At 65.1% G+C, this 46,490-nt stretch carries 33 protein-coding genes (1 of these 33 cut by a window edge); 23 read left to right on the top strand and 10 right to left on the bottom strand.

All coding sequences use genetic code 11. The features are described from left to right. The 7 genes from mtrB to secA form a co-directional block, all read left to right on the top strand. A protein-coding gene (mtrB, locus tag AC5RWU_RS03245) for an MtrAB system histidine kinase MtrB (RefSeq protein WP_494027975.1) crosses the window boundary here: on the top strand, positions 1 to 1,439 show its 3' portion. Its footprint begins 418 nt before the window's first position; the window shows 1,439 of its 1,857 coding nt (coding positions 419-1,857); its start codon lies beyond the left edge, outside the window; the stop codon is at positions 1,437 to 1,439. Positions 1,440 to 1,443: 4 nt separating this feature from the next. Then, a complete protein-coding gene (locus tag AC5RWU_RS03250) occupies positions 1,444 to 3,129 on the top strand; it encodes an LpqB family beta-propeller domain-containing protein (RefSeq protein ID WP_494027974.1) in 1,686 nt (561 codons plus the stop codon). A 108-nt stretch (positions 3,130 to 3,237) separates the two neighbouring features. Next, a complete protein-coding gene (locus AC5RWU_RS03255; protein WP_494027973.1) occupies positions 3,238 to 4,116 on the top strand; it encodes a ComF family protein in 879 nt (292 codons plus the stop codon). A 143-nt stretch (positions 4,117 to 4,259) separates the two neighbouring features. Beyond that, positions 4,260 to 4,982, top strand: coding sequence for a ribosome hibernation-promoting factor, HPF/YfiA family (hpf, locus tag AC5RWU_RS03260; protein WP_494027972.1), 723 nt, complete (start codon positions 4,260 to 4,262; stop codon positions 4,980 to 4,982). 9 nt (positions 4,983 to 4,991) lie between these two features. After that, entirely contained in the window at positions 4,992 to 5,360 is a 369-nt protein-coding gene (locus AC5RWU_RS03265; RefSeq protein WP_494027971.1) for a DNA glycosylase AlkZ-like family protein, read from the top strand. A gap of 10 nt (positions 5,361 to 5,370) precedes the next feature. Then, complete coding sequence (locus AC5RWU_RS03270; protein ID WP_494027970.1) at positions 5,371 to 6,219, top strand: winged helix-turn-helix domain-containing protein; 849 nt, start codon at positions 5,371 to 5,373, stop codon at positions 6,217 to 6,219. Between the two features lie 110 nt (positions 6,220 to 6,329). Then, positions 6,330 to 9,083, top strand: coding sequence for a preprotein translocase subunit SecA (gene secA / locus AC5RWU_RS03275; RefSeq protein WP_494027969.1), 2,754 nt, complete (start codon positions 6,330 to 6,332; stop codon positions 9,081 to 9,083). Here the strand turns inward: secA and AC5RWU_RS03280 are convergent. Beyond that, complete coding sequence (locus AC5RWU_RS03280; RefSeq protein ID WP_494027968.1) at positions 9,080 to 9,679, bottom strand: Rv3235 family protein; 600 nt, start codon at positions 9,677 to 9,679, stop codon at positions 9,080 to 9,082. The two genes, secA and AC5RWU_RS03280, sit on opposite strands and share 4 nt — an antisense overlap. Before the next feature lie 53 nt (positions 9,680 to 9,732). Between AC5RWU_RS03280 and AC5RWU_RS03285 the strand changes: the two genes are divergently transcribed. From AC5RWU_RS03285 to AC5RWU_RS03295, 3 genes are read left to right on the top strand one after another with little or no spacing between them, the layout of a single operon-like run. Continuing rightward, positions 9,733 to 10,422, top strand: a complete 690-nt coding sequence (locus tag AC5RWU_RS03285; protein WP_494036896.1) for a CpaE/TadZ family protein — start codon at positions 9,733 to 9,735, stop codon at positions 10,420 to 10,422. Between the two features lie 23 nt (positions 10,423 to 10,445). Then, a complete protein-coding gene (locus tag AC5RWU_RS03290) occupies positions 10,446 to 15,290 on the top strand; it encodes an NAD-glutamate dehydrogenase (protein WP_494027966.1) in 4,845 nt (1,614 codons plus the stop codon). 1 nt (position 15,291) lies between these two features. Next, positions 15,292 to 16,767: a sensor histidine kinase gene (locus AC5RWU_RS03295; RefSeq protein WP_494027965.1), complete on the top strand. Its 1,476-nt coding sequence runs from the start codon at positions 15,292 to 15,294 to the stop codon at positions 16,765 to 16,767. Positions 16,768 to 16,875: 108 nt separating this feature from the next. Here the strand turns inward: AC5RWU_RS03295 and AC5RWU_RS03300 are convergent, their stop codons facing one another. Continuing rightward, positions 16,876 to 17,124, bottom strand: coding sequence for a WhiB family transcriptional regulator (locus AC5RWU_RS03300; protein ID WP_086994524.1), 249 nt, complete (start codon positions 17,122 to 17,124; stop codon positions 16,876 to 16,878). Positions 17,125 to 17,431: 307 nt separating this feature from the next. Between AC5RWU_RS03300 and AC5RWU_RS03305 the strand changes: the two genes are divergently transcribed. Continuing rightward, positions 17,432 to 17,806, top strand: coding sequence for a hypothetical protein (locus AC5RWU_RS03305; RefSeq protein ID WP_494036897.1), 375 nt, complete (start codon positions 17,432 to 17,434; stop codon positions 17,804 to 17,806). 9 nt (positions 17,807 to 17,815) lie between these two features. Here AC5RWU_RS03305 and AC5RWU_RS03310 read toward each other — a convergent pair whose 3' ends face one another. Together AC5RWU_RS03310 and AC5RWU_RS03315 are read right to left on the bottom strand one after the other, a co-directional pair. Beyond that, positions 17,816 to 20,689 (bottom strand): FtsK/SpoIIIE domain-containing protein, encoded by a 2,874-nt coding sequence (locus AC5RWU_RS03310; RefSeq protein ID WP_494036898.1) that lies wholly within the window; start codon positions 20,687 to 20,689, stop codon positions 17,816 to 17,818. After that, on the bottom strand, positions 20,653 to 22,017 hold the full coding sequence (locus tag AC5RWU_RS03315; RefSeq protein WP_494027962.1) for an FHA domain-containing protein: 1,365 nt from the start codon (positions 22,015 to 22,017) through the stop codon (positions 20,653 to 20,655). Before AC5RWU_RS03315 ends, AC5RWU_RS03310 begins: the two co-directional genes overlap by 37 nt. Positions 22,018 to 22,213: 196 nt before the next feature. Between AC5RWU_RS03315 and AC5RWU_RS03320 the strand changes: the two genes are divergently transcribed. From AC5RWU_RS03320 to wecB, 8 genes are all read left to right on the top strand, one after another. Beyond that, positions 22,214 to 24,277, top strand: coding sequence for an acyltransferase family protein (locus AC5RWU_RS03320; protein ID WP_494027961.1), 2,064 nt, complete (start codon positions 22,214 to 22,216; stop codon positions 24,275 to 24,277). Between the two features lie 118 nt (positions 24,278 to 24,395). After that, positions 24,396 to 25,583 carry a UDP-galactopyranose mutase gene (gene glf, locus AC5RWU_RS03325; protein ID WP_494027960.1) on the top strand — a complete coding sequence of 396 codons (1,188 nt, stop codon included), beginning with the start codon at positions 24,396 to 24,398 and terminating at the stop codon, positions 25,581 to 25,583. Then, positions 25,580 to 27,601, top strand: a complete 2,022-nt coding sequence (locus tag AC5RWU_RS03330) for a glycosyltransferase (protein ID WP_494027959.1) — start codon at positions 25,580 to 25,582, stop codon at positions 27,599 to 27,601. The genes glf and AC5RWU_RS03330 overlap by 4 nt, the downstream gene beginning before the upstream one ends. Further along, positions 27,598 to 28,458: an ABC transporter permease gene (locus tag AC5RWU_RS03335; protein ID WP_494027958.1), complete on the top strand. Its 861-nt coding sequence runs from the start codon at positions 27,598 to 27,600 to the stop codon at positions 28,456 to 28,458. Before AC5RWU_RS03330 ends, AC5RWU_RS03335 begins: the two co-directional genes overlap by 4 nt. Positions 28,459 to 28,460: 2 nt before the next feature. Beyond that, positions 28,461 to 29,189: an ABC transporter ATP-binding protein gene (locus AC5RWU_RS03340; protein ID WP_494027957.1), complete on the top strand. Its 729-nt coding sequence runs from the start codon at positions 28,461 to 28,463 to the stop codon at positions 29,187 to 29,189. Positions 29,190 to 29,324: 135 nt separating this feature from the next. Further along, positions 29,325 to 31,331, top strand: coding sequence for a DUF6541 family protein (locus tag AC5RWU_RS03345; RefSeq protein ID WP_494027956.1), 2,007 nt, complete (start codon positions 29,325 to 29,327; stop codon positions 31,329 to 31,331). Positions 31,332 to 31,368: 37 nt separating this feature from the next. Continuing rightward, positions 31,369 to 32,460 (top strand): polysaccharide biosynthesis C-terminal domain-containing protein, encoded by a 1,092-nt coding sequence (locus AC5RWU_RS03350; protein WP_494027955.1) that lies wholly within the window; start codon positions 31,369 to 31,371, stop codon positions 32,458 to 32,460. Further along, positions 32,457 to 33,605, top strand: a complete 1,149-nt coding sequence (gene wecB, locus AC5RWU_RS03355) for a non-hydrolyzing UDP-N-acetylglucosamine 2-epimerase (RefSeq protein WP_494027954.1) — start codon at positions 32,457 to 32,459, stop codon at positions 33,603 to 33,605. The genes AC5RWU_RS03350 and wecB overlap by 4 nt, the downstream gene beginning before the upstream one ends. A 64-nt stretch (positions 33,606 to 33,669) precedes the next feature. Here wecB and AC5RWU_RS03360 read toward each other — a convergent pair whose 3' ends face one another. The 3 genes from AC5RWU_RS03360 to AC5RWU_RS03370 are packed head-to-tail and all read right to left on the bottom strand — an operon-like array spanning position 33,670 to position 36,816. Then, complete coding sequence (locus tag AC5RWU_RS03360) at positions 33,670 to 34,902, bottom strand: glycosyltransferase family 4 protein (RefSeq protein ID WP_494027953.1); 1,233 nt, start codon at positions 34,900 to 34,902, stop codon at positions 33,670 to 33,672. 28 nt (positions 34,903 to 34,930) lie between these two features. Next, positions 34,931 to 35,791, bottom strand: coding sequence for an SDR family oxidoreductase (locus AC5RWU_RS03365; RefSeq protein ID WP_494027952.1), 861 nt, complete (start codon positions 35,789 to 35,791; stop codon positions 34,931 to 34,933). Then, positions 35,788 to 36,816 (bottom strand): polysaccharide biosynthesis protein, encoded by a 1,029-nt coding sequence (locus tag AC5RWU_RS03370; protein WP_494027951.1) that lies wholly within the window; start codon positions 36,814 to 36,816, stop codon positions 35,788 to 35,790. Before AC5RWU_RS03370 ends, AC5RWU_RS03365 begins: the two co-directional genes overlap by 4 nt. Before the next feature lie 151 nt (positions 36,817 to 36,967). Here AC5RWU_RS03370 and AC5RWU_RS03375 point away from each other — a divergent pair, with 151 nt between their 5' ends. Further along, the gene (locus AC5RWU_RS03375; protein WP_494027950.1) at positions 36,968 to 37,705 is read left to right on the top strand and encodes a glycosyltransferase family 2 protein; all 738 of its coding nucleotides are present in this window, start codon (positions 36,968 to 36,970) and stop codon (positions 37,703 to 37,705) included. Continuing rightward, entirely contained in the window at positions 37,702 to 38,079 is a 378-nt protein-coding gene (locus AC5RWU_RS03380; protein ID WP_494027949.1) for a DUF2304 domain-containing protein, read from the top strand. The genes AC5RWU_RS03375 and AC5RWU_RS03380 overlap by 4 nt, the downstream gene beginning before the upstream one ends. A 6-nt stretch (positions 38,080 to 38,085) precedes the next feature. Here AC5RWU_RS03380 and AC5RWU_RS03385 read toward each other — a convergent pair whose 3' ends face one another. Both AC5RWU_RS03385 and AC5RWU_RS03390 read right to left on the bottom strand, forming a co-directional pair. Beyond that, entirely contained in the window at positions 38,086 to 39,354 is a 1,269-nt protein-coding gene (locus AC5RWU_RS03385; protein WP_494027948.1) for a polysaccharide biosynthesis protein, read from the bottom strand. A gap of 168 nt (positions 39,355 to 39,522) precedes the next feature. Next, positions 39,523 to 41,916, bottom strand: a complete 2,394-nt coding sequence (locus AC5RWU_RS03390; RefSeq protein WP_494027947.1) for a GH25 family lysozyme — start codon at positions 41,914 to 41,916, stop codon at positions 39,523 to 39,525. Between the two features lie 200 nt (positions 41,917 to 42,116). On the opposite strand from AC5RWU_RS03390, the gene AC5RWU_RS03395 reads away from it, so the two are divergent. Both AC5RWU_RS03395 and AC5RWU_RS03400 read left to right on the top strand, forming a co-directional pair. Further along, positions 42,117 to 43,586 (top strand): polysaccharide pyruvyl transferase family protein, encoded by a 1,470-nt coding sequence (locus AC5RWU_RS03395; protein WP_494027946.1) that lies wholly within the window; start codon positions 42,117 to 42,119, stop codon positions 43,584 to 43,586. Then, positions 43,583 to 44,590: a glycosyltransferase family 2 protein gene (locus tag AC5RWU_RS03400; RefSeq protein ID WP_494027945.1), complete on the top strand. Its 1,008-nt coding sequence runs from the start codon at positions 43,583 to 43,585 to the stop codon at positions 44,588 to 44,590. Before AC5RWU_RS03395 ends, AC5RWU_RS03400 begins: the two co-directional genes overlap by 4 nt. Positions 44,591 to 44,688: 98 nt before the next feature. On the opposite strand, the gene AC5RWU_RS03405 is transcribed toward AC5RWU_RS03400, so the two are convergent. Continuing rightward, the gene (locus AC5RWU_RS03405; RefSeq protein ID WP_494036901.1) at positions 44,689 to 45,408 is read right to left on the bottom strand and encodes an S-layer homology domain-containing protein; all 720 of its coding nucleotides are present in this window, start codon (positions 45,406 to 45,408) and stop codon (positions 44,689 to 44,691) included. Positions 45,409 to 46,490: the final 1,082 nt, after the last annotated feature.

Raw genomic sequence — 46,490 nt, forward strand, 5'->3', positions numbered from 1 at the left:
CCGCGCCGGACGCGCAGAACCTTTGGATGTCCAAATTCGACAGCGGCGGGCTGTCCTCCACCTTGATCCCGGAGGAGCTGAGCCGGACGATCCTGGAGAACGACGGACAATACTGGCAGGCATTCTCCCTGCCAAGCGGCGACCGCAACGTGCCCGGACTGGCCTTCGGCACACGGGTCAATCTGCCGCCGGGCAATGACTACGCGCTGTACCTGATTTACGACCTGTCCTCCGTGCAGGAAACGCTCGACTACATCCACGGGGTGATGTGGATCGCCTTCGGCATCCTGCTGGTGCTCGTGGGAGGCATCGCCTGGGTCGTGGCAAGGGCCGTCGTCGGTCCGGTCAGCCATGCCGCCGTCGTATCCGAGAAGCTGGCGGCCGGGGAACTGCGTGAACGGATGGAAGTGACCGGTGAGGACGAGGTCGCCCGGTTGGGCGCTTCCTTCAATCACATGGCGGAAAACCTGCAGGAACAGATCACGCAGCTGGCCACACTGTCCCAGATGCAGCAGCGCTTTGTGTCCGACGTTTCCCATGAACTTCGGACCCCGCTGACAACCGTTCGGATGGCGGCCGAAGTGCTCTTCGACGCGCGGCAGGACTTCGACCCCGTGAACCAACGGTCCGCGGAGCTGCTGTATCACCAGGTGGAAAGGTTCCAGGCATTACTGGCGGACCTGCTGGAGATTTCACGCTTCGACGCGGGCGCGGCAGCGCTGGACGCCGAGCCGACGGATATTTTCGAGGTCATCCGCCACGTCATGGACGGGGCCCAGCCGCTGGCGGAAAATTCCGGTTCCACCATGGAGATCGTGTCCGATCTTGAAAGCTGCGTGGCGGATATGGACCCGCGGCGCATTGACCGCATCCTGCGCAACCTCCTGGTCAACGCTCTGGAACACGGCGAAGGCAAGCCGGTGGAGATCCTGGTAGCGTGTTCGGCGGATGCCGTGGCGGTGGGCATCCGCGACCACGGCATCGGCATGACCGCGCTGGAGGCGTCCCGGGTTTTCGACCGGTTCTGGCGCGCCGATCCCGCCCGCGCCCGTACGACCGGGGGCAGCGGGCTGGGATTGTCGATTGCCACCGAGGATGCCCATCTGCACGGCGGCTGGCTGCAGGCCTGGGGTGAGCCCGGCGCCGGATCCTACTTCCGGCTGACTCTCCCGCGCCGCCAGGGCACCCCCTTGCAGACATCGCCGCTGCCCATGCCGCCGGCGGATGCGGTCCCGGACGGGGCGGTTCCCGCATCCTCCGGTTCCGCGGACTGCGTGCCTGCCGCAGGCAGCCCAGCCACGGGGACGGATGCGGCTGCCGCGGAGCAGCACAGGCAGGACGGACAGCACAGCCCGGACGGACAGCACGGGGCGGACGGACAGCACGGGGCGGACGGACAGGGGCAGGAGGCCGAACATGCACACTGGTCGAAGGGCTAGTCTGGTGCGCTTCTGGCTTGCCGTCCTGGCCGCGCTGGTCCTGGCGTTGTCCGGCTGTGCGTCGATTCCGACGTCGAGCCCGGTCGGGACAAGCCAGGCCGACAGCGGCGACGATGCCTTCACGAACTACACGTTCAGCCCCCGCGGCCCCGTTCAGGACGCTGATCCCGACCGGATTGTCCAGGGATTCATCACGGCGGCTACCGGAGCCCAGGAAGACTACCGGGTTGCGCGTGAATTCCTCACCCCGGCCCGTGCCCAAACGTGGAACGCCGACGAGCGGACCATCATCTACCGCGGCGACCCGAAAATCGTGCCCACGGCATCCGAGGACCGTTTCCTCATCCAGCTTGAAACTTTCGGCATCATCGATGCCCAGGGCATCCTTCGCCAGTCCGAGGCCGGCGCGTCGGAGACGGTGGAAGTGTCGCTGGTGCGGGTTGACGGACAGTGGCGGATCGATGGCATTGCCAACGGGATCATGGTCTCGGAAACGAACTTCTCCCTGCTCTTCCGCTCGCACAATCTCTACTTCTACAGCTCCGACTACGCGTATGCGGTGCCGGACGTGCGCTGGTTCGTCAGCCGCCAGGCGGTTTCCGCAGCCATCGTGAAGGCCATGCTGAACGGACCTGCCCCGTACCTGAAGGGCGCCGTGGCCAGTGCGTTCCCGGAAGGGAGCACCCTGGTGCGCAACGCCGTGCCGATCGTCTCCGGCGAGGCAACGGTGGACCTGTCCGCCGAAATCCTCGACGACACCACCAACCTGCAGCGCCAGCAGATGCAGCGCCAGCTGGAACTGACGCTGGTCGGGCTGAACACAATCAGCGCGGTGAACATGACCGTGGACCAGCGCAGCGTCGAACTTGGTCCGCCGGAAACCGGGCTGGCGGTGCCGGTGAAGAATCCGTCGGTCGGCAGCAGCCAGATCGCGGTGTACCAGAACGAACTGACCTACTATCAGGGATCCCAGCTGGATCCGATCGAGAACCTTCCGTCGGTGGCTGGCTTCGCGCCCCGGGATCCGGCCATGACCTACGACCAGCGGCGGATGGCCTTCCTCAACGGCGACCGGACGCAGCTGCTGTCCGTCGCGCCCGGGCAGCAGGTCCAGGTCAGCGCGACGGGAACCGAGCTGACGGCACCGAGCTTCGACCCGCAGGGCTGGCTGTGGACCGCCAGCGGAGACCGGCAGGGCCGTGTGCTCGCGGTGCCGCCGCGCAGCCCCGGGGGCCCAGCGGCGGCCGTGGCCGCACCCTGGCTTGCCGACTGGACGGTCAAAGACCTGCGGATTTCCCGGGACGGCGCGCGGGCGGTCATCGTCGCCGAGCAGGCCGGTGCCGCCGTCGTACTGGTTTCCGGTATCACCCGGGACGTCGACGGTGCCCCGCAGGGTCTGAACGCGCCGGTGCAGCTGCAGGCCTCGGTGCCGGTGGACAGCGCCCGCTGGGTCAGTGAGGACAGTGTCGTGGTCATGAAAGCCGCGCCCTCGGGTCCCGTCCAGGCCGAAGTGCTCCGGCTGGGCAACGAACCGGTCAGGATAGCCCCGCTCGACGGCATGATGACGGTCAGTGCCGGCAACGGCACCCAGGACATCTACGCCCAGACGCCGGAGGCCATCTTTGTCCGGGTCGGCAACAGCTGGGTTCCGCAGACCGAAGGCGTCAAAGATCCGGCGTTCCCCGGCTGACCTGTCCTCCACCGCCGGACCGAGTCTGCGTGTCATCCACATTGCCGGCCGCCGGCTGCGGCCAACCCCTCACCGATGCCCAGAATGGAGGCATGGAGGCATGGCGGCATGGAGACTGTGGCTGGACACACTGCGTTTGCGCCCGGCAGTAACGCGGCGGCACAATGGTTGGGCGAGTTCTGGTCCTTGGTCATTCCCACCGAATGCGTGGTCTGCAGCAGGGAAGACCGTTCACTGTGCCCGGGCTGCGCGGCCGCTCTGCGGCGGGCGACGGTGCGGCCCTACCGAGCGGAGGAAGCGGCCGAGGCGCTGCCGGAAGCCGGACGGCCGGGGGAGGCGGGCAGGCCGCCGCCCGGTCCGGGGACTGCAGCGGATTTCGTTCCGCTGCCGGTGCTTGCGGCGGGCCGTTACCGCCGGGAACTGTCTCAGACCCTCCTGGCCTTCAAGAACCATGGCCACACCGATCTCGCTCCGGTCCTGGCGGCTGCCCTGGGCGGGGCACTGCATCATGCGGTGGTGGAGCTGGCCCCGCGTTCGCCGGTGCTGCTGGTGCCGGTGCCCTCGCGGCCGGCTTCGATCCGCAGGCGCGGCTACGATCCGGTGTGGCTGCTGCTGCGGACCCTCGAAGCAAGGATCCTGCTGCCGGCCGGAGCGCAGCTGGTGCCGGCCGCGGGGCACACGCTGGCGGCGGCGGCACTGGAACTGGTGCCCAAAGCGATCCGGAACGCCACCGGATGGGCCGCCGGCAGCCAGAAGTCCCTGGGCCGAGCCAAACGGCGCGGCAATGTGGCCGGGACGCTGGCCATCCGGCGGCGGCATGCCGGCCGGGTCCGCGGCCGGACCTGCCTCGTCGTCGATGACGTCCTGACTACAGGTGCAACCATTGCGGAAATGGCCCGCGTCCTGCGCAGCGCCGGCGCCCGCGGAGCCTGCCGGGGACCTGCGCTGGACGTCCGGAAACCCGGTATGACTTTTTTCGTGAAATAACTGCGGCTAAGGGATGAATAACGGGTGGCAGTGAACTAACGTGAAGTATGGGTATTTCAATGAGGACAAATACCCGTCGGCAGCGGCTGAAAGGATTTTCATTTCAGTCGCTGTTGTGTCATCTAAGCGATGTGGAGGACACTATGGAATTCAACATCAGCAGCGGCCGGAACGTTCCCGTTTCGGATCGCTTCCGTGAGTACGCCGAGGAGAAAATCTCCAAGATTGAGCAGCTCGGCGACAAGGTTCAACGGTTGGACGCCAAGGTCACGAAGGAAGCCAATGCCCGCCAGTCGGACACCAATCTCACGGTTGAACTGACGGTTCTCGGCCGGGGACCCGTCATCCGCGCCGAGGCATCGGCAGCGGATAAGTTCGCCGCCTTTGACATCGCCTACGGAAAGCTGCTCGAACGAATGCGCCGCGCCCGCGACCGGAAAAAGGTCCACCACGGGCGGCACCGGCCTACCGCGGTTTTCGAAGCTACCGCTTCGCTGGAGCCAGCTAGCCCTTCCGAACCCATTTTTGCCGAGAAGGCCGGTGAACCTGCACCCAGCCAGGCTCAGGAGAAGACCGGCTACGAAATAGACAACGACATTCCGGCAGGGGATTCGCCGGTGCTGATCCGCCGCAAGGTTTTTCCTGCCTCGCCGATGACCCTCGACGATGCCGTCGACAACATGGAGCTCGTCGGGCACGATTTCTATCTGTTCATTGACAAGGAGACCAGCACGCCCTCGGTCGTCTACCGGCGCCGCGGCTGGACCTACGGTGTCATTACGCTGGATTCCGAATGCTCGCTTGAGGGCACGGGACCGCAGGAGGAAGTGCGCGCTTACCGGTCTCCGGAGGAAGCCCGCGCCTAGCGCAGCGGCATGACCGCCGGTCTTTCCCAATCGCAGGCCCGCAGGATTGCGCTTGCGGCCCAGGGGCTGGCCAAGGAACGGCCCACCGGCCTGGTGACAGCCAGGCAGGTGGGCCGGATCTTTGACCGGATCCAGTTGGTCCAGATAGATTCCGTGAATGTCCTCGTGCGCAGCCACTACCTGCCGCTGTTTTCCCGCCTCGGAAATTACGACGTCGGCATCCTCCACCGCATGTCGACGCGCCCACCGCGCCGCCTGCTGGAATATTGGGGGCACGAGGCCTCGTTCATTTCCGCGCCGCTGCATCCGCTGCTGGCCTGGCGGATGCGGGACTGGCAGGACAGCGCCTGGGGGAACGGTCAGGCGGGCCTGGGCTGAGCATGGACATTTGGCGGATGTCATCCTCGGCGAACTTGAGCTGTATGGGCCGCTGACGGCCGGCGAGCTGCAGACGCGGATCCGCCATGACGTTCCGCGGGCCAAGGACAACTGGGGGTGGAACTGGAGCGCCGTCAAAGGAGTGTTGGAAGCACTCTTCTGGTCCGGCCGAGTCTCCGCGGCGTCCCGGACACCGCAGTTCGAACGCCGGTACGACCTCACGGAGCGTGTGCTGCCTCCTGCAGTGCAGCAGATTCCGCCGCTTCCGCGTGAGGAAGCCATCAGGTCGCTCGTGGAACTCGCGGCCAGGGCCCACGGTATCGGCACAGCGAGGTGCTTTGCGGATTATTTCCGGTTGCCGCAGCGCGAGGCGGACGGTGCCGTTGCGGAGTTGTCCCGCGCGGGCATCCTCGAGGCCGTGGATGTCAGCGGCTGGCGGCGGCAGGCCTACCGCCATGTGGCTTCGGACCTGCCGCGCCGGGCCCGGGGCAGGGCGCTGCTTAGCCCGTTCGATTCGCTGGTGTTCGAGCGCGGCCGCCTTCTGGCACTGTTCAATTTCCACTACCGGATCGGCATCTATACGCCCCCTGCACAGCGGACCTACGGCTACTATGTCCTGCCGTTCCTGCTCGGCGAGGAACTGGTTGCCCGGGTCGACCTCAAGGCGGACCGAACCGCGGGCCGGCTGTTGGTGCGCGGCAGTTACGCCGAGGCGGAGGCTCCGCCGGATACCGCCGTTGAACTGGCGGCGGAGCTTCGCCTGATGGCCGGCTGGCTGGGGCTGGGCGACATCGTCGTCGAGTCCCGCGGCGGCCTCGCTGCGGCCCTGCGGCGGGAGGTCGTCCGCGGCTCTTCCTGACCGGCGGCCTGCCCGGCCCGGGCTGCAGGGGGAACTAAAACCGCGGCTTGGACGTCTCTCACGTAGACTGATGAGGCCAGGTTCGGCAGCAACGATTGGGAGCATACGCAGTGGCATCACTTCTCGAAAGAGTCCTTCGCACCGGCGACAAGAAGACGCTGAAGAGACTCCGCAGCTACGCTGACGCCATCAATATCCTCGAGGAAGACTTCAAGAACCTCTCCGATGCCGAGCTCCGCGCCGAGACCGACACGCTCAGGCAGCGCCACAGCGACGGCGAATCGCTCGACGATCTGCTGCCCGAAGCATTCGCGGCGGTCCGCGAAGCCGCCAGCCGCACGCTGGGCATGCGCCACTTCGATGTCCAGCTGATGGGCGGGGCGGCGCTGCACCTGGGCAACATCGCCGAAATGAAGACCGGTGAAGGAAAGACCCTGGTAGCCACGGCTCCGGCTTACCTGAATGCACTCACCGGCAAAGGCGTCCATGTCGTCACTGTCAACGACTACCTTGCCGAGTACCAGTCGGACCTGATGGGACGCGTCTTCCGCTTCCTGGGCATGTCCACCGGCTGCATCCTGGCCAACCAGGACCCGGCCAAACGGCGGGAGCAGTACGCGTCGGACATCACCTACGGCACGAACAATGAGTTCGGCTTCGACTACCTGCGTGACAACATGGCCTGGTCCGCAGAGGAACTTGTCCAGCGCGGCCACAACTTCGCCATCGTCGACGAGGTCGACTCCATCCTGATCGATGAAGCCCGTACGCCGCTGATCATTTCCGGCCAGGCCTCCGGTGACGTCAACCGCTGGTACACGGAATTCGCCAAGGTGGTGCTGCGGCTCAAAGCGGAGCAGGACTACGAGGTCGATGAGAAGAAGCGGACCGTAGGTGTCCTGGAGCCGGGCATCGAGAAGGTCGAGGACTACCTCGGCATCCATAATCTGTATGAGTCGGCGAATACGCCGCTGATCGGATTCCTCAACAACGCGATCAAGGCCAAGGAACTGTTCAAGCGGGACAAGGACTACGTGGTCCTCAACGGCGAAGTCATGATCGTGGATGAGCACACCGGCCGCATCCTGGCCGGCCGGCGCTACAACGAGGGCATGCACCAGGCCATCGAAGCCAAGGAAGGCGTCGAGATCAAGGCGGAGAACCAGACGCTGGCCACCGTCACGCTGCAGAACTACTTCCGCCTGTATACGAAGCTTTCGGGCATGACCGGAACCGCGGAGACCGAGGCAGCCGAGTTCATGGGCACCTACAAGCTTGGAGTCGTGCCCATCCCGACCAATAAGCCTATGGCCCGCAAGGACCAGTCGGACCTGATCTACAAGAACGAGGTCGCTAAGTTCGACGCCGTCGTCCAGGACATCGTGGAGCGCCATGAGGCCGGCCAGCCGGTACTCGTGGGTACCACGAGCGTGGAGAAGAGCGAATACCTGTCCAAGCAGCTGGCCAAGCAGGGAATCCGGCACGAGGTCCTCAATGCCAAGAACCATGCACGGGAGGCCGCCATCGTGGCGCAGGCCGGGCGCAAGGGCGCTGTAACGGTCGCCACGAACATGGCCGGCCGCGGCACCGACATCATGTTGGGCGGCAATGCCGAATTCAATGCCGTCGCCGAACTGGCCAAGCGGGGACTGGACCCGGCCGAGACCCCGGAGGAATACGAGGCGGCATGGCCGGCGGCGCTGGAAGCCGCTAAGAAGGCCGTGGCTGCCGAGCATCAAGAGGTGCTGGCCCTGGGCGGCCTTTACGTTCTCGGAACGGAGCGCCACGAGTCCCGCCGCATCGACAATCAGCTCCGCGGCCGCTCCGGCCGGCAGGGCGATCCGGGGGAATCCCGTTTCTACCTGTCGCTGACCGACGACCTGATGCGGCTGTTCAACGCCGGTGCAGCCGAACGGATCATGAATAACTCACGCATGCCGGACGATATGGCCCTTGAATCCAAGCTGGTGTCGAAAGCAATCGAAAACGCCCAGGGGCAGGTTGAGGCACGCAATGCCGAACAGCGCAAGAATGTGCTGAAGTACGACGACGTGCTGAACCGCCAGCGCGAGGCCATCTATGGTGACCGCCGGCGCATCCTCGAAGGCGATGACCTGCACGAGAAGATCGGCTTCTTCCTGGAGGACGTAGTCACGGCAATGGTGGATGAGGCCACCGCCGAAGGCAACGGCGACGACTGGGACTACGAACTGCTGTGGAACAACCTGAAGCAGCTTTACCCGATTACCCTCACGATCGATGAAGTCATCGAGGAAGCCGGTGGGAAGTCCAAGGTTACGCGCGACTTCCTGCACGCGGAGATTCTGTCCGATGCCCAGGTTGCTTACCAGGAACGCGAAGAGGCTCTGGGATCGGCGACAATGCGGGAGCTGGAACGGCGGGTTGTCCTGTCGGTGATCGGCCGGAAGTGGCAGGAGCATCTCTACGAGATGGACTACCTCAAGGAGGGCATTGGCCTGCGTGCCATGGCCCAGCGGGATCCGCTGGTCGAGTACCAGCGGGAAGGCTACATCATGTTCCAGGCCATGATGGAGGGCATCCGCGAGGAGAGCGTCGGCTACCTGTTTAACCTCGAGGTCAAAGTTGCCCAGCCCGCACCGGTGGGACTGCCCGGTGTCACTGATGGGCGGGCCGCGGTTGCGGCGCCGACTGTGACGGCAGCAGGCCTGGAACGTCCGCAGCGGCCTGCCAGCCTGCAGTTCACTGCGCCCAGCGAACGGGGCGGAGCTGAAACACGTGTTGTCCGCAGCGGCGCGGGCGCTGCAGGAGCCAGCGGAAATCCTGCTGCCCCGGCATCGGACGGGAACCGGGGCTCCAACACCAAGAAGAGCAAGAAGCGCTAGCCGATTTCCAGCGCTGTGACTTTCCAGAGTCCGCGCCGCAGCTCGAGTCGAAGGGCTACGGCGCGGACTCTGTCGCGTTCGGCCACCACAAGGGTCGCTTCGTAGGCGATAGCGGAAATCCGGCAGATGCGCGTCGACCTGACGACAGCGTTGCGGTGCAGCCGGGACCCGGACTGCTGCCGCCCGGAACCTGCCTGTTGCTGCATCTCACGGACCATATTGCTGCGCAGGACCAGCCGTTCGTAACTGCGCGGATCAAGCCAGCGCGCCATTTGCTGCACGGGCCGGGTGCCGCCCAGTACTTCCAGGGCCGCCTGGGCGATCGAGCGGGCGATGCCGGTAATCCGTTGCGCATCGGCGCTGTCCTCGTTCGCCCCGGATCCGGTCCTGGGCGGGACTGCTTCCGGCTGTCCGCCCGCGGAAGGAAGGGCGGCGGCCCGCTTGGGGGGCAGTCGGATGACCGGCGCAGCCGGACCGTCCGGATCAACCTGACGGATTCTGCGGACCGTGATCGGACGGGGCTCGCCGCTGGCTGGCGCCAGGGCGGACGAAACGGTAGCTTCGGCCGTTTCCGGAAGAGTTGTCACGTTGTTCACTGCGTTCCTTTCGTGGACTGGGCGGCTTGCGGTATCGAGCTGGCGAGGGCACGTTGGATGCAAAAGCACTTGAGCGGGTCAGCGCGCAGGTAGTGATCAAAGGCGCTCCGCTGCGGGTGCTGACAGGCATCCCGCGGGCCGACCGCTGGGCGGAGCTGCGCGCCGCTGCGCTCGCCGAAGTCATCCGGCAGGCCCGCGGCGTTGCGGATGCCATCATCATCGACTGCGGCTTCTGCCTTGAGGCGGACGAGGAACTGAGCTTCGACACGATGGCGCCGCGCCGCAACGGCGCCACCCTGCGCTGCCTGGAGCTGGCGGACACGATCTATGCGGTCGGCTCGGCGGATGCGATCGGCATTCCCCGGCTCGTGCGTGGGCTTGCCGAACTCGAGCAGGCGGTGCCCTCGGCCAGTCCGCAGGTCGTCCTGAACAAGGTCAGAGCCGCTTCTGTCGGACGGTCTCCGGAGCGGCAGCTGCGGGAAGCCTGGGATCGTTATGGGCCCGCGCAGCAGATCCAAGCCTTCCTCCCGGCGGATGCGGCGGCCGCGGATGCTGCGCTGCTGGGCGGTTCGGCGCTGCTGGAAGTCGCCCCGGAGTCGCCGCTGCGCCGGGCGCTGGCGGACCTCGTGGATGCGCCCGTGGAGCGCCGGCGCGGACTGCGCCGCGGCGGCCGCGGCGGAGTGAAGTTTTCCCCCGCTGGCATTAGGCTCTTACCTAAGGGGCCGCAAGGGAGCGGTCTTTAACCAACGTAGTGGAGGCGTAATCCATGTCGTCTGGGTCCAGCCCTGCGGATCTGTCCGGTTCAACGAAGTCCGACGGAGAGTTTATCGGGACCTACTACGAGCATCTGGCCGCGGAGGATGCCCAGGCCTACAGTTCCGATACGCTGGCCGAACGTGCACTCAGGCACCGGGAGTTGGCCGCGGTGCACCAGCCGGGCCAGGCTCTGGTCGATATCCTGGACCAGCCGGAGGCCAGTGTGGTGATGATCGTCTGTGATGATATGCCCTTCCTGGTGGATTCCGTCACGGCGGAGGTCGTGCGCCAGCACAGCGCAATCAAGATGGTCATGCATCCAACCTTCGTGGCAGTGCGCAACCGGGAGAGTGGGCAGCTGCTGGAACTGCACCGCGTGCCGTTCATGGCCAGTGTCTCCAGCGGTGATACCGCGACCCTGCCCAGTCTTGCCCATCTGGTGGCAACGGGAGACAAAGCGTCCCATGTGGAGTCCTGGATCGCCGTCGAAATCAATCGGCTGACCAGCGCAGGCAAGCGTGCCGAACTCATTTCCGGACTCGAACGCGTCCTCGGCGACGTCCGGGTAGCGGTCGAGGACTGGCCGGCCATGCGCCGCAAGGTGCGGGAGGTGGCGGATTCACTCAAATCCGTCCGCAATGGGGAAGAGATTCCGGACCTGCAGCAGGCGCAGGATCTGCTGTATTGGCTTGACAACGGCAACTTCACCTTCCTGGGATTCCGCGAATACGACCTGGTGACCCAGCACGGCGAAGACATGCTGCATATCAAGGAAAACAGCGGGCTGGGCATCATGCGCCACATCGCTGACGGCAAGCACATCCAGCACCTGACCGCCGCCGGCCGGGCCAAAGCCCGGGAGAAATGCGCGCTGGTGATCACCAAGGCCAATTCACGCTCCACCGTCCACCGCGCCGCATATCTGGACTACATCGGTGTCAAGCGATTCGATGCGAACGGGAATGTCGACGGCGAGCGCCGGTTCATCGGACTGTTTGCCACCAGTGCCTACACGGGATCGGTGCGCGACGTGCCGATTGTCCGGGACAAGGTCAAGGGCGTGCTGCGCGAACTGGGGTTCCCGCCGAACTCCCACTCGGGCAAGGACCTGCTGTCGATTCTGGAAACCTATCCCAGGGATGAACTCTTCCAGATTGACCAGCAGGATCTGGCCTCGACGGCACTGGCGATCCTCCGCCTGCAGGAGCGCCGGCGCACCCGGCTGTTCCTGCGCCCGGATGTGTACGGCAGGTTCATGTCGGCACTGGTCTTCCTGCCGCGCGACCGCTACAACACCAACGTACGGTTGCGCATCGAGGACGAGCTGCGCAGGACCTTCCGCGCCGATTCGATCGACTATGAAGCCCGCATGAGTGAGTCAGCGCTGGCTCGGCTGTTCTTCCGGATCCGGCTGTCCCGCGGTGCCGAGATCACGGGGGTGGACGCCGGGGCACTGGAACAGCGGCTGGTGGCCGCCACCCGTTCCTGGGGGGAAAGCATCGAGCAGGCACTGCTGCGCAGGTACGACCGGGACCGGGCCGAAAAACTCAGCGCCCAGTGGGCACAGGCCTTTCCTGCCGCTTACACGGTGGACTTCGAGGTTGATGACGCCCTCGCTGACCTGGAGCGCTTCGAAAGCTATGGGGCCCAGCCGGCCGCCGAGCCGATCCTCAAGGTCTACGTACCATCCGGGCCGGTGGGCACAATGTCAGGGCACGCGCGGCTCAAACTGTATCTGACCGAAACCAGGAGCCTGAGCCAGATTCTGCCCCTGCTCCAGAACCTGGGGCTCGAAGTGCTCGATGAGCGGCCCTTCGTCCTCCGGCCTGCGGATGGCAGGAATTTCTTCCTCTACGATTTCGGCCTGAAATACCCCTCCGGGATCGATCCGCTGGCAATGGCACCACTGCTGGAGGAAGCTTTCGCAGCGGCACTGTCGGGGAAGAGCGAATCGGATGCGTTCGAGCGGTTGGTGCTCAGCCAGGGCATGCACTGGCGGCAAGTGGTGATCCTGCGCAGCTACGCCAAGTTCACCAGGCAGCTCGGCAACCCCAATTCCTACGGCTTCATCGCCGACACGCTGCTGGGCAATCCCGCGGTCAGCCTGGCGCTGCTGGCGCTGTTCGAGGCCACCTTCGACCCGGACATCCCATCCGCCGAGCGTCCGGCCGCCGTCGAAGAGGCGCGGGCGGCGCTGGCAGATGGACTGGAAGGGGTTCCCACCCTCGACGCCGACCGTGTCCTGAGGACCCTTGGCAACCTCATCGGTGCGTCACTGCGGACCAATTATTTCCAGGACAAGGAATACCTGAGCATCAAGTTCAACACCGGCTCCATCGAGTCGGCGCCGTTCCCGCGGCCCAAGTACGAGATCTGGGTCTATTCTCCGCGGGTCGAAGGCGTCCACCTGCGTTTCGGCGAGGTGGCCCGCGGCGGCCTGCGCTGGTCCGACAGGCGCGAGGATTTCCGCACCGAGGTGCTTGGCCTGGTCAAGGCACAGACGGTCAAGAACGCTGTGATCATCCCCACCGGAGCCAAAGGCGGGTTCTATGCCAAGAGGCTCCCGGATCCGACGGTTGACCGCTCAGGATGGATGGCCGAGGGGCAGACCTGCTACCGCACATTCATCCGTGGCCTGCTGGACATTACCGACAACCTCCTGCCGATCGGCTCCGGACAGGAGGTGGACTCGCCGGACCGGATGGTGGCCCGCGACGGTGACGACACGTACCTGGTCGTTGCCGCGGACAAGGGCACTGCGTCCTTCTCCGACATCGCCAACGGCCTTTCCGAGGAGTACGGCTTCTGGCTGGGGGACGCGTTCGCTTCCGGTGGATCCGTAGGATACGACCACAAGGCCATGGGCATCACCGCCCGCGGTGCCTGGGAATCCGTCAAACGGCATTTCCACGAGCTCGGGGTGGACACGCAGCAGGAGGACTTCACCGTCGTCGGCATCGGCGACATGAGTGGAGACGTCTTCGGCAACGGCATGCTGCTCTCCAGGCACATCCGCCTGGTGGCTGCATTCGACCACAGGCACATCTTCCTTGATCCCGATCCCGATGGGGCCGCCTCCTTCGCCGAACGCAAGCGGCTTTTCGACCTGCCGCGGTCTTCCTGGCAGGACTATGACTCCACCCTGATCAGCGACGGCGGCGGTGTCTATCCCCGCCACGTCAAGGAAATTCCGGTAACGCCGCAGGTACGCCGCGTGCTGGGGCTGGAGCCGGATGTGACGGAACTGAGCCCGCCGGAGCTGGTGAAGGCGATTCTTCGGGCCCCCGTCGACCTGCTGTACAACGGCGGCATCGGAACCTATGTGAAATCGTCGCAGGAAAGCAACGCATCGGTCGGGGACAAGACCAATGACGCCGTGCGCATCAACGGCAACGAGGTGCGGGCTAGGGTCATCGGTGAAGGCGGCAACCTGGGCATGACCCAGCGGGGACGCATCGAAGCCGCGCTCGCGGGCGTCATCCTCAATACCGATGCGATCGACAACTCGGCCGGCGTCGACTGCTCGGACCATGAGGTCAATATCAAGATCTTCGTCGACCGGATGGTGGCTGCCGGCAAACTCCCCGCAGCGGAACGGGCGGCCTTCCTCCACTCCATGACTGACGAAGTGGGCAGGCTCGTGCTGGAGGACAATATCGACCAGAACATCCTGCTGCTCAACGACCGGCAGCGCGTGGTGGAGTGGAGCCCGAGCTTCGAGCGGCTCATGGACTGGCTGGAAGTCAGGGCGGACCTCAATCGCGACCTGGAGGCCCTGCCGACCACCGCGCAGCTGCACGCCCGCATCGAGAAGACCGGCCAGGGCCTGACCTCGCCCGAGCTGTCGGTCCTGGCGGCGTATGCGAAGATCGAGCTGACCAAGGCACTTGCTGCCAGCGATCTGGCAGATGGCCCGTGGTTCTCCCGAGTCCTGCGGAGGTATTTCCCGCACCAGCTGGTGGAGCGCTTCGAAGCAGACCTTGATGCGCACCCGCTGCGCCGCGAAATCATAGCCACCGTCGTCGCCAATGACATGATCAACGTCGGCGGCATCACCTTCGCGTTCCGGGCCATGGAGGAGACTTCGGTACCGGAAGCCACGGTGGCCAGGGCATTCGTTGCGCTGCGTGAAATCTACGAGCTGGACGCGCTGATTGATGCGATGGCCCAGCTGCCGCCCAGTTTCCCCACGGAACAGTGGTGCACGGTGCAGCTGGACATGCGCAGGTTGCTCGACCGGGCAGTCCGGTGGTTCATCAACCACGTGGGCACGGCCGGAACGGTGGAGGAGAGTATTGCGGCGTTCAAGCCGCTGATGGACCCGCTGCGGGCCAACCTGGCCAGCTACCTCCGGGGGGTCGACCTCGAGAGGGTCAACGAATGGTTCGACCGGGCCCAGGGGTGGGGCTTGCCGGAGGCAATCGGGCAGCGGTGGGCCCAGGAATTCGAGACCTTCGGCCTGCTGGATGTGGCCCGGATCTCCGGGAAGCTCGATGAACCGGTGGAGAACTTCGCCAAGGTGTACTACGCCGTCTACGACCGCTACGGGGTAGATGATCTGCTGACCCGTATTACCGCGCTTCCCCGGAAGGACCGCTGGCAGGCGCTGGCGCGCGCGGCCCTGCGCGATGACCTGTACTCGACCGTTGCGGACATGACCCTGGCGGTGATGGAGGCGACCGAGCAGAAGCAGGACGCGGACGCCGTCGAACGCATCGAGGTCTGGGAAGAACTCAATGCGGGCCATCTGGAGCGTGCTAAGAATATGTTTGCAGAAGTTAATCAGCTCGAGAAGGATGACATGGCGTCGCTGTCTGTCGCCCTGCGGCTCTTGAGGTCCATCGTGCGGAGGTAGTGTGGCCATTTTTACGGATCCCATCAAGGACCATGCCAATTTCGGCCCGGGGGATGCGGAATGGCTGCACCTGCTGGTCGGCGACTGGCAGCTGGTAGCGGATCTGGCCTTCGCCGACCTGGCGCTGTGGTTCCCGGTGCCGGACGGCAGCTACGTCTCGCTGGCGCATGTGCGTCCATCGACGTCGCATACCGTCTTCCACAGCGATTTCGTCGGGGACCGGATCCGCGCGGACCTGCGCCCCCTGGTGGACCGGGCCTGGGAAAGCCAAACCATCGAGCGCTCCAGCGAGACGAACTGGACCACTGAGATGGCCATGCGTGTGGAGGCAGTACCGATGGTGCGCAATGGCCGCACCCTTGCGGTGGTCACGTCGCATATGGACCTTTCCAGCTCCCGCATGCCGTCACGGCTGGAACTGACCTACCGCCAGGCCGCCTACGATCTGCTGCGGATGGGCACGATGGGACTATGGCCGGACTTCGCCTCACCGACCGGCTCGCGGCGCGGAGCTCCGCGGGTAGGCGACGGGCTGTTCCGGCTCGACGTGGACGGCATCATCCAGTACGCCAGCCCCAACGCTGTCTCCGCCTATCGGCGCCTCGGCGCCGTCGAGGCCTTGGAGGGACGCTCCCTGGCCGAAATAACGACGGCGCAGCTCAAGGACCGCCGGATGGTGGACGAAACGCTGCCGTTGGTGGTCACCGGCCGCATGCCGTGGCGGACGGAGATCGAATCCCGGGGCGTGAGCCTGTCGCTGCGAGCGATTCCGCTGCGGGACGAGAAGGATCGGTTCGGCGCCCTGGTGCTGTGCCGCGACGTATCCGAACTGCGCCGGCGGGAAATGGAGTTGGTGTCCAAGGACGCCACCATCCGGGAGATCCATCATCGGGTCAAGAACAACCTCCAGACTGTCGCTGCCTTGCTGCGTATGCAGTCGCGCCGGATGGTCAGCGAGGAAGGAAAGCAGGGGCTGGAACAGGCCATGCGCCGGGTGGCCACCATCGCGCTGGTCCACGAAACCCTGTCCCAGGGACTGGCCCAGAACGTTGACTTCGATGATTTGATCGGCCGGCAGTTCCGGCTGGCTGCGGAAGTCGCGTCCCCGGCGCAGCAGGTGCGCACCGAATCGTCGGGGGAATTCGGCGAGCTGCCGAGCGAATTCGCTACTCCGCTGGCGCTGGTGATCAACGAACTGGTGACCAACGCCGTGGAGCACGGGCTATCGGACCGCAAGGGTTCCGTCTGGCTGACCGCGGATCGGACGGTGGCGGCCGATGGCGAGGAAATCCTCAAGGTCACGGTGGAGGACGACGGCGTGGGGTTGCCTGAGGCGAACCATACCGAAGGGCTGGGGCTGCAGATCGTGCGGACCCTGGTCACCAGTGAACTGGGCGGAATCATCGACTGGATGCCGCGTGAGGGCGGTGGAACAGTGGTGCAGATCGAGATGCGGCTGAATCCACACCAAATCTAGACGGCCTCCGGCCAGGGGCTCATGAAGATTCAGGGGCTCATGAGTCCGCGAGCCTTAAATACAGGAGACCGCTGCCCCGAGGGGCGGCGGTCTCCTGTGGAAGCCTGTTTAGGAGGCGCGGCGTGCCCGTGCTGCGCGTCGCTTCAGGGCGCGTCGCTCGTCTTCGCTCATGCCGCCCCAGACTCCTGCATCCTGACCGGACTCGATGGCCCACTGCAGGCAGGTATCAATTACCGGGCAGCGCCGGCAGACGCTTTTTGCTTCTTCGATCTGAAGCAAGGCCGGGCCGGTGTTCCCGACGGGGAAAAACAGCTCCGGATCCTTGTCCAGGCATGCCGCGCGGCTCCGCCAATCCATGCTGATCACTAACTCCTTTAAAGATTCCGCGGCTCGGAGAGTTCTTTGTGAAAACCTTCACTAGCGCGCTCATAGTAAAGGGGCCGCTAAATATTGGCCCCCGAATTTCTCTTTATCCAGAGTTTCATGTTAAATCTGCGCAAACAAGGGTTAACGTTTGGAATTTTGTCCAATCGGACGAGTGCTTGGTCACAGTAATTAGTGTTGCATCGCATACCGCTGGCTGCCTTCCGACTGTCTCCGGTACTGTGCCAGTGTGTCAAGACCGGAGACTTCCCCTGTTCCTGCCACCCGCCCGCCCGGCGTTGTGGCCATCGCACTGATCCTGGTGCTTGAGGCGCTGGCACTGCTGGCGGCAGCCGCCTGGTACGTCTGGGGGCTCCTGACGCAGACCCCGCTGTCCTACGGCGGCGCGGTCTTTACTCTGGTCCTGCTGGTGGTGCTTGCGGTCTGGCTTCTAGCGGTGGGGCATTTCCTGTTCCGTGGCTATCGCTGGACCCGCTCCGCAGCGCTGGTCTGGCAGCTCTTCATGGTTGCCCTCGCGGTGCCGACTTTGGCCGGAGGAATTGTTCTTCCCGGAATCCTCCTGCTGCTGCCGCCGGCGGTCGCGACCGTACTGCTGTTCAGCAAGCCGGTGGTCGCCTACACCAGCCGCCTGGCCAAGAGTTCCGGGGCCATCTGAGTCCGCACACTAGGCCGTGGCGTCCGCCGGTGTTACCAGCGCCGTCTGGAGCTCGGTGACCTGCCCTGCCTGTACCAGGAACGCGCGGCCGGGTCCGCAGCGGTAGTCCACTTCCAGCCGGATCCCCAGGAAATCGCCGTCAGCGGGCTGCCCGGGCGCCAGGATGATTCCATGTCCGGCCGAGCGCGCCTGCATCGACAGCGGCACCCGGGACATCAGTGTGGGACCCGGGACTGCAGCAAAGACGACGGCGGCGCCCTGGGCATGCAGGCTGCCCAGCTGCTGCTGCACATCCTGAGGCAACCGGTCGGCGTCGTCGACCAGCAGCAGCGTCCGCCCCAGGCCGGTACCGGACAGCGGCCGGCTCGACGCCGGGACCGAGTTCCAGTAGGCCCGGGGATCCTCGCCGTGGGCGGGCATCAGGACAGGCACGTCAGCCGGGGCCGAAGCCTGGACGAGGCGCAGGAAGTTCGTCCGGCCGGAGCCGGCTCCGCCGAGGACGGGGAAGACCATACCCGGCTGCAGCCGAAGCCAGCAGGTGCCGGGTTCGTCCCCGGACACACCGACGGGTACGTCCAGGAGGCCTGAGGCGGAGTCCGGGGCCGTGTCCGGCCGTTCCGGCACGAGTTCGCTGCGGTGGATGATCTGGGGCAGCGGCCGGATCCTGAACGGCTGGAGCTCCGATGCCCGGACGCCGGACAGCAGGGAAACTGCGTCGTCCATCGAAGGATCATCCGGAGGCGCGGCGGGGCCGGGGGGTTCCAGGAGCTGGGCGACGCAGCCCGCGTCCGTGCCGATCCGGCCCTGTACCAGGGCCCTGCCGGGAATGCGGTCCATGGGCGGAAGTTTGGGCCAGGCTATCAACGACTCGGGGCTGCAGCCGGCGGGGAGGAAGATCCGGTTCGGAATCTGCGCAAAGAAACGGCCCGCGAGCAGCTCCCTGTCGCCGCTGATCAGCAGCGTGATGCCTGCGCCCGCGCCGTCCCGGGTGATGTCCAGGAGGACTTCCTCGGCCCAGGCCCAGCGGCTTGAGCGGATGGCCGTTATCCACCGTCCCCACCCGGAAACCACCACCGCCCGCTGCGCCGCATGGTTATCCCCGCCGGCCAGTCGCTCCATGACCTCCTCACCTAGCCGGCGGAGGATCTGCACGGCCAGTTTGAGTTCGTGGGCTGCCGCATAGGCGCCGACGTTCGGCTGGCCTGCAAACTGCTTCAGCTGGCCGTCGCCGTCCAGAATATAGAAATGGTGGCTGCCGGAGGCCCGGATGAGCCCCCTGATCCCGAGCCGCAGCACGCCCGCCGGCCCGGCTCCGGTTCCGAGTACGGCCAGATGCGCATCACGGGCGGGCAACCAGCGCAGGATCCGCTGCTCCTGGCGGTCGGGCAGGTCCAGCAGGCCGAGGACGACGCCGTCCACGTCCTTCCCGTCCACCTCCGTCCCGTCCCCGATGCTTCCGTCCCAGATCCCGGCTTTCTCCGGCAGCGCCGGAAGGGTCGCCGGCAGCGGGTCGAGCAGCGGACGATGCCGTTCCCCGTTTCCCGGCCGGCTTGCCTGCTCGCAGGCCATCCCGATGGCGGAGATGAGCCTCGGAATGTACGACGGCGGCTGGCCGGCATGGCGCCCCCGGCACCCCGCGGGAGATCCGCCGGAGGCCTTCGAGGCTGTCCCCGGCAGCAGGTAGTCGTCCAGCGGCATGACTGCCGCGCCCCTTCCGGCCGTACCTTCCGGGCACAGGCCTGCCGATGCCGACTGGAACTCCGTGGCAGGCAGGCTGCCGGTTTTCAAGTAGGCCCGTCCCGGCGCGTCGAGCCGGATGGCCGCTGCGTCCGGGCCGCCAATCACGTCATGGGACTCCATGGTGCTCTGCACCCGCAGGGCGATCGAGGTGGTGACATTGGCCCTGATGTCGGCCGAGACCGCGCCTTGGGGCCGCTGGGTCGCGAGCACCAGGTGGATGCCCAGCGACCGTCCCAGTGCGGCGATGCGCATCAGCTCGGACATGGCCTCTGGGACCTCTTCGGTCAGCATGCGGAATTCATCGATGACGACCACCAGGCGCGGAACACCGGGAGCAGCCGCCGAACCGCCGCGGTAGGAATCGAGGTCCGAGGCTCCTGCGGCCGCGAACAGCCGCTCGCGGCGACGCACTTCGGCCCGCAGGGAGATGAGCGCCCTGCTGACATTCTCGGCCGACAGGTCGGTCAGCAGGCCGGCGGCGTGGGGGAGCGGCCCCAGCACGCCCAGGCCGGAGCCGCCCTTGAAGTCGACCAGCAGGAAGCTGACCTGATCCGGCGGATGACTCAGGGCCAGCCCGAGGACCAACGAGCGCAGCAGTTCGGACTTTCCTGATCCTGTGGTCCCGGCGACCAGCACATGCGGTCCGTCCGCGACCAGATCCAGGCGCTGGCTGCCGCCGGCAGCGGACCGGCACCTGGCCCAGGCCTGGCGAACCGCTTCCGGGTCCGCGGGCGAAACGTCAGCCAGCGGAACGGCCGCCGGGATGGTGTGCCTGCCGCCGCCGGCGGCAGCCGGACCGGCTGCGCCTGCCGCGGCGCCCGGTGCAGCAGGCCCCCCCTGCCTGATCCGCAGAATCGCAGGGGCAGCGGTGCGCGCGAAACGGTCGAAAGACCCGGGTCCCATGAGGTCGGGAGCGAAGGGTGTCTCCTGTCCGCCCGTGCAGAACACCGGATCAGCAGCCGCCAGCCGGATCCGGAAGTCCATTTCCCCGGCACCGGGATTCGGCCCAAACCACAGCACGCGGACGCTTTCCGGGTCCGCCGCTGCGAGCGCGGCCGCCGCCTCCCGGAACTTGCCCAGCACCAGCACAACGGTGAACCCGCCGGTCACCAGCAGCGGCAGGGCCGCGGGATCGCGGCACAATTCCACGCCTGTAATGAACCGCGCGGCGGACGGCAGATCGCCGGCGCCAAAACAGACCACGCGCCACGGGCCGACAGCGGCGGCCGCAGCGGCTGCGCATTGAACGAGGAACGCCCTGGCGAGGCCCGCAACCGCCGTCCTCGGACCGTCCACGGCCACCGGCCGGACCGACGAGAGGTCCACCGTTGCGGGTGTCCCGTGCAGCGCGGGCGGCTCCCAGCCGGGCCGTCCGGGACGGACCACGACGTTGGCAGGCAGGTCCGCGGTGCCGAACCGAAGCCGCAGCGGCGGCGTTGCTCCTGCATTGACGCGGTCTGCGGCGCCGCCCGCCGGCGATGCCGCGGCCGCCTGGGGTGTCCCGGGCTGAATTGTCTGTGGCGGGGCCGGGGGCCAGTCCCGGCCGCCGATAACCGGCTGCGCTGCAGGAACCACAGGGCGATCCCGGAGAGTTCGGGAGCCGCCGCGTGCCGCCGTCGTTGGTCTGCTTCCGCGGCCTGCGACACGGCCGAATTGAACAGACGGCGCCGCTTGGCACCGGACACCAAGGGTACGACGGCGGTGACCGCCGACAGCGCGCTGAAGGCGAGGAAGAACCACATACCGGTGAACAAAGCCAGGGCGATGCCGAGCACCAGCGGCAGCAAGGCAGTGACCAGGTACAGCCGGCTCCGTTCCACCGGCGCGGGCTTGTCCACTGTCAGCGGCTCGCCCAGTCCGCCGTCGGCCCCGGGCCCCGGCACAGGGTGTGTGCCAAGCCGGAGGCGGCAGTCGCTGCGGCCGAGCCGCATGACCGAGTCCGTGCTGATCTCTGCCGAAGCGACGCAGGCCCCGTCCACCCAGGTGCCGTTGGCTGACTCCTCGTCGGTCAGCGTGATCCGGTCTGGTGCAACGGTCAGCGTGGCAGGCCCGCGCGAGAGCTCCGGATCGTTGATGTTGATCCGGCAACCGGACCGGCCGATGGTGTAGGTGCCGCGGGAGAGCATCATCAGCTGGCCGGCGTCCGGTCCGGTGTCGACGGTGAACAGCAGGGCCGGAACTGTGGCAGGTTCGCCGGCTTCCGGCCGGGGCCCGGTGGCTGCCCGGGCTCCGGATGCCACCACGACGGCGCCGGGCTGGAGCGGGTACGTGAAGGGAACCAGGGAGGCAAGCGGCCGACCGGCTACGGTGCAGTCCTCGGCGCCGAATGTCTCCGCCAGCGCCTGTCCGAGTTCGGCGCCGGTGCGCACCCGCTCCGTGTCGACCACGATTTCGGTAGTCGTTGCATCGCGGATGCTGCCCAGCCGGTCATCGGGTTGTGGGCCGCGGGCCAGTGTTAGGTGCAGGGGCATGTGCGGTGCTTCCTCCTGAGCGTTCACTGCGAGGCTAAACGAAGCATCGGCCCTCCTGCCGCGCCGAAGCGACGATTGTGGATAACCCCGCCGCCCGGGCAGTCATGCTGTGCACACCGGGCGGCAGGCTTGTCGTTGCTGGTCTCCGCGGACGTCCCCGGTAAACTTGGCGGTTCGCCAAAGAGTAGGAATTGCAGTGGCCGGGAACTTCCCCGAAACGATAGTGCGCCCCAGGGCAGCCCTGCCGGGAAATTCAGCCGGATCAGGCTACCGTCCCGAAGTTCAAGGCCTTCGGGCACTGGCTGTCATCATGGTGGTCTGCTACCACGTCTGGTTTGGGCGGGTTTCGGGCGGGGTCGACGTCTTCCTGCTTATTTCGGCGTTCCTGCTGACTCTGTCGTTCGTCCGAAAGGCCGAACGGGGAGAGCCTTTGCAGTTGGTGAAGTACTGGGTGCATCTGTTCAAGAGACTGCTGCCGGCGGTCGCGGTCGTTCTGGTCGGTACCTTGGCGGCGGCGGCGCTGTTCGTGCCTGCGCTCCGGTGGGAGGAAATCCTGACCCAGACGTGGGCCTCCCTGTTCTATGTCGAGAACTGGGTGCTGGCCGCCAACTCGGTCGATTACTACGCCTCGGACGATAGTATGGCCAGTCCGCTGCAGCATTTCTGGTCGCTGTCGGTCCAGGGACAGGTCTTCATTCTCTGGCCCCTGCTCTTCGCCGCCGGCGGCCTGGTGGCCAGGGCCGCCCGGCTGCGGTACCGGCGGTTGATGATGCTGATCTTCGGGCTGGTCTTCCTGGCGTCGCTGGTGTTCTCGATCATTGAGACATCGACCAACCAGGGTTACGCCTATTTCGATACCCGCGCCAGGCTGTGGGAATTCGCGCTCGGCTCGCTGCTCGCGCTGGCGCTTCCCCGGCTTCGCTTGGGCAGCGGCACGCGGGCGATCATGGCATGGATCGGCCTCGCGGCTATGCTGACCGGTGGGTTCCTGCTGGATGTGCAGGGCCAGTTCCCGGGCTTCGTCGCCCTGTGGCCGACATTGGCTGCGGCGCTGATCATCATTGCGGGCCGGACCGGGAAGCCCTGGGCCGTTGACCGTTTCCTGTCGTGGCGTCCCCTTGTGCGGATGGGCGATATTTCCTACGCGCTCTACCTTTGGCACTGGCCGGTGCTCGTGATTTACCTGATTTTCACGGACCAGCAGAGCGCGGGGCCGCTGGACGGGTTGCTGGTGATCGCCGTGTCCGTGGTCCTGGCCGGGCGGACGACCGTCCTCGTCGAGCGCCCGATCAGGCAAGCCCGCTGGTTCGAGAAACGACGGCGGCGGGCGGTGGTGGCGATTGCCGCCTGCCTGACGCTGGTGGCAGTTCCGACGGCGGCGTGGCAGCTGGGGCTGCACTGGCAGCAGGAGCGGGTGCTAGCGGATGCGGACCGGAACAACCCGGGCGCCGCCGCGATGCTGATGCCGCACGATGCCTGGCGCGGCGGAGTCGACGGGCGGATCATCCCGGCGGTGTCGACCATCCACAGCGACTGGGTCCGGATGTCCGGGCCGTGCAAGGACGGACTGGAACCCGGATCGCGCAGCCTCAAGGCAGCCTGCCAGCAGAACTATGTCGAAGGATCCGCGGGCAGGACCGTCGTCATTGTCGGCGATTCGCACGCCCAGCAGTGGGCCGCGGCCATGGGCAGCGTCGCCAGGGAACGGAACTGGGAACTGGCCACGGTGCTCAAGGGCGGTTGTAAATTCGCGGCGCCGGGCTTCGGCCAGGACGAAGCGTGCGATCGGTTCAATGAGGACGTCATCGACTACCTGCTGAAGAAGAAGCCCGACGCGGTCTTCAGCGTGGCCACCGCGGCAACCGCGTCGAGTGCCCAGGACCATGTGACACCCGGCTACGTCGATGCTGCGGCGGCCCTGACTGAAGCGGGGATCGAGGTCGTCGGCGTCCGCGACAACCCACGGTTCGGCTTCGACATGCTCGCCTGCGTGGTCGAACAGGGGCAGGACGCGCCGGCCTGCGCGCCGCCGCGGGAGCAGTCCCTCAATGCCACTCCGCCGTTTGACGAAATCCGGCAGGGTGTACCGGGGATCCATTTGCTGGATCTGACCGACCTGTTGTGTACGCCCGACGCCTGCCTGGGCGTGGCCGGAAACCGCTACATTTACATGGACGGCCACCACTTGACGAAGACCTATGTCGAAAGCATGGCGCCGGAATTCGAACGCCGGCTGCTGGAAACCACCGGCTGGAGCTAGGTGTCCGCCGACGCCGCCCGGCGCCCGGCGAAATACCGGGTTCATCTTGTTTCTCGGGTACCCTTGACACGCGGGCCCCCGCCTGAAACGTCCGCGCCCAAACAACACAGGAGAGTTTGTGAACGCTGATCTCGTCGTCGTTGGTTCCGGATTTTTCGGCCTGACCATAGCTGAACGGGCCGCCACGGAACTGGGCTTGAAAGTCGCTGTTCTGGACCGCCGCCACCACATCGGGGGCAATGCGTACAGCGAAAACGAAGCACAGACAGGGATCGAGGTCCACCGGTACGGTGCGCACCTCTTCCACACCTCCAACGACCGGGTCTGGGACTACGTCAACCGGTTCACCCAGTTCACCAACTACGTGCACAAGGTCTACACCAGCCACAAGGGCGAGGTGTACCCCATGCCGATCAACCTGGGTACCATCAACCAGTTCTTCCGGGCGTCCTACAGCCCGGCGGAGGCGAAGGCGCTGATCCAGGAACAGGCCGGAGAGCTGGCGGGCACGGATCCGGAGAACCTCAATGACAAGGGCATCCAGCTGATCGGCCGCCCGCTCTACGAGGCGTTCATCAAGTACTACACCGGCAAGCAGTGGCAGACCGATCCCAAGGACCTGCCGGCGTCGATCATTTCCCGGCTTCCCGTGCGGTACACCTACGACAACCGGTACTTCAATGACAAGTACGAAGGGCTGCCGGTGGATGGCTACACCGCCTGGATCGAGCGCATGGCGGACCATCCGAACATCACGGTGGCGCTGAAGACCGACTTCTTCGACGACGGCCACGAGTTTTCGCGTTCGACGACGCTGGGCCAGGTCCCGGTGGTCTACACCGGCCCGGTGGACCGCTACTTCGACTATGCCGAGGGCGACCTTTCCTGGCGGACCATCGATCTGGAGGAGGAGGTCCTGCCGATCGAGGACTTCCAGGGCACCTCGGTGATGAACTACCCGGACGAGGACGTACCCTTCACCCGCATCCACGAATTCCGCCACTTCCATCCGGAGCGGGACTACACCAAGGATGCGACCGTGATCATGCGGGAGTACTCCCGCTTCGCCGAGAAGGGCGACGAGCCCTACTACCCGGTCAACACGGCCGAGGACCGGGCCAAGCTGCTGGCCTACCGCGACCTGGCCAAGGGCGAACAGTCCGTCCTCTTCGGCGGCCGGCTCGGAACCTATAAGTACCTCGACATGCACATGGCCATCGGCTCGGCCCTGGCGATGTTCGACAACAAGATCAAGCCGCACTTCACCGGCGGCGCGAAGCTGGAAAGCGGAGGAGTGGCTGAATGAGCACCGCTACGGAAATGGCCGAAACGAACCGGATTTCCCTGACATCCGTGCGCCCCAACGATGCCGACAGCGCGGGCGAGGGGCTGCGGATCGTCCAGCGGGTTGTCCTTCCGGCCAACCGCGACCTGGACACCCTGCCGCTGTACATCGATCCGGACACCGGCCGGACCCACACGAGCGGACGCCGGGGGGACGGACCGGATACCGTCGTCGGAGCCGGAAACCAGTTGCACCCGGAGGACATCCTCGGGCGGACCTCGGTGCGCGTCCGTTCCGGCGAGCGTCTGTCCTTCGGCTCGTATTTCAATGCCTTCCCCGCCAGCTACTGGCGGAAGTGGACGACGGCGTCGAAGGTCGTCCTGAAAGTCGACACCGAAGGTGACGGGACGCTCGTTGTCTACCGTTCCAACGCGCGGGGGATTGCGCAGCGGGTCGATTCCACCCGCGTGGCCGGTTCGGCGTCGAACGAATACGAGCTGACCCTGGCGCCCTTCGGCGACGGCGGCTGGTACTGGTTCGACCTCATCGCCGACGAAGCCGGCATGAAGCTGGACCGTGCCTACTGGGCTGTTCCCGAGGAGGGGACCACGCGCGGCACGGTGACGCTGGGCGTCACGACCTTCAACCGTCCGGACTACTGCCTGAACACCATCCGGGCGATCGCTGCCGACGATCAGGTGCGCGGCATCCTGGATGAACTGATCATCGTCGACCAGGGCAACCAGAAGGTCACGGACGAAGACGGATTCGAGGCCACGGCGGCGGACATGGGTGCGCAGCTGCGGATCATCAACCAGGGCAACCTGGGCGGTTCCGGCGGCTTTGCCCGCAACATGTACGAAACGGTAGCCGCTGACAAAAGCGACTATGTCATGCTGCTCGATGACGACATCATCGTCGAGACCGAAGGCATCCTGCGCGCGGTGGCGTTCGCGGACATGTGCCGCCGCCCGACGATCGTCGGCGGCCATATGTTCGATATGTACAACAAATCCGTCCTGAATGCGTTCTCGGAGACGGTCAACCCGTACCGCTTCCTCTGGGGGCCGATCGAAGGACTGGGCAACCACGACTTCTCCATTGAGAGCCTCCGGTCCACGCCCATCCTGCACCGGAGGTGGGACGCGGACTACAACGGCTGGTGGATGTGCCTGATTCCGGTCAAGGTCATAAAGGAGATCGGCCTGTCGCTGCCGGTCTTCATCAAGTGGGACGATGCCGAGTATTCGCTGCGGGCCAAGGCGGCGGGCTTCCCGACGGTCACGCTGCCCGGGGCGGCCGTATGGCATGTGTCCTGGGCGGACAAGGATGACTCGGTCGACTGGCAGGCGTACTACCATGAGCGCAACCGCCTGATCGCAGCGCTGCTGCACTCGCCGTATGCCAAGGGCGGACGCATCTTCCGCGAGAGCCTCAACGCCGATGTCAAGCACCTGGTCTCGATGCAGTATTACCCCGAGCAGGCGCGCCTGATGGCGCTGCGCGACATTCTCAAGGGGCCGGAGCACCTGCATGAGTCCCTGCCGACCATGATGCCGCAGCTGCGCGCGATGCGGGGAGAGTTCCGGGATTCCCAGGTGGCCACGGATCCGGGCGCGTTCCCGGAGCCTTTCCGCAGGAAGCCCCCGAAGCGGCCGCTCAATACCGGGATGCCGTCGGTCAGCAAGCTCCTGCCGTGGGCCGCCAAGACCATCCTGAACCAGACGGTGCGGCCGGTGCGTGCGGAGGCCAGGGAACATCCTGAGGCGCATGTGGCGCACCAGGACGGCAAGTGGTGGTTCCTGTCGAAGTTCGACAGCGCCGTGGTCTCCAACGCCGACGGTACCGGTGCATCGTGGTACATCCGGGACCCCCGGACTGCCCGGCGGATGTTCGGTGAAACCGCAGCTGCCCATGGACGCCTCTTCTCGCAGTGGGAGTCGCTGCGGGAGCGGTACCGCAAGGCTCTGCCGGAGATCACCTCGATGGAAGCATGGAAGCGTACCTTCGACCAGAATTCTCCGGAAGGGAGTAAATGAGTTCCAAGGATTCCGGTCTCATCACTCCGGGACTTGGCGGCGGGATGCGCGAAGTGCTGCGCCAGCGCTTCCTGCTCAAGCTCCTTGTCCGCAAGGAACTGAAGGTCCGCTACCGCGGTTCCATCCTTGGCCTGCTGTGGTCCTATGTGAAACCCGGCGTGCAATTTGTGGTGTTCTACTTTGCCTTGGGGGTTTTCCTCCAGCTGGAGCGGGGGACCGAGAACTATGCCATCTACCTCTTTTCGGGCATTATCCTCATCAACTTCTTCAGTGAAGCCCTGGGCAATGCGGCACGCTCGATCGTCGGCAACGGCGGTCTGATCAAGAAGATCTACCTGCCGCGGGAATTGTTTCCGGTCGCCTCGGTCTGGGTTTCCGGCGTGCATTTCCTGCCGCAGCTGGTGGTGCTGATCGTCGCCTGCCTGTTCAGCGGCTGGCGCCCCTCGGTGATCCAGTTGGCGGCCGCCGTCCTGGCCTTCCTGCTGGTGGCCCTGTTCGCGACCGGGCTTGGACTCTTCTTCGGTGCCGTGAACGTGTTCTTCCGGGACTCGGAAAACATTGTGGACCTCATGCTGATGGTGGCCACGTGGGCATCGCCGGTGCTGTACTTCTGGACGATGGTCCGGGACACGCTGGGGGAGGGTTTCTGGTTTGGCTATATGTTCAATCCGCTGACCATCGCGGTCGAGGTCTTCCACCACGCGTTCTGGCTTCCGACGACGGCCGGTACGGCCCCGATGCCGCCGGACCTTTTCTCGCACTGGCTTCCGCTGGGGCTGGCCATCGCCCTGGCCACGGTGATCATCGGGCAATTCACTTTCCGGCGGCTGGAAGGCCGCTTTGCACAGGAGCTGTAGCAGTGGTGACCGCGATCAAGGTGCAGAACATCCAGAAGCAGTTCGTGCTTCGCCATACCCGCTCCATGAAGGAAGCCTTCGTGTGGCTGGTCAAGGGGCGAAGGGGCGACCTTTCGGAGAAGTTCCATGCACTGCAGGATGTATCCCTTGAGGTCCAGCAGGGGGAGACGGTTGCCCTGCTCGGCCTCAACGGGTCGGGCAAGTCCACGCTTCTCAAGCACATTTCCGGTGTCATGCTGCCGGACAGCGGATCCGTGCAGACCCGCGGCCGGGTTGCCGGACTGATCGAAGTCGGAGCCGGCTTCCACCATGACCTGACCGGCCGTGACAACGTCTACCTGAACGGCGCCATCCTGGGCATGACCGAGGAGCAAATCAACGAACGCTTCGACAGCATCGTCGAGTTCTCCGAGATCGGGCAGTTCATTGATACCGAGGTCAAATTCTATTCCTCCGGCATGTACCTGCGGCTGGCGTTTTCGGTGGCAGTGCATACCGATCCGGAGGTCTTCCTGGTGGATGAGATCCTGGCCGTCGGCGACGAACCGTTCCAAAAGAAGTGCCTTGCCAAGATCAAGGAACTTGCCGCTGCGGGCAAGACCCTCGTGGTCGTCAGCCACGACCTGGATCTCGTCTCGCAGATCTGCGACCGGGGTGTCCTGCTCAACCACGGCCACGTGGTCTTCGACGGCCCTGTGAAGGACGCGGTCAAGCGCCTGCGCGCAGGCTGACAGCTACGCTGCCTCGGCGTTGCGGCCACCGACGATCCGCCGTCGTTCTGTACGATGACTAGGGGCTTCGTACGATTGTGGCACAGGCGGTGCCGCGCGGGAAGCGTTCGCTGGTGAGGTTTTGAGGAAGGTTCTGTGTCCTGGTCGTCTGTAGTCCCGCTGTTCGTGCTGACATCCCTGATATTCATGGTGCCGGGGGCGCTTGTGGCCTGGGCCGCCAGAGCACGGGGATTCCTTCTCGTGGCGTCGGCGCCTGCCTTGACCGTCAGCCTGGCTTCCGTGGCCGCCATACTGGCACCTCTGGCCGGCCTTGAATGGTCTGTTGCCATCGTCGTCGGAATGGCGGTGCTGGCAGCTGCTGTAGCATTCGCTATTTCGCGCGCCGCCCACCGGCGCAGCGCCCACCGGCTCAGCGCGCGCAGATCAGCCGGTGCGGTTCCTGCCGCCACACCATCCTGGGGCCTGACGCTGGCGCTGGCGGCCGCCGTCGTTATCAGTGCGGTGCTGATCGGCCGGCGGCTGATCTTTGTTTTCGGCAATCCGGAAGCGATTTCACAGACCTTCGACAACGTCTTCCACCTCAATGCGGTCCGGTACATCCTCGAGACCGGTACCGGATCAACCTTTGATCTGGGCCAGATGGCCGGCAATGATTACTACCCGGCCGCGTGGCATGACATGGTCGCCCTGGTGGCGCAGGCAGGCGCCGCGTCGGTGCCGGTTTCGGTCAATGTCACGAATCTGTTCATCGGTGCCGTTGCCTGGCCCCTGGGCTGTATCCTCCTGGTCCAGCAGCTTTTCGGCAGGAAACCGTTGCCGATCCTGGCCGCCGGCGTGCTCTCCGCCGCGTTCGGTGTGTTCCCGATCCTGATGGTGGACTTCGGTGTCCTGTACCCGAACCTGCTTTCGATCGCCCTCCTCCCTGCCGTGCTGGCCCTGGCACTCAACGCCATGGGGATGGGGGCTGCTCCGCAGCTGCCGCCACTGGTCCGTTGGCTGCTGCTGATCGTGGCCAGTGCCGGCATGACCCTGGCACACCCGAGTTCGACGATGGCCCTGCTGGCGCTGCTCCTGCCAGCGGGCCTGGTGCTTTACGGCCGGGGAATGCGGTCAAGCCTGGCAGCGGGCACCCACTCTCCGAGGAACGCCGTGCTCTACACTGTGGCGCTGCTGGCCAGCCTGACGTTGCTTGTTATCGCCTGGATTTACATCAGGCCCATCGAGGAAGCTTCGACTTGGCGGCCCATCCAAACCAACGGCCGCGCGATCGGTGAAGTTATCACCGGATCGCCGCTGAGCCGGCCCCTGACCTGGCTGGTGGCCATCCTGATCGTGGCCGGCATCGGTTACCTGGCCTCCAGGCGGGGGCAGCGCTGGATTCTGGGCATGTTCGCAATCCTCGCGGCGCTGTATGTCGTGGTTTCGTCCTTCCCCTTCGGTGACTTCCGCACAGCCATTACCGGCGTCTGGTACAACGACACGCCCCGGCTCGCCGCCCTGCTGCCGGTTATGGCGGTTCCGGTGGCCACCGCCGGAACCGTCTGGATTGTTGAAACGGTGCGCGCCAAGTGGCTAGGTGCGCTGGAACGGCGGGGCCGGCTGGAGGCGGTCCAAAATTCCGGCCTGCCCCAGGTCGCCTCGGTCGCGGGATTGGCACTCGTCGTCGTCCTGCTGGCCTATGGCACGCAGCAGGACAATATCCAGGAGGCCGCAAGGGCAGGCCATGCCAACTACGTCATGGACGAGGACTCGCCACTGATCTCCCCGGATGAGATGGAGCTCCTGGAGCGCGTGGACGAACATGTTCCCGAAGACGAGGTCATTGCGGGCAACCCCTGGACGGGGACGTCCCTGGCCTATGCAGTAGCGGGGCGGGAGACCATCGACCCTCACATCCTCAATGAGATCTCCGACGACGCCGATGTTGTCTACAACCACCTGAACGAGGCGGACACTGATCCGGAAGTCTGCACCGCCGTGGACAATCTCGGCGTGGGGTACGTTCTCGATTTCGAAGGCCCGGAGATCCACGGCCACGATCACGGCTACGTTGGACTGGACAACCTGGTCCGGTCCGGTGTGGCGCGGCTCGTTGACCGCGAGGGAAAGGCCAGCTTGTACGAGCTGACCGTTTGCAACTAGCAATTCCACACCCAACCTGTACTGAAGGAGACTTTCCGTGAACATTGTCCTGACCGGCGGCAACGGATTCCTCGGATGGCACACCCGGGTGCTGGCCCACAGCCTCGGGTACCAGACGGCGAGCATCGGCCTGGGGGAGAGGTACGACGGCGGCAGCGCGGCTGCCGCACTCAGCACGGCCGACGTCGTGCTCCACATCGCAGGCGTCAACCGCGGAAGCGACGAGGAGGTCACCGCAGGGAACAGCACCTTCGCGCGGCAGTTGGTTGAGGCGGTGGATGCTGCCGCGAGCAAGCCGCGGCGGCTGGTGTATGCGAATTCCATCCAGGCCGGCAACGGATCCCTCTACGGCACTGCCAAGGAGGAAGCAGGCAGGTTCCTGGCGGAGGCCGCCCGCGACCGGGGCATCGAGTTCGTCAACATCCTGCTGCCGAACCTTTTCGGCGAGCATGGCGTCCCCGAGTACAACTCCGTGATTGCCACCTTCTGCCACCGCCTTGCCCACGGCGAGGCGCTGTCGGTGGACTCGGACAAGGAACTGACCTTGCTCCATGCCCAGCAGGCTGCGGAACTGCTGCTCGGCGTCAGGCCCGTGCAGGATCTTGAGTCTCTGACGACCACGCGGACAGTAACGCAAATCGCGGAGCAGTTGACGGGAATCGGCCGGACGTATGCTGATGGAACAATTCCGGAAATTTCCAGCGGATTCGACCGGGATTTGTTTAATACCTACCGCTCTTTTCTCGTTGGACCTGAACTTCCCATTTCGCTGGAACGGAAAAGCGATTCCCGCGGATCATTCTTCGAGGTTATTCGAAGCCAGGGCGGCCAGGGGCAGTCGTCGTTTTCCACGACGGTTCCAGGAATCACCCGGGGCCAGCATTACCATCGGCGCAAAATCGAGAGGTTTACGGTCCTGGCCGGTACCGGTGAAATTGCCATGCGACGGATGTTCAGCGACGAAGTCCTGAGATTCACGGTGTCCGGTGACCAGCCCGTTGCCATCGATATGCCGACTATGTGGTCCCACAACATCACAAATACCGGATCCGATATGCTTTACACGATGTTCTGGATCAGCGAAATTTTTGATCCCGCAGCCCCTGACACCATCCCGGAGGATGTATGACCAACAGCGCCCGCAAACTAAAAGTAATGACCATCGTTGGGACACGTCCGGAGATTATCCGCCTGGCGCCGACCATGCGGCGGCTGGATAAGTATGCGGACCATGTGCTGGTGCATACTGGCCAGAATTATGACTATGAACTGAATGAGGTCTTTTTCGAAGACCTGGGCCTGCGCAAGCCGGACCACTTCCTGGCCGCCGACACCAAGTCCCTGGGCTCGGTTCTGGGGTCGATCCTGGAGAAGACCGAAGCGATTCTGCTGGAGGAGAAGCCGGACGCGATGCTGGTGCTGGGTGATACGAACAGCTGCATTTCGGCGTTGATGGCACGCCGTCTCAAGGTTCCCGTCTACCACATGGAAGCCGGCAACCGCTGCTTCGACGAGAACGTTCCCGAAGAGGTCAACCGCCGCCTGGTGGACCACGTGGCCGACTACAACCTTGTCTACACGGAGCACGCGCGCAGGAACCTGCTGGCTGAAGGGATACACCCGTCCCGGATCCTGCTCACCGGCTCTCCGATGGCCGAAGTCCTTGAGGCCAATTCCAAGGCCATTGCTGACAGCGATGTGCTGCAGCGGGAAGGCTTGGAGCCGCGCAAGTACTTCCTGGTCAGCGTTCACCGTGAAGAAAACGTGGACAATCCGGAACGCCTGGCCCAGGTCCTGAGGGCGCTGCAGGACGTCGCGAAGACCTATAGGCTGCCGATTTTCATTTCGACGCATCCGCGCACCCGGAAGCGGCTTGAGAACCAGCCGGAGGAGCTGAAGGAAGGGCTCATTTTCCACCCCCCGTTCGGCTTCAACGACTACGTGAAACTGCAGCAGGAAGCAAAGCTTGTCCTGTCGGACAGCGGCACGATCAGTGAAGAGTCGTCGCTGCTCTGCTTCCCCGCAGTGACGCTTCGTGACGCCATCGAGCGGCCGGAGGCCATGGACACCGGTGCCATCATTACCACTGGCGTGGACAGCGAGGCTATCGTGGATGCCATTGATATGGTGCTGACGCAGTTTGAAGCGGATGGTGAAGTGACCGTGCCGGAGGACTACCGGATCTTGGACACCTCGCGGCGGACCGTGAACTTCATCCGTTCCACCTCCCACAGCCACCACCGGAGGGCAGGAATCCGCGTCCGCGCGATCTGATCAGCTGCCAAGCGAGCAGGAGGGCCCCGGCAATGCCGGGGCCCTCCTGCGTTGCCGCAACCGGCTAGGGGGTGAAAATGAAGTCCCTCAACTTGCCGAGAACGATGTTGCGCTCAAGATGGCTAAAGTGAAACTCGCGTCCGCGTGTCCCCATTCCAGCACGCTCGTCGGCGGACATGGCGTGCAGCTTCTTGATATTGAGCGTCAGCGCCTGTGCATCGCCGGCCGGCCCCACGAGGCCGCACTGCGCATCCTCCGCGACCATCTGCTGGACCTCTCCGTCCATGGCCAGCACCAGGGGTTTGCCGGAAGCGATGTAGGACAGAACCTTGGCCGGGATCGTGGCCTCCAGCAGATCGCTCTTGACCAGGCAGCCCACAAGGGCATCGGCTACTCCGGTGTAGCGCGGAATGTCCGTGACGGGCCGCTGGCCCTCGAAGTGGAAGCTGTCCCGCAGCCCCAGGCGCTCGACGTCGGCTTCCACGGCGGAACGGCTCATGCCGTCTCCGACGATGATCCAGCGAATGTCATTGTAGCCGTCCGCCTTGAGCGCGGCTGCAGCCTCCAGAATGGTGTCGAATGACTGCGCGGGGCTGATATTTCCGGTGAAGACGATGTTGAAGCCGTCGTTGAATCTGCCCGCGAGTTCCGGATCGTGGACGTCCTGCTCATAGAGTTTCTCGCATGCCTGGGGCAGGACCGCTACCCGGTCCTCGGGCAGGCCGGAGATCTCAAGCAGCCGCTCCTTCATCAGGTGGGACAGGACGATGATCCTGTCGACGTTGCGGTAGTGCCAGTGGGACACCCACTTGGCCACCTTCCTGAGGGACCGGTTGTTCACGGTCATGACAGAGAAAAGGTTCTCCGGCCATAGGTCGAGCACATACATTGACGTCGGTATGCGGCGGATCTTGCCCAGCAGTATTCCGGTGATCGACATCATCACGGGGGAGAGCTGGTAGAGGAAGATACGGTCATACCGGCCGAACAGCAGCCGCGGCAACTGGAATAGGCTCGTGAACGGAAACGAGACGTAGTTCAGGAAAATCCGAAGGCTGGAATTGCTCTTCCGGGGGATTTCGGGGGAACGCCGGATCTTGATGCCGTTGTGATCCTGCCGGTAGGGGCCCTTCAGGGAGTAACCCGGGAAGAACTGTCCTTCAGGGTAGTTGGGCAGTCCGCAGACCACCTCGACGTCGAGGCCGCTTTCAACGAAGTAGTCGCACATGTCATTGATGCGGAACGACTCCGGCCAGAAATGCTGGCAGACGACCAGGATCCTATTTTTCTCAGCCAATGCTGGCACCTTCTGTTTCGGGGTTCGATCAGGACAGCCGATAGTGCGGATAGAGGGCTGCGTGCGACTCAATCCAGGACCGCATGCCTTCAACCATCGTCGGGTATGACGGGACGGTAAAGTCGAAGTCTTGGCGGGTGTTTGCCAGGGTCTTGTCCACGGACAGCCGGGAGTCGGGCGCTATGTCGATGTCCGTCCGGCCGAAGACGTCCCGGAAGATCTCCAGTAGGGAGAACTTCGAGATAGTGCCGTCCGGGACAAGGTGGTAGAGACCAGTCAGGCCCTGGTCCAGGGCTGAATTGATGCCGCGGGCCAGCTCAATCGTGGTGATGCCGTTCCAGAAGGCTTTGTCGAAGCCGCTGATCCGGCCGGTCTGCGCATAGAACCAGTTGAACAGGCCGGCTCCGTTCAGGCTCAGGTCCGGGCCGATAAGCGACATCCGGAAGGTCAGATCCTTGTCGTTGCGGATTTCCCCCAGCGCCTTGGACCGGTCGTAGAAGGATACGCCATCGTACGGCGCGTCTTCCCGGTAGGGTGCCTTGTGCCCCGAGTAGACGCAGTCGGTGCTGAGGTGGACCAGCCGGGTTGAAGCATCGTGGTAGCGCCGTTCCAGCAGGTGCGGAAAGTAGCCGTTGACGTAGGCTGCCAGATCCGGCCGCAGGGCGCTCTGCTGGATCAACAGGCCGATGCAGTTGACGACGGCGTCGTATTCGGGCGCGGATTCCAGGAAGCCGTGCAGGGCCGCCTGGTCCGTGATGTCGAGCAGGGTGGTGGCGTTGTCCAGCCGGCTGCGCCCGCTCACGGTATCCACGGAATGGCCCTGTTCCCTCAAATAGAGGGAGACAACGTGGCCGGCCATGCCGCTGGCACCGAATACGAGTACTTTCACTGGGCTATTGCCTCAGCTCCGGCCAGCAGATCCTGCATGTAATCGGTGGTCTTGATCTTTTCGATCACTTCACCGACCGTGAGGCGGGTCGTGTTATGGGATGTGTACTCCTCCACCACGTCAGCGTCGGAGTCACCGTTTTCGAAGTACTTGCCGTAGTTCAGGTCCCGTGTGTCAGCCGGCACCCGGAAGTAGTCCCCGAGATCGACGGACTTGGCCCGCTCTTCGGTGGTCAGCAGTGTTTCGTGGGCCTTTTCGCCATGCCGGGTTCCGATGATCTTGATCTCGGCCTCGGGCTGCAGGATCTGCCGCATGGCTTCGGCCAGGTCGCCGATGGTGGACGCCGGGGACTTCTGGACGAAGAGATCGCCCTGCTGCGCATGCTGGAAGGCGAACAGCACCAGTTCGACGGCTTCATCCAGGTTCATCAGGAAGCGGGTCATGTTGGGATCGGTGATGGTGATCGGACGGCCCGTGCGGATCTGGTCCGCGAACAGGGGGATCACCGAACCGCGGGAGGCCATGACATTGCCGTAGCGGGTGCAGGCGATCAGCGTCTTGTCCGGGTCGACGTTCCGCGACTTGGCGATGACAACCTTCTCCATCATGGCCTTGGAGGTGCCCATCGCGTTGATGGGATAGGCGGCCTTGTCCGTGGACAGGCAGACGACGCGCTTGACGCCCTCGTCGATCGCGGCAGTCAGGACGTTGTCGGTGCCGAGCACGTTGGTGCGGACCGCCTCCATGGGGAAGAACTCGCAGGACGGGACCTGCTTGAGTGCCGCTGCATGGAAAATGAAGTCGACGCCGCGGACGGCTTCGCGGACGCTTTCCAGGTTGCGGACATCGCCGATGTAGAACTTCAGCTTGTCATTGTGGAAAGCCTTCCGCATGTCATCCTGCTTTTTCTCATCGCGGGAGAAAATGCGGATTTCACCGATATCCGTGTGTAGAAAGTGCTTCAGTACCGCATTGCCGAACGATCCGGTTCCGCCGGTAATTAGCAGTGTCTTGTCCCTGAACAACAGATCTCCTCAGCGATAGAAAATTGCGTCGAACGCCAGACCTCCGGCTTCGCCTGTTCGATGATATCAGCGAGTGCAGCGCAATCCCGGGGTTCCGGAGACAGCTGTGGCGTTTCAGCATCGGGGGTGTCCACCGCGTAAACTCGGTTGCATGGACTCTCCTCAACGCCGCGTCTTGGTCATCATGCCCGCATGGAACGAAGCCGAAACCGTCGGCAGCACCGTTCGGGAGATCCGGGACCTGGCCTTGGGGTACGACGTTCTGGTGGTCGATGACGGTTCGGCCGACGGTACCGCCCGGATCGCAGAGCGGGCGGGGGCGACGGTCCTGCAGCTTCCCTTCAATATGGGAGTCGGCGGCGCAATGCGGGCCGGATTCAAGTATGCGGACCGGAACGGCTATGACACGGTGATCCAGGTGGACGCGGACGGACAGCACAATCCGGCGGACATCGGACTCGTCCTCTCCGGCCTGGAAAGGGCGGACATTTCGATCGGTGCACGCTTCGCGGACCGCGGGGACTATTCCGTGTCCGGGCCCCGCAAATGGGCCATGGTCCTTCTGGCCAAAGTGATTTCCGCGCTCGCCGGGACTAAGCTGACCGACGTTACCTCGGGATTCCGCGCCGCGAACAGCCGCGCCATCGCCCAGTACATTGACCATTATCCGGCCGAATATTTGGGGGATACGATCGACTCCCTAGTCGTTGCCATCAAGTCCGGTTGCACTGTCACCCAGGTTCCGGTTGCCATGCGGCCCCGGCAGGGCGGCCAGCCCAGCCACAACCCGTTCAAGGCGGCCATCTACCTGCTGCGGTCCGTTTTCGCCCTGGGCTTCGCGATGACCCGCAGCCGGTCGACGGTGCTGGCGGAAGGTACCACGTCATGACGGTGGGTGCATTCATCTTTGCCCTGCTGACCATGGCGCTGGTGCTGGAGCTGGTACGGAGGAAGAAATTCCGGGAAAAATACGCGGCCTTGTGGCTGATCATCGGCACCAGTGCGCTGGTGCTCGCGGGGTTCCCCAATCTGCTCGCCATCGTCAGCGACTTCCTGGGAGTGCAGGTCGCCTCCAACCTCCTTTTTGCGCTGTGCATCGTGCTGCTGCTCGGAGTGTGCCTGCACCTGTCCTGGGAACTGTCGGTCACGGAGGACGAAATCCGTGTCTTGGCCGAGGAAGTGGCGATCCTTAAGTCCACGGTCGGGCGATTGCAGTCGGGCGCCGGCGCTGCCAGCCACGGCAGCGAACCGACGGACGAATAACGACGGCTAGGCGGCCGGAACGAGTGCCCGGGGCCGGGAGCCGATCGCGGCCGCGTGGACGGCGATGCCAAGCAGCGGGCCGGCCGTGAGGCTGAGGACGCACCGGACTTCAATCGAGGCAGGCAGCCACAGCAGGCCCAGCGACAGGGCGGTGGCCAGCAGCCATCCGGAGGAAAAGGACCGGTGCTTGCCCAGAGCCATGGCAGCGGTTCCGGACAGCGTCAGGACCGCGATCAGGACGGCGGCGATCATCAGGACGCCAAGCACCCAGCCCTCGACGTAGTAGTCCGGGCCGAAGATTAGCATCATCAATGCCGGGCCGATCCACGCCGCCAGCACCGCACCCACCAGCCCGATGCCCGCCAGGAGCCCGACGGGGCGCAGGAGCGCACGCCATCCCCGGCCGCCGGGCTGCATGACCGCGGTAATCGCTACACCTTGGAATGCCTGAAGCGGAATCATGATCGGCGCGCGTGTCATCGAAATGGCCAGCAGCAGCGGTGCCGCCTGTGCGTATTCTTCGGCCGTTGAACTGATGTTGACCAGGATGGGAAATCCGACCATGAGGGCGGCCGACGAGCCAGCCGACAGCATGGCGTGGGAGGTGTTGCGCAACAGCCGGCCAGCTGGTACTTCTGCCCGCGCCGTCGCGGCGCGGCGTGACGGCGCGGACAGCAGCAGCATGAGCGGCCAGACGACGACGGTGACCAGTACGGCGAGTTCGATGCCGATCAGCGGGGCCGACAGCAGCGCCGCAGCGGTGATGGCAGCCATGCGGAGCAAGGACTCGAAGGACACCATCTGGGCCAGGGTGGACCACGCGCCCTGGCCCTGTACGGATCCGGCCTGCGCGCAATGGCCGGCGTACATCACCGCGCTGGCCGCGAGGGCGGCCACGATGATTGCCGAGTGTTCCGGGAAAATAAAGGCGCCGAGGAGGGGCCCGAGCGCGAGAACGGCCAGCGCCACGGCGCCGCCGATCAGAAGGGCGGTGGGGAGGATCCGTGCGCCGCGTCCGGTTTCGCCCGAGCCGCAGAGGAGACCGGCCCGGACGGCACGTGTAGATTCGGCCTGGATGCCGCCGAGGACTCCGTAGATAAAGAAGAACGCCGCCCAGAAGGACAGGAACTGGGCGTTGTCTTCCAGGCTCAGTGACCGGCTGGCGACGAAGAGGATGATGATCCCTGCTGCCGCTGAGAGCAGCGAGGCCAAGCCCACACCGGAAGCCGCTTTCGCCTTAATGCCCGCAGCCGGTGCTGCTGTATCCGGTTTCATGTCTGGGCCGTCGCCTGAACTGACCAATATCCCTGCCTCTTAAGAATGTCGAGTGATTACATCCTAACGGCGGAGAACTCTCCGCCTGTCGTGCGCTTAACCTCCGAGGGCCTCCCGCATTGCGCGGAAGGCCCTCGGATTCAGCAGGGAGTCAACCTGTCGGCCGCATCATGCCCAGGTGACGCCCCGGGAGGCGGTCCAAGTCACTCTGGCCCGCTGGAAGGCCTGGGTGCAGACACCGCTGGCATTGCAGGTTTCGCTGCTGGTCGGGATACCCCATTCTCCGCCGGCCCCGCCCTTGGAGATCCACGCATTGCCGATGGCTCCGGGCGTGAAGACCGACGTCACGCCGCGGGAAGGAGTCCAGACAGCCTGCTGGCGCTGGAACGCCTGGATGCAGTAGGTGCTGTTGCAGGTTTCCTGGCTCGTAGGAATACCCCAAGTACCGTTGGCGCCGCCGCTGGCCCGCCAGGTGGTGGCGATCCCGCCGTGGTTGTAGATCGTCTTGATGCCGCCGGTAGGGGTCCAGTAGGCACTGTAGCTGCGGAAGGTTTGGTAGCAGTAACCGTTGGTGCAGGTTTCGTTGTTCGTCGGCAGGCCCCACGTGCCGGTGGCTCCGCCGCTGGCACGCCAGGCGCTGCCGATGGCGCCGGGCAGATACACCGACTTCACGCCGTCGGCCGGGGTCCAATAGGCGTTCTGCCGCTGGAAGGTCACCGAGCAGTAACCGTTGGCGCAGCTTTCGTTGCTCGTGGGAATGCCCCAGACACCGCCGGCCCCGCCGTTGGCCAGCCAGGCACTGCCGATGGCCCCCGGCATGTAGATGGACTTGACGCCGCCGATGGATGTCCAGTACGCCGCCTGCCGTTCAAAGTTGATGTTGCAGTAGCCGTTGGTACAGCTTTCGTTGTTGGTGGGGATTCCCCAAATGCCGGTGGCTCCGCCGTTGGCGCGCCAGGTGTTGGCGATGGCTCCGTGGTTGTAGATCGACTTGACGCCGCGGGCGGCGGTCCAGTACGCGCTGTGGTTCCGGAACGTCTGGTAGGAGTAGTGCCCGCCGGATGTTTCATTGTTCGTGGGTACTCCCCAAGGCCCCGATGCGCCCCCTGCGGCACGCCACGCATTGGCAATGGCCCCGTGGTTGTAGACGATCTTGACCCCGTCTGCAGGTGTCCAGTAGGCGCTGTAGTTCTGGAACGTCTGGTAGCAGTAGTCAGCCAGGCAGCTTTCATTGTTGGTGGGCCGTCCCCAGCTGCCGTTGTTGCCGCCCGATGCCAACCAGGCTTGGCCGATGGCGCCGGGTGTGTAGACAGTGTAGCCGCCGCCGGCCGCGCTGCCGCCGCGCGCGAACGCTGCAAGTTCGTTCAGGGTGCCGTGCCACAGGTTGGAATCCCCGATGAACGGACCCGTGCTGGAGTACTGCCAGACGTGGAACTTGCTCCAGCCACCCGGGATCACTACCCGCTCCGGGCCGAACTCATAGCCGGCGGCGGGGTAGGCCGCGATATGCAGCGGATGGTCGGCGAACGCGGTGGTGTTGCCGGTGCACCGCTGCCACCAATCGGCGGTGGTGTAGATCATTGGGACCCGCCCGGTGCGGGCCTTGATGGTGTTGGAGAAATCCCGGATCCAGCTGTTCATCTGGGATGCGCTCATGTTGAAGCAGATATTGCCCAAGGATGAGTACGGGTTGTACTCGATGTCGAGCAGCGGGGGCATGGTCCAGCCATCGGCCGTCCAGCTGCCGCCGTTGTCAACGAAGTAGTTCGCCTGAACGGCACCGGAGGACGCGCTGGGCAGGGCGAAGTGGTAGGCGCCGCGGGTAATCCCCACCGATCGTGCACCGTCGTACTGCTGCCCGAAGTAGTCGCTGCGGAAGTTGTGCCCCTCGGTGGCCTTGACATAAGCGAACTTGACGTTCTGGCGGACCTGAGCCGGCCAGTCGACGTTGCCCTGCCAGCCGCTGACATCGATGCCCTGGACGCCGGGCGGCATCCAGTTGCCGGCCATGGGTGCCATGACGGACTGCGGTGCCGATAGGGTGGAGGACATCGTGGAAATGTCCATGCCGCCTGAACCTGAGCCGTCCGAAGCCGAGGTTCCCGCTGCCGACGGGGAGGATGCGCCGGTCTCCGGCCTTGGATCAGAGCCGGGCTCCGAATTGGGGTCCGTGGATTCGGTGACCTGCTGCGGATCCGCGCCCTCCTGGATACGCTCCAGGCCCTGGCCCATGCTGGCGCCCAGGCGGCCCATTTCCTTCTCAAGTTCGGCCAGTGCTTCGTCTGAAACGAGGGCTCCCGGCGGTACTTCGACGTCGGCCGGCGGGTCCGGGACTGCGGCAGGCGCGGAGGGATCGGCGGGAGCCGGCGACGGAGCGGGTGCCTGGGTCGCCGGTGCAACGGAAGGCTGGGCGGGCGTCTGCGAAGGCGGCGTTTGCGCTGGCGCGGATGTTACGCCGGGTGTCGAAGGCGCCGGCAGCGGCGCGGCGAAAGAGGGAAGGGAACTCGTCAGCAGGACACCTGTTAGGGTTGCTGCGGCCCACAAATGGCTGCGATGTTTCATGCAAACTCCGGGGTTGCGGGCCTTGGAAACACAGAGACGGCCCGAGGGTCCCTAGCAGGATAGCGGAATGTTACCCGTGTGACCATTGTGAAATGGGTGAATGGAGTGGAGACACGCCGTGTTCATCCTGCGGTCATCGGTCCGACGCTTCCGAGGGGCACGATTCATCTTTTTCGGTATCGAGGGAAGGAACCACTCCGGTGAAGGTTGCAGTCCTGGCTGATGTCGGCCAGTCCGTTTACCACGTCGGCGACGAGGCCATGGGCCATGCAGCAGCCGACGAAATCCGGCGGCGCGGCATCGACACGGTGGTCATGCTGTCAAGAAACCCGGAGCAAACCCGTGCTCTCTTCGGCACGGAGTCGGCCAGGACTTTCGAATTCCCCTGGCCCTCCGTCCTGCGGGAGGCGTACCTGACGGAAGTGTCCCGGGCGCTGCAGGGAGATACCGGAGCCTTGCCGCCGCACGACCAGGCGTGGGGAATCTTCCGCACCATCGAATCCTGCGACGCTGTTTTGATCGCCGGCGGCGGCAATATGAATTCCACCTACGGCTGGCTCCTCTATGAACGCGCCGCCATCGCACGGATTGCAAGGCATTACGGCAAGCCGCTGGTCGTCTCCGGACAGACGCTGGGGCCGGCATTGATCGGTCCCGATGCCGAGGTGCTGGGCGACCTGCTCCGGTCAGCGGAACTGGTGGGTGTGCGCGAAAGCGCCTCGCACGCCGCCGCCCGCGGGCTGGGCCTGCAGCCCGGCCGGCTGGTGGCCGGCCTCGACGACGCATCGTTCATGACGAACGGTGACACGGCGAACCCCGGAACCGGCACCGGGCCGTACATAGTTGCCACTTTCGCCCCTGGCACGGGGGACATGGAAGACAGCGCTTACTTCGCGCAGGTGGCTGCCGTGCTGGACGACCTGGCGGAGCTGTCGGGCCTGCGGATCCTGTTCCTGCCCCACATGAGTCGTGAGGGCCAGCCGGATGTCGACGTCGAAGCCCACCGCCGCATCATCGCCGCCATGGGTTCGTCCCGCGTGGAGTCCCTGCCGGTGCCGACCGCGCGGGAGGCCGCGGCCATCACCGCGGCTGCCGAGCTGGTGGTCACATCCCGGTACCATCCGGTGGTTTTTGCCGCGGACGGTTCCGTACCGGTGGTTGGCCTGGGTGTCGACCACTACAGCGACGTCCGGCTCCGCGGCGCCATGGGCAACTGGGGGATCGAGGGTCTCGCGGTTCCGCTGCCGTCGCTGTCGACCGGCGGATTCGGGCAGGCGGTCCGGGAAGCCTGGCAGCGGCGGCCGGAGATTTCCGGTCATCTGCAGGCGATCCGCAATCAAAGGCGGGACGAGGCAGGCGCGTGGTGGGACGCCGTCGTACGCGTTTTGCAGGGCGGGCAGGCACCGTCGGTTCCGGACCTGGCCACGGTACCGCAGCTGGAGTTCGACGGCGGCTGGGCGGCTGAGGCAGCCGCAGTCCGTCCGATGTTCACTTCCCTGGGGCAGCGCCTGGCGCTTGCCGACCTGGAACTGGAGCGCGAACGCGACCTGCGCCGCGGTGCCGACGAGACGGTCGGCCGGCTGCGGACGGAAGTGGAGTCGCTGCGCGGCTCGCGTGCTTACCGCGCGGCGGACGCGGCACGGCGGGTGGCCGGTAGGATCAAACGGTGAGCAAGGAAGGTACCGCCGTGCCCTCGGCGAATGTCGCAATTGTCATGCGGACCAGGAACCGTCCCGTCCTGCTGGACCGGGCGGTCCGTGACGTCCTGGCGCAAAGTTATCGGGACTGGGTGCTGCTGATCGTCAACGACGGCGGCAGCCAGCCGGAAGTGGACGACGTTGTCCGCCGCCATGGCGAGGCGGCCGGCGGCCGGATCCATGTCCTGCACAACGCGGAATCGGTCGGAATGGAGGCTGCCTCGAACCAGGGTATCCGCGCCACCGGGTCCGTATATATCGCCGTCCATGACGACGATGACGAATGGCGCCCGGATTTCCTGGAGACCACGGTTGGCTACCTGGAGGATTCAGCCGACCAGGGGGTCATGGTCCGCACCGAAATCGTTTACGAACGCGTCGACGGCGACCGGATCGAAGTGACCGGACGCGAAATCTTTGCCGCCGACGTCCACGAGATCACGCTGTTCGACCTGCTCCGCTACAACCGCGGCGTGCCGATCTCTTTCCTGTACCGGCGCCGCGTCCACGACGCCATCGGCTACTACGACGAGGCCCTTCCCGCCGTCGGGGACTGGGAATTCCACCTTCGCTTCCTGCGCGAGTACAGCATCGGCTTCATCGACGGCGAACCGCGCGCTTACTGGAACCAGCGCCGCGAGGCCACAGGGGACCTGGGCAACAGCGTCATTTCCCGGGACGAGGAACACCGCAAGTACGACCTGCTGGTGCGCGAACGCTACCTGAAGGAGTACACGGACAAGCACGGCCTGGGCGCTCTGCTGTACCTGACGAAGCTGCAGGACCGCCATGTGCACGATTACCATCAGCGCACCAACTTCGGTGAAGCGCGGCTGCAGGAAATCATCGATTCGCTGCGCGAGATGAACGGCCGCCTGGAGCGGCTGGAGGCGGCGGTCAGCGACGCCAGCCTGGTGAGCCTGCTGCGGCGGCGGTACCGGCGGCTGAAGGGGCGGATCTTCGACCGGCGCGGCTGAAGGCCGTCGCCTCGTACCATCTGGAAGCGGCTTCGGCCCCGGTCCTTGCGGACCGGAGCCGAAGCTCTAAGGGCTGTGTTTGCCTCAGCAGGTGTTGCCTAGACGGTGGTAGCGTCCGCTGCCGGTGCCTCCTCCACGGGCGACTCTTCCGCCGGGGCTTCGTCGGCCGGGGCAGGAACCGCCGGGGTGGTTTCCGGAACCGGCAGAGTACCGAACAGGGCGTTCCAGCGGAACATGAAGGCCGCCATCGCGTCCCGGTTCACAGGGGATACCGGACGGAACGTGCCGTCATCGAAGCCGGTGGTGATTCCGGTCGACTCAAGCCAGGTGATCTCCTTGTAGAACTGGTTGTCCGTCGTGACGTCCGGGAAGGGCGAGACGTCCGGCGCCGTGAACTCCGGCGAACCGGCAAGCCGGTATAGGAACGCGGCCATGGCGTCGCGGTTGACAGGCTGCAGGTACCGGTAGGTGTTATCCGGGAAACCGGTGCTGATGCCCTGATCCGCCAGCCAGGAAATCTCCTTATAGAACTGGTTGTTCGTGCCCAGGTCGGCGAACGGCGATGTGGCCGGTGCCGCGAAGGCTGGGGAGCCCTTCAACCGGTACATGAAGGCCGCCATGGCATCCCGGTTGACCGGGGTGACGGGCTGGAAGGTGCCGTTCGGGAAGCCGGTGGAGACTCCCTGCTCCTTCAGCCAGCTGATTTCGTTGAAGAACTGGTTCGACGGTGCAACGTCCGTGAAGGGCGCCGCCGGACCGGCAATCTTGCCTTGGATAGCGAAGAGGTCGGTCTCCATGGTCAGGCCCGGGCCTTCCACGCGGAAGAAGTTCGTGTCATACGGGCTGCCGACGACGGTATGCGGTACATTCGGATCCCCGATGTGGCCGGCGGGAGCACCGGATTCCCAGCGCAGGAACGGGCCGACGCGCCCGTTCAGTGCCCGGTCGAAGGCAGCCGGTGCGCAGGGGATGTCGAAGCAACCCATGTCCTCGGTGACGTTGATTTCCCCGCCGCCATCGCCGTCGTCCTCCGCTACGAACCGGTCGACGCCGTAGGGATGGGTGACCGTATAGGTTTGGCCGGCCTGCAGGCCGTCGATGCGGATGCGCAGCCGTGAGAAGGCAACCTGCTCGCCGTCAACGACAGCTTCCGAAGCGCCGCCCCATGCTGCTTCCTGGGCCATGACCAGCAGCGCATTGACGGTGCCGTTGGTCATGTCCGCTTCGCCGGCCCACCAGAAGGCTTCACCGGGGAAGTTGTCCGGGAACGATACCGGCTGCCCGGGATCCGGTGTCTCCGCTACCGCCAGACAGAGGGGGTCGTCAAGGCAAAGCTCGAGCCGGACGGGAGCCAGGCCGTTGGCTGGATCGCCCTTGTCTTCGTACCACTGCGGGTATCCGTGTACCGGATCCACTGGACCGGTGACCGCCAGCCCGTTCTGGGGTGTCGGCTCGGAAATGGTTTCGGCACCCGCGGGAACCGCGAGCACCGGGGCAAGCAGGGCAGCGCTGGCCGCCCCTATAAAAATCCGACGCGCGTTCCGCCGTGGACCATCTTGGGCCCGGCGGTGGCGTAGTTGAACAGCTGTCATTGGTGCCATCTCCCCAATCGGTGATTTGTCAGGAACACCGCAATATCCCCAGCGATGTGTCCCGCTGCCACTGTGCGCTTCCGGACTTGGGAAAAACCTTGAACCTGCGCGCCTGGGGTGGCCGTCGCTTCAGGCAGGCATGGTTGCGGGGGGAAGACGCAGGGGGGGGGGGAGGGGGGGGGGGAGGGGGGGGGGGGAGGGGGGGGGGGGAGGGGGGCGGCGCCCCCCCCCCCACAGACCCAGCAACAGAACAACACCACACACCCCTCACAGGCCTCTCCCCAAAAGACGCAGAACGTTTTGCTGGT

Source organism: Arthrobacter sp. B0427-1-12 (assembly GCF_059092905.1).

Coding starts and splice junctions, on each gene's coding strand:
- AC5RWU_RS03255 (WP_494027973.1), top strand. CDS start 3,238: ATGGAGACTGTGGCTGGACACACTGCGTTTGCGCCCGGCAGTAACGCG.
- hpf (WP_494027972.1), top strand. CDS start 4,260: ATGGAATTCAACATCAGCAGCGGCCGGAACGTTCCCGTTTCGGATCGC.
- AC5RWU_RS03265 (WP_494027971.1), top strand. CDS start 4,992: ATGACCGCCGGTCTTTCCCAATCGCAGGCCCGCAGGATTGCGCTTGCG.
- AC5RWU_RS03290 (WP_494027966.1), top strand. CDS start 10,446: ATGTCGTCTGGGTCCAGCCCTGCGGATCTGTCCGGTTCAACGAAGTCC.
- AC5RWU_RS03300 (WP_086994524.1), bottom strand. CDS start 17,124: ATGGATTGGCGGAGCCGCGCGGCATGCCTGGACAAGGATCCGGAGCTG.
- AC5RWU_RS03315 (WP_494027962.1), bottom strand. CDS start 22,017: ATGCCCCTGCACCTAACACTGGCCCGCGGCCCACAACCCGATGACCGG.
- AC5RWU_RS03330 (WP_494027959.1), top strand. CDS start 25,580: ATGAGCACCGCTACGGAAATGGCCGAAACGAACCGGATTTCCCTGACA.
- AC5RWU_RS03335 (WP_494027958.1), top strand. CDS start 27,598: ATGAGTTCCAAGGATTCCGGTCTCATCACTCCGGGACTTGGCGGCGGG.
- wecB (WP_494027954.1), top strand. CDS start 32,457: ATGACCAACAGCGCCCGCAAACTAAAAGTAATGACCATCGTTGGGACA.
- AC5RWU_RS03375 (WP_494027950.1), top strand. CDS start 36,968: ATGGACTCTCCTCAACGCCGCGTCTTGGTCATCATGCCCGCATGGAAC.
- AC5RWU_RS03380 (WP_494027949.1), top strand. CDS start 37,702: ATGACGGTGGGTGCATTCATCTTTGCCCTGCTGACCATGGCGCTGGTG.
- AC5RWU_RS03385 (WP_494027948.1), bottom strand. CDS start 39,354: ATGAAACCGGATACAGCAGCACCGGCTGCGGGCATTAAGGCGAAAGCG.
- AC5RWU_RS03390 (WP_494027947.1), bottom strand. CDS start 41,916: ATGAAACATCGCAGCCATTTGTGGGCCGCAGCAACCCTAACAGGTGTC.